43 protein-coding genes, 1 tRNA gene and 1 pseudogene (1 of these 45 running past the window's edge) are annotated in these 57,671 nt (G+C 64.8%); 22 read left to right on the top strand and 23 right to left on the bottom strand.

Annotation, left to right across the window (positions count from 1 at the left end):
* Positions 1-402: 402 nt before the first annotated feature.
* Positions 403-963: a helix-turn-helix domain-containing protein gene (locus ASG62_RS27955; protein WP_413814168.1), complete on the top strand. Its 561-nt coding sequence runs from the start codon at positions 403-405 to the stop codon at positions 961-963.
* Between the two features lie 338 nt (positions 964-1,301).
* On the opposite strand, the gene ASG62_RS00005 is transcribed toward ASG62_RS27955, so the two are convergent.
* The 6 genes from ASG62_RS00005 to chrA form a co-directional block, all read right to left on the bottom strand.
* Entirely contained in the window at positions 1,302-2,483 is a 1,182-nt protein-coding gene (locus tag ASG62_RS00005) for an NAD(P)/FAD-dependent oxidoreductase (RefSeq protein WP_056699095.1), read from the bottom strand.
* Positions 2,484-2,493: 10 nt separating this feature from the next.
* A complete protein-coding gene (locus ASG62_RS00010) occupies positions 2,494-3,201 on the bottom strand; it encodes a class I SAM-dependent methyltransferase (protein WP_056699098.1) in 708 nt (235 codons plus the stop codon).
* Positions 3,198-4,268 carry a type III polyketide synthase gene (locus ASG62_RS00015; RefSeq protein WP_056699101.1) on the bottom strand — a complete coding sequence of 357 codons (1,071 nt, stop codon included), beginning with the start codon at positions 4,266-4,268 and terminating at the stop codon, positions 3,198-3,200. The genes ASG62_RS00010 and ASG62_RS00015 overlap by 4 nt, the downstream gene beginning before the upstream one ends.
* Before the next feature lie 143 nt (positions 4,269-4,411).
* A complete protein-coding gene (gene ilvD / locus ASG62_RS00020; RefSeq protein ID WP_056699102.1) occupies positions 4,412-6,256 on the bottom strand; it encodes a dihydroxy-acid dehydratase in 1,845 nt (614 codons plus the stop codon).
* A gap of 137 nt (positions 6,257-6,393) precedes the next feature.
* The gene (locus tag ASG62_RS00025; protein ID WP_056699105.1) at positions 6,394-6,972 is read right to left on the bottom strand and encodes a TetR/AcrR family transcriptional regulator; all 579 of its coding nucleotides are present in this window, start codon (positions 6,970-6,972) and stop codon (positions 6,394-6,396) included.
* Positions 6,973-7,074: 102 nt separating this feature from the next.
* Positions 7,075-8,307 carry a chromate efflux transporter gene (gene chrA / locus ASG62_RS00030; protein ID WP_056699108.1) on the bottom strand — a complete coding sequence of 411 codons (1,233 nt, stop codon included), beginning with the start codon at positions 8,305-8,307 and terminating at the stop codon, positions 7,075-7,077.
* Positions 8,308-8,510: 203 nt separating this feature from the next.
* Between chrA and ASG62_RS00035 the strand changes: the two genes are divergently transcribed.
* The 3 genes from ASG62_RS00035 (at position 8,511) to ASG62_RS00045 (ending at position 12,353) form a co-directional block, all read left to right on the top strand.
* Positions 8,511-9,464 carry a substrate-binding domain-containing protein gene (locus ASG62_RS00035; RefSeq protein WP_056699111.1) on the top strand — a complete coding sequence of 318 codons (954 nt, stop codon included), beginning with the start codon at positions 8,511-8,513 and terminating at the stop codon, positions 9,462-9,464.
* 286 nt (positions 9,465-9,750) lie between these two features.
* Positions 9,751-11,340 carry a sugar ABC transporter ATP-binding protein gene (locus tag ASG62_RS00040; RefSeq protein WP_056699115.1) on the top strand — a complete coding sequence of 530 codons (1,590 nt, stop codon included), beginning with the start codon at positions 9,751-9,753 and terminating at the stop codon, positions 11,338-11,340.
* Complete coding sequence (locus ASG62_RS00045) at positions 11,337-12,353, top strand: ABC transporter permease (protein ID WP_082537484.1); 1,017 nt, start codon at positions 11,337-11,339, stop codon at positions 12,351-12,353. Before ASG62_RS00040 ends, ASG62_RS00045 begins: the two co-directional genes overlap by 4 nt.
* Before the next feature lie 18 nt (positions 12,354-12,371).
* On the opposite strand, the gene ASG62_RS00050 is transcribed toward ASG62_RS00045, so the two are convergent.
* The 3 genes from ASG62_RS00050 to ASG62_RS00060 form a co-directional block, all read right to left on the bottom strand.
* The gene (locus ASG62_RS00050) at positions 12,372-13,403 is read right to left on the bottom strand and encodes an aldo/keto reductase (RefSeq protein WP_056699117.1); all 1,032 of its coding nucleotides are present in this window, start codon (positions 13,401-13,403) and stop codon (positions 12,372-12,374) included.
* A 292-nt stretch (positions 13,404-13,695) separates the two neighbouring features.
* Positions 13,696-15,111 carry a mannose-1-phosphate guanylyltransferase/mannose-6-phosphate isomerase gene (locus ASG62_RS00055; RefSeq protein WP_056699149.1) on the bottom strand — a complete coding sequence of 472 codons (1,416 nt, stop codon included), beginning with the start codon at positions 15,109-15,111 and terminating at the stop codon, positions 13,696-13,698.
* 167 nt (positions 15,112-15,278) lie between these two features.
* A complete protein-coding gene (locus ASG62_RS00060) occupies positions 15,279-16,706 on the bottom strand; it encodes a phosphomannomutase (RefSeq protein ID WP_056699120.1) in 1,428 nt (475 codons plus the stop codon).
* A gap of 488 nt (positions 16,707-17,194) precedes the next feature.
* Here ASG62_RS00060 and ASG62_RS00065 point away from each other — a divergent pair, with 488 nt between their 5' ends.
* From ASG62_RS00065 to ASG62_RS00095, 7 genes are all read left to right on the top strand, one after another.
* Positions 17,195-18,121, top strand: coding sequence for a dihydrodipicolinate synthase family protein (locus tag ASG62_RS00065; protein WP_056699123.1), 927 nt, complete (start codon positions 17,195-17,197; stop codon positions 18,119-18,121).
* An 82-nt stretch (positions 18,122-18,203) separates the two neighbouring features.
* Positions 18,204-19,769, top strand: coding sequence for an aldehyde dehydrogenase (NADP(+)) (locus tag ASG62_RS00070; protein WP_056699126.1), 1,566 nt, complete (start codon positions 18,204-18,206; stop codon positions 19,767-19,769).
* 287 nt (positions 19,770-20,056) lie between these two features.
* Positions 20,057-21,859: a type I secretion system permease/ATPase gene (locus ASG62_RS00075; protein WP_056699129.1), complete on the top strand. Its 1,803-nt coding sequence runs from the start codon at positions 20,057-20,059 to the stop codon at positions 21,857-21,859.
* 59 nt (positions 21,860-21,918) lie between these two features.
* The gene (locus ASG62_RS00080) at positions 21,919-23,238 is read left to right on the top strand and encodes an HlyD family type I secretion periplasmic adaptor subunit (protein WP_162246058.1); all 1,320 of its coding nucleotides are present in this window, start codon (positions 21,919-21,921) and stop codon (positions 23,236-23,238) included.
* A 236-nt stretch (positions 23,239-23,474) separates the two neighbouring features.
* A complete protein-coding gene (locus tag ASG62_RS00085; RefSeq protein ID WP_056699137.1) occupies positions 23,475-24,818 on the top strand; it encodes a UDP-glucose dehydrogenase family protein in 1,344 nt (447 codons plus the stop codon).
* A 122-nt stretch (positions 24,819-24,940) separates the two neighbouring features.
* Positions 24,941-25,741, top strand: coding sequence for a polysaccharide deacetylase family protein (locus tag ASG62_RS00090; protein ID WP_162246059.1), 801 nt, complete (start codon positions 24,941-24,943; stop codon positions 25,739-25,741).
* Between the two features lie 133 nt (positions 25,742-25,874).
* Entirely contained in the window at positions 25,875-27,080 is a 1,206-nt protein-coding gene (locus ASG62_RS00095) for a glycosyltransferase family 4 protein (RefSeq protein ID WP_082537486.1), read from the top strand.
* Between the two features lie 515 nt (positions 27,081-27,595).
* Here the strand turns inward: ASG62_RS00095 and ASG62_RS00100 are convergent.
* The 3 genes and pseudogenes from ASG62_RS00100 to ASG62_RS00105 all read right to left on the bottom strand — a co-directional run bounded on the left by ASG62_RS00100 (position 27,596) and on the right by ASG62_RS00105 (position 32,888).
* Positions 27,596-30,778, bottom strand: coding sequence for an Ig-like domain-containing protein (locus tag ASG62_RS00100; protein ID WP_057180232.1), 3,183 nt, complete (start codon positions 30,776-30,778; stop codon positions 27,596-27,598).
* 842 nt (positions 30,779-31,620) lie between these two features.
* A pseudogene (locus tag ASG62_RS26090) lies at positions 31,621-31,771 on the bottom strand (integrase core domain-containing protein); the annotation flags it as partial.
* Positions 31,772-32,051: 280 nt separating this feature from the next.
* Positions 32,052-32,888: a sugar transferase gene (locus ASG62_RS00105; RefSeq protein WP_244487449.1), complete on the bottom strand. Its 837-nt coding sequence runs from the start codon at positions 32,886-32,888 to the stop codon at positions 32,052-32,054.
* Positions 32,889-33,319: 431 nt separating this feature from the next.
* On the opposite strand from ASG62_RS00105, the gene ASG62_RS00110 reads away from it, so the two are divergent.
* Positions 33,320-34,786 (top strand): O-antigen ligase family protein, encoded by a 1,467-nt coding sequence (locus ASG62_RS00110; protein ID WP_056689476.1) that lies wholly within the window; start codon positions 33,320-33,322, stop codon positions 34,784-34,786.
* Positions 34,787-34,905: 119 nt separating this feature from the next.
* Here ASG62_RS00110 and ASG62_RS00115 read toward each other — a convergent pair whose 3' ends face one another.
* From ASG62_RS00115 to ASG62_RS26095, 4 genes are all read right to left on the bottom strand, one after another.
* A complete protein-coding gene (locus tag ASG62_RS00115; RefSeq protein ID WP_056689478.1) occupies positions 34,906-36,366 on the bottom strand; it encodes an oligosaccharide flippase family protein in 1,461 nt (486 codons plus the stop codon).
* 242 nt (positions 36,367-36,608) lie between these two features.
* Positions 36,609-37,196 carry a transglutaminase-like cysteine peptidase gene (locus tag ASG62_RS00120; RefSeq protein ID WP_056689480.1) on the bottom strand — a complete coding sequence of 196 codons (588 nt, stop codon included), beginning with the start codon at positions 37,194-37,196 and terminating at the stop codon, positions 36,609-36,611.
* 624 nt (positions 37,197-37,820) lie between these two features.
* The gene (locus tag ASG62_RS00130) at positions 37,821-38,672 is read right to left on the bottom strand and encodes a metallophosphoesterase family protein (protein ID WP_082536946.1); all 852 of its coding nucleotides are present in this window, start codon (positions 38,670-38,672) and stop codon (positions 37,821-37,823) included.
* Positions 38,673-38,869: 197 nt separating this feature from the next.
* Entirely contained in the window at positions 38,870-39,817 is a 948-nt protein-coding gene (locus tag ASG62_RS26095; RefSeq protein ID WP_156381900.1) for a DUF6030 family protein, read from the bottom strand.
* Positions 39,818-40,325: 508 nt separating this feature from the next.
* On the opposite strand from ASG62_RS26095, the gene ASG62_RS00140 reads away from it, so the two are divergent.
* The 5 genes from ASG62_RS00140 (at position 40,326) to ASG62_RS00160 (ending at position 48,209) form a co-directional block, all read left to right on the top strand.
* The gene (locus ASG62_RS00140; RefSeq protein WP_056689488.1) at positions 40,326-40,526 is read left to right on the top strand and encodes a hypothetical protein; all 201 of its coding nucleotides are present in this window, start codon (positions 40,326-40,328) and stop codon (positions 40,524-40,526) included.
* Between the two features lie 190 nt (positions 40,527-40,716).
* Positions 40,717-41,349, top strand: coding sequence for a L,D-transpeptidase (locus ASG62_RS00145; protein WP_056689490.1), 633 nt, complete (start codon positions 40,717-40,719; stop codon positions 41,347-41,349).
* A 375-nt stretch (positions 41,350-41,724) separates the two neighbouring features.
* The gene (locus tag ASG62_RS00150; RefSeq protein WP_156381901.1) at positions 41,725-45,948 is read left to right on the top strand and encodes a heparin lyase I family protein; all 4,224 of its coding nucleotides are present in this window, start codon (positions 41,725-41,727) and stop codon (positions 45,946-45,948) included.
* A 153-nt stretch (positions 45,949-46,101) separates the two neighbouring features.
* Positions 46,102-47,616 (top strand): matrixin family metalloprotease, encoded by a 1,515-nt coding sequence (locus ASG62_RS00155; protein WP_082536947.1) that lies wholly within the window; start codon positions 46,102-46,104, stop codon positions 47,614-47,616.
* A gap of 517 nt (positions 47,617-48,133) precedes the next feature.
* Positions 48,134-48,209: transfer RNA gene (locus tag ASG62_RS00160), tRNA-Ile, on the top strand.
* Positions 48,210-48,287: 78 nt separating this feature from the next.
* On the opposite strand, the gene ASG62_RS26100 is transcribed toward ASG62_RS00160, so the two are convergent.
* Both ASG62_RS26100 and ASG62_RS27355 read right to left on the bottom strand, forming a co-directional pair.
* Positions 48,288-48,485, bottom strand: coding sequence for a hypothetical protein (locus ASG62_RS26100; protein WP_056689493.1), 198 nt, complete (start codon positions 48,483-48,485; stop codon positions 48,288-48,290).
* 204 nt (positions 48,486-48,689) lie between these two features.
* A complete protein-coding gene (locus ASG62_RS27355; RefSeq protein ID WP_162245982.1) occupies positions 48,690-49,190 on the bottom strand; it encodes a helix-turn-helix transcriptional regulator in 501 nt (166 codons plus the stop codon).
* 331 nt (positions 49,191-49,521) lie between these two features.
* Between ASG62_RS27355 and ASG62_RS26915 the strand changes: the two genes are divergently transcribed.
* Entirely contained in the window at positions 49,522-49,749 is a 228-nt protein-coding gene (locus tag ASG62_RS26915) for a hypothetical protein (protein WP_162245983.1), read from the top strand.
* Positions 49,750-50,373: 624 nt separating this feature from the next.
* Complete coding sequence (locus ASG62_RS00170) at positions 50,374-51,411, top strand: aminotransferase class I/II-fold pyridoxal phosphate-dependent enzyme (protein WP_056689498.1); 1,038 nt, start codon at positions 50,374-50,376, stop codon at positions 51,409-51,411.
* A 319-nt stretch (positions 51,412-51,730) separates the two neighbouring features.
* On the opposite strand, the gene ASG62_RS00175 is transcribed toward ASG62_RS00170, so the two are convergent.
* A complete protein-coding gene (locus ASG62_RS00175) occupies positions 51,731-51,934 on the bottom strand; it encodes a hypothetical protein (protein WP_056689500.1) in 204 nt (67 codons plus the stop codon).
* A 62-nt stretch (positions 51,935-51,996) separates the two neighbouring features.
* Positions 51,997-52,347 (bottom strand): VanZ family protein, encoded by a 351-nt coding sequence (locus ASG62_RS00180; RefSeq protein ID WP_056689502.1) that lies wholly within the window; start codon positions 52,345-52,347, stop codon positions 51,997-51,999.
* 189 nt (positions 52,348-52,536) lie between these two features.
* On the opposite strand from ASG62_RS00180, the gene ASG62_RS00185 reads away from it, so the two are divergent.
* The gene (locus ASG62_RS00185; protein WP_082536962.1) at positions 52,537-53,322 is read left to right on the top strand and encodes an SIMPL domain-containing protein; all 786 of its coding nucleotides are present in this window, start codon (positions 52,537-52,539) and stop codon (positions 53,320-53,322) included.
* A 136-nt stretch (positions 53,323-53,458) separates the two neighbouring features.
* Here the strand turns inward: ASG62_RS00185 and ASG62_RS00190 are convergent, their stop codons facing one another.
* Positions 53,459-53,839 (bottom strand): hypothetical protein, encoded by a 381-nt coding sequence (locus tag ASG62_RS00190; RefSeq protein WP_056689504.1) that lies wholly within the window; start codon positions 53,837-53,839, stop codon positions 53,459-53,461.
* Between the two features lie 282 nt (positions 53,840-54,121).
* Here ASG62_RS00190 and ASG62_RS00195 point away from each other — a divergent pair, with 282 nt between their 5' ends.
* Both ASG62_RS00195 and ASG62_RS00200 read left to right on the top strand, forming a co-directional pair.
* On the top strand, positions 54,122-55,021 hold the full coding sequence (locus ASG62_RS00195) for a bestrophin family protein (protein ID WP_056689505.1): 900 nt from the start codon (positions 54,122-54,124) through the stop codon (positions 55,019-55,021).
* 104 nt (positions 55,022-55,125) lie between these two features.
* Positions 55,126-55,584 (top strand): DoxX family protein, encoded by a 459-nt coding sequence (locus ASG62_RS00200; protein WP_056689755.1) that lies wholly within the window; start codon positions 55,126-55,128, stop codon positions 55,582-55,584.
* A gap of 81 nt (positions 55,585-55,665) precedes the next feature.
* On the opposite strand, the gene ASG62_RS00205 is transcribed toward ASG62_RS00200, so the two are convergent.
* Together ASG62_RS00205 and rpoD are read right to left on the bottom strand one after the other, a co-directional pair.
* Positions 55,666-55,965, bottom strand: coding sequence for an HlyU family transcriptional regulator (locus ASG62_RS00205; protein WP_056689507.1), 300 nt, complete (start codon positions 55,963-55,965; stop codon positions 55,666-55,668).
* 7 nt (positions 55,966-55,972) lie between these two features.
* Positions 55,973-57,671 carry the 3' portion of an RNA polymerase sigma factor RpoD gene (gene rpoD / locus ASG62_RS00210; protein ID WP_057180240.1) on the bottom strand. Its footprint extends 284 nt past the window's final position, so the window shows 1,699 of its 1,983 coding nt (coding positions 285-1,983); the start codon falls outside the window, past its right edge — the gene reads right to left on this strand; its stop codon occupies positions 55,973-55,975.

Below are 57,671 nucleotides of genomic sequence, written 5' to 3' on the forward strand. Positions count from 1 at the left end.
GTGCTCTTCCGATCTCGGCACGCTCTTCATCGGCACGCGGCGCTACTCCTCCTGGAGCCTGCGCGGTTGGCTGGCCGTGCAGATGGCCGGGCTCGACGTCGAGATCACGACCTTTCCCATGGYCTGCCGATCATGACGGACGTTGCGAGCCCTTTGGAGTTGCGTCGGTTTGCCAAGTGGGAGCCGCACGGCCCACGGTGCAACCGATGCTGACCGTCGCCAACGCGCTGGAGGGGATGAGCTGGGCGGAGGCGGCGCGGGCGGCGTGCATCGAGCCGCCTGTCCTTGTGCGACGCGGTGCTGCGCTTCAACGCCTTGGGGGCTGGCCGGGCTCCCGATCGCCCTAACGGCCACCGGCCAGAGCGCTTTAGCGATGGCGAGCAGGCCGCCTTTGTGGCGCAGGTGCTGCGCGGACCCAATGCCGAGCGCGGCGAGCCGTCGAACTGGACGCTGCCGGACCTATGCCGCTTCATCGAGACTTGCTTCAGCAAGACCATGTGCCTCCAATCGATGTCGCGCCTCGTGCGTCGGCTCGGCCTGTCACGGCAGAAGGCACGGCCCGTGCATCCCCTGCGCAGCGCCAAGGCAGCGAAGGCGTTCATAAAAGGGGCCTTGCCGAGGCCGTCGAGGCGGCTCGTGCAGCTCATCCGGACAGCCGGATCGAGCTGTGGTTTCAGGACGGTGAGGCCGTGGGCGATCGATCCGGTAAATCGATCGCAGGCCGGAACAGCGTTGGGCAGAAGGGGCGAATCGGCAAACGCTGGTGGCTGCGTGGCAAGCGTCCGCCCGCCATTACGACAAGCGCTTCGCCTCGGCCTACCTCTCGGCTATACCTGCGCGAGCTCCCTCTCGCACCGGATACTCGCCAATCTCGACGCCGACAGGGACGCATGCGGCCCGCCTGAAACGCGCTCACCGCCGATCCAAACCGCGTTCGATCTCTCATCGCGTACCTCTACCTAATCCACGTCAATGCTGAGATGCAGCGGTATGAGACCAACGGCGAAGGATGCCGGCGCAGCCGGCCRTTGAAGACATTGCGAATGTGTCGACTGCATCAGAGATTTAAGATGTCGCCGAGACATCGGTGGAAACCGCGTTCGATCTCTCATCGCGTACCTCTACCTAATCCACGTCAATGCTGAGATGCAGCGGTATGAGACCAACGGCGAAGGATGCCGGCGCAGCCGGCCGTTGAAGACATTGCGAATGTGTCGACTGCATCAGAGATTTAAGATGTTCGAAAACGGGATGCCACAAGGCATTTCAATACCTCCTAGTATGAAGGCAGCGGCCAGCCGTCAGGCGCCCATCCGAACCGTCCGCGTCTTGCCGCTGAGATGGGCGCCAAGCGTCAGGAGCGGCGGCGCGGCGGCGGAGATCCAGCCGGCGAAACCGGCGAGGCGGGGCCGCACGGCGATGGCGGAGAAGGCGGCGGCGGCGCGGATGCGGGTGGCGAACTGGCGCCGCCATGCCGCCTCGTAGCGGCGCCCGGCCTCGGTCAGCGCTCCAGCATCGCGAAGATCGGCGCCCTCCAGCGCGCCGGCGAGGAGCCAGCCGGATTGGATCGCCATGGAAATGCCTTCCGCGATGATCGGATGGCTTTCACCCGCGACATTGCCGACGCGGAAGATGCCGTCCGCGAAGCCGCGCCGGATGCCGGGGCGGATCGGGCCGGCGGCAAGCCAGGGACCATCCGGGACCGCCTCGCCCAGCACCTGCCGGACGCCGCGAGAGGTGGCCATGAGATGGGCGAAGACGGCTTCGGAGGCGGATGAAAGGCCGTGGGTTTGCCGCGCGGCCGCCAGGGCATCGCGCCGGATGCAGAGCGAAAGCGACAGGCGGCCCCCATCGGCCCAGACCATGCCGCCGTAGCCGCCGGGAAAGAAGAGCAGCGGCATGAGATCGCCGTCCAGCCGCCCGCCGCGGAAATGCGCCTTGAACCCGAGGAAATCACCGTCGCGATGGGCTTTGGGCAGATGCGTCGGCAGGGGGCCGGGCTCCCAGGACCCGTGGGCCGCAACGACGATATCGGAAAACAGCACCTCCTCGCCGCCCTCCCCCGACACGGCGATCCGATGGCCCGTCCCCTCCGGCACGATCGACGTGACGCGGGCCGGCTGGACGATCGCGACGCCGGCCTTGCCCGCCGCCTGCAGAGCCAGCATGTCGAGAACATCGCGGCCGAGCGCGCGGCCGAAGGGGCCCGTGCTGCCGCCCGGCATGGACGCGGCGACGATCCGTTCGCCGGAAAAGAGCGCGAGACGGCGCACGTCGGGCCCCGCCTTCCGCCGCCAGAGATCGCCGAGACCGAGCCGGTCGATCACGGCAATGCTCGTGCCCGACATGAACTCGCCGCAGACCTTGCGCCGGGGAAAGGCCGCCTTCTCGATCAGCGCGACCTTGCGCCCCGCCCGCGCGAGAGACAAAGCGGTGGTGGAGCCGGCGGGACCGGCGCCGACGACCACGGCGTCGAACCTCATGGCGCGATCCTCATCGTGCGATCCTTCGGGCGGCGAAGCCTTGCGTGAAGAGGCCGCGCCGGCCCTCCTCCAGCCGCCAGCCCTCCTCGTGCGGCCAGAGCGCCGAAATGTCCCGGCCCGAGAAGCCGGCGCGAACGCTCGCCGGAGCGTCGTTGCGCGTCACGTCGTTGGCGCCGATCGCCCAGAGCATACGCGAGGCGAAAAGCGGGAACGGAGCCCGCAGGGGCTCGGTCGCAAGGATGGTCGGCGACAGGGCGGCGAGCGCGCGCAGGAGCCGGGCGAGCGCGGGCTCGCGGAAGTGGTGCAGGAAGAGGTTCGCCGTCACCGCGTCGAAGCGCGGCGCACCGGCCGCCTCGGTCCAGTCGAACACGTCGGCGGTGACGATCTGGACGCGCCAGCCGAGGCGCTGAAAGGCCTGCAGCGTCTCGGGGCGAACGAGCGGCTGGCGGTCGAGAAGAACGAGGTCGACATCCGGCCATTGCTTGGCGAGCCGGCGCGCGGCCGCCAGCATGAAGCGCCCGTCGCCGGCGCCGATCTCGAGAATGCGCCTCGGCGGCAGCGTCAGATGGCGGCGCATCAGGTTCACGAGAATCCCGCGATGGAGCATCAGCGCGTTGAGCCGGCCGAGGTCGCGGCGCGAGGCGACGGCCCTCGGATCGGCCGGCGAGAGTTCGTCGAGGATTTCCGGCTCGACCCGGCGGCGTTGGAGCCCGCTCATCCCGCCGTCTCGAAGAGCATGGTCTCGGCGGTGAGACCGGGTCCGAAGGCCATGGCGGAGCCGATGAGACCCTTCGGCTCGCGCAGCATGCGCTCCAGCACGAACATCACCGTCGCCGAGGACATGTTGCCGTTCTCGCGCAGGACCGCGCGGGAGGCCTCCAGCGCATCGGCGGGCAGGTCGAGCGCGTCGGAGACGGCGTCGAGCACGGACCGCCCGCCGGGATGGACGGCCCAGAGGTCGATCTCGTCTGGCCGACGGCCGTTCAGCACGGCGCCGGCCTCGTGCCGCAGAACCCCGTCGATCGCCTTCGGCACGCGGCCGGAGAGGACCATGTCAAACCCGTCGTCGCGAACGCTCCAGGTCATCAGATCTCGGGCGTCGGCGGCCAGAAGCGCTTTGAAACGATCGAGGCGCAGGCCGCCCGGCTCGGCTGTCACGAGCGAGGCCGCGCAGCCGTCGCCCCAGAGGCAGAAGGTCAGAAGACGTTCGAGATCCGTCGTCTCCTTCAGATGCAGCGTACAGAGCTCGATATTGACGCAAAGCACCTTCGCGTCCGGCTCGGAGCGCACGATGTGGCGCGCGAGCTTCAGCGCGTTGATTGCGGCGTAGCAGCCCATGAAGCCGATCATGGTGCGCTCGACGGAGGGCAAGAGGCCGCAGCGCGCCACGATCTCGAGGTCGATGCCCGGCGCGGAGAAGCCGGTGCAGCTGGCGACGATCAGATGCGTGACGGATTTGAGATCGGCGCCGAGGTCGAGCTTGCCGATCGCCTCTAGGGCGAGCGCGGGCGCATGGGCCTCGAAGAGCCCCATGCGGGTGCCGGTGCCGGGAAAGGCCCCGCGGCGGAAGAGACCGCCTTCGTCGAGCGCTTCGCTATCGGGGTCATCGACGGGGCGGAGGCAGGAGAAGCGGTGCTCGATGCCGCTGCGCTCGGCCATGCGCGAGAAAATCGCCTGCCGCCGCGGATCGTCCCGGAGCTGCGAGCGGGCGAAGCGCAGCATGGTGTCCTGAACGTCGTTCGGCGGAACGGCGGTCTCAATGCGATTGATGTAGGCGTCGGGCACGTCGCGGTATCCATGCACGAAAGTCCGCGCAGACACCGTGAGATAGAAACCCGGCACCCGCCATCAACGGAGGGCGCCGGGAGAGAGTGTCGCATCCGGCGGTCGAGGCGATGCTTCGCCGCCTCCCCCGCGGGCTCGGCGGCTCAGTCGATCTGGCGAACCGCGCCGCGCGCCGCGCTCGTCGTCATCGAGGCGTAGGCGCGAAGCGCCGTCGTGACCTTGCGCTTGCGGGTCTCGACCGGCTTCCAGGCATCGGCGCCCTTGGCGAGCATGGCCTCGCGGCGGGCGGCGATCTCGGAATCCGGCACGGCGAGGCTGATCTTCCGGTTGGGGATGTCGATCTCGATCGTATCCCCCTCGTGGACGAGCCCGATCAGGCCGCCTTCGGCCGCTTCCGGCGAGACGTGGCCGATGGAGAGGCCCGAGGAGCCGCCGGAGAAGCGGCCGTCGGTGACGAGCGCGCAGGCCTTACCGAGGCCCTTCGACTTCAGGTAGCTCGTCGGATAGAGCATTTCCTGCATGCCCGGCCCGCCGCGCGGCCCCTCGTAGCGGATGAGGACGATGTCGCCTGCCTGAACCTCGTTGGAGAGGATCGCCTTCACCGAGGAGTCCTGGCTCTCGAAGATGCGCGCCCGGCCGGTGAAGGTGAGGATGGAGGCGTCGACGCCTGCCGTCTTCACGATGCAGCCGTCCTCGGCGAGGTTGCCGTAGAGAACGGCGAGGCCGCCGTCCTTGGAGAAGGCGTGCTCGGCATTGCGGATGACGCCGCCTTCGCGGTCGGTGTCGACCTCGTCGTAGCGGCGGTCCTGGCTGAAGGCGACCTGCGTCGGCACGCCGCCGGGCGCGGCGCGGAAGAAGTCGTGGACCGTGCGGCTATCCGTGCGCTTCACGTCCCAGCGGTCCAGCGCGTGGCCGAGGCTCTCGGCATGGACGGAGCCGACGGACGTGTCGAGCAGGCCGGCGCGGTCGAGTTCGCCGAGAATGCCCATGATGCCGCCGGCGCGGTGGACGTCCTCCATGTGGACGTTCGCGATGGAGGGCGCGACCTTGCAGAGGACGGGCACGCGGCGCGACAGGCGGTCGATGTCGGCCATGGTGAAGTCGACCTCGCCCTCGTGGGCGGCGGCGAGGAGATGGAGCACCGTGTTGGTCGAGCCGCCCATGGCGATGTCGAGCGTCATGGCGTTCTCGAAGGCCGCGAAGCTCGCGATGGCGCGCGGCAGCACGCCGGCATCGTCCTGCTCGTAATGACGACGCGCGAGATCGACGATGAGATGCCCGGCCTCAACGAAGAGGCGGCGGCGCTCGGCATGGGTGGCGAGCGTCGAGCCGTTGCCGGGCAGCGAGAGGCCGAGAGCCTCGGTCAGGCAGTTCATGGAATTGGCCGTGAACATGCCGGAGCAGGAGCCGCAGGTCGGGCAGGCCGAGCGCTCGATCGTCTTCACGTCCTCGTCGGAAATGCGCTCGTCGGCGGCGGCGACCATGGCGTCGACGAGATCGAGCTTCTTCACCGTGTTGTCGGGCCAGACGACCTTGCCGGCCTCCATCGGGCCGCCCGAAACGAAGACGGTCGGGATGTTGAGGCGCAAAGAGGCCATCAGCATGCCGGGGGTGATCTTGTCGCAATTGGAGATGCAGACCATGGCGTCGGCGCAATGGGCGTTGACCATGTACTCGACCGAGTCGGCGATCAGCTCGCGCGAGGGCAGCGAGTAGAGCATACCGTCATGGCCCATCGCGATGCCGTCGTCGACGGCGATCGTGTTGAACTCCTTGGCGACGCCGCCGGCCGCCTCGATCTCGCGGGCGACGAGCTGGCCGAGATCCTTCAGGTGGACGTGACCCGGCACGAACTGCGTGAAGGAATTGACCACGGCGATGATCGGCTTGCCGAAATCCTCGTCCTTCATGCCCGTCGCGCGCCAGAGACCGCGGGCGCCGGCCATGTTGCGGCCGTGTGTGGTCGTGCGGGAACGATAGGCGGGCATGGCGACCTCCGGGGCCTTTGGAACTGAACCGTACCCGTCATTACACCTGCCGGGCGGCCGTTCCAACCTCATCCATGCGGCGAAAAGGAGGTTTTCGGCGGAAATCGCTGAAAAGAAAGGCGAATAGGGGCGAAATTTTAGGCGAAGAGCCCTTTCAGGGCGATGGAGGCCACCCGGTCGAGCGCGGCGCGATCGGCGCCGGAGGCCGATTGCACCGCCATTCCCTGCGCCACCGTCATGATGTAGCGCGCGAGATCGCCTGGGTCCTGGCTCGCGAGATCGCCTTCTGCGATGGAGCGCGCCAGCCGGTCGCGCAGCTGCGCCTCCGCCTGCCGGCGCTTTTCCACCACGGCGCGCTGGATCTCGGAGGCTCCTTCGCTGCAGGCGAGCGCGGCATTGACGCTCATGCAGCCGCCGGGGCCGCAGTCGGCCGTCAGCGCCTCGGCGTAGCCTTCGAGCAAGGCTGCAACCACCGCGCGCGCCGTCGGGCGGGCCAAGGCCTCGGAGAAGAAGCCGAGATGGCTCGCCTCGTATCGCTCCAAGGCCCTGCGGAAGAGATCCTCCTTGTTTCCGAAGGCGCCGTAGAGGCTGGGGCGCGTGATGCCCATGCCTTCGGTTAGGTCGCTGAGGGAGGTTCCCTCGTAGCCCTTGCGCCAGAAGAGCTGCATGGCAGCCTGCAGCGCCTCGTCCACATCGAATTCGCGGGGACGACCCATGTCCGACGACCTCCAGGTCCCTGAACGGCCAACGCTTAAGAAGCGCCCGGCCCGGCCTGATATTTATACCGATCGGTACGCCACTTCAAGGCGGCTGAGTTCTTAGAGGAAAACGGCACCCAGCAACGCGGAGGCCGCGACGACGGCCCAGGCAGGAAGGCTCCACGCCACGAGGCCGACAAAGCTCGCGACCGCGATCGCCATGGTCGGGGCGGAGGTGACGCCTTCGGAGAAGACGGGATCGTAGAGCGCGGCGGCGAGAAGGCCGACGACGGCGGCGTTGATGCCCGACAGAGCGCGGCGGGCCGACGGCGAAGCACGCAAGCTCTGCCAGAAGGGCAGGACGCCGAGGACGAGCAGCGCGGAGGGCAGGAAGATCGCGACAAGCGCGAGCGCCGCGCCGGCAAGGCCGTTCGGATCGAGATTCGAGGCGGCGCCGACGTAGGCGGCGAAGGTGAAGAGCGGGCCGGGCATGGCCTGCGTCACGCCGTAGCCGGCGAGAAAGGCCTCGCGGCCGATATGGCCGGTCTCGACGAATTCGGATTGGAGCAGCGGCAGGACGACATGCCCGCCGCCGAAGACGAGCGAGCCGGAGCGATAGAAGCCGTCCGCGAGAACCGCCCAGCCGGCGCCGGTCAATGCCGCCAGCAACGGCAGGGCGACCAGAAGGACGGCGAAAAGCGCGAGCGCGCCGATCGCAGCTCCGCGCCGGACGGGCCCGTGAAGCGTTTCCTCGACGCTTGCCGTGGGCACCGGCGGCTGCAGCAGCGCGAGGCCCGCGAGGCCGCCGAGGAGGATGGCGAGCACCTGGCCCCCCGCCCCCGGCAGGAGAAGCGCCAGGATCAGCGCGGCGCCGGAGATGGTCGCGCGCTCTCGGCCTATGGCGAGCGTCCTCGCCATGCCGAGCACGGCCTGCGCGACGACGGCGACGGCGGCCGCCTTCACGCCCTCAACCCAGGCCCCGCCGGCGCCGCCGAAGACGGAGGCGCCGAGCGCGAAGCCGACGAGGATGAGCGCGGAGGGCAGCGTGAACGCGGTCCAGGCGGCCAGCATGCCGAGCCCGCCCGCTCGGCGAAGGCCTAGCGCCATGCCGACCTGGCTCGAGGCCGGGCCCGGCAGGAACTGGCAGAGCGCGACGAGATCGGCATAGGCCGCATCCGAGATCCAGCGGCGGCGGACGACGAAGGCCTCGCGGAAATAGCCGAGATGGGCGACCGGACCGCCGAAAGAGGTGAGACCGAGGACAAGAAAGGCGCAAAAGACCTCGAACGGCGTGCCGCGCTCCGTCGTCTCCTCCCCTTTGTCCGGCGCGGACGGACCGGCGTCCGAAGCCATCGGTGTATCGGGAACCAAGCGTCGTCCTCGTTCTCTCTCGGGTCCGGTCCGCCGACATCCGGGGCGCACGGACGCTCCGGTTCTCACGGAGTCCAGCGGTTGCTCCGCACCCCTTGCGATCGGCGGAAAAGCACGGCTAGTATCCCAGCCGGATCGAGAATGAGCCGCTTCAGCGACCGCCGATCCTTCCCGGGGAGGATATCATGCAGACCAGACGTCAATTCCTGATGACATCGGCCGCAGCCGGTGCGCTCGCAGGCTTCGCACCGTCCGCCTTCGCGCAGGACAAGGCGCTGACCATCCTCGCCTCCGTGCCGAGTCTGGGCTTTCCCTTCTTCGTGCACATGCTGAACCAGATCAAGGTCGAGGCCGCCTCGACCGGCGGCATCACGCTGATCGAGAGCGACGGGCAGAACTCGGCGCCCAAGCAGACCGGAGACGTCGAGGCGGCGATCGTCCAGAAGGTGGATGCGATCGTCATGTCGCCGCTCGACGTGAACGCGCTCGCACCCGCCGTGGAACAGGCCGTGCAGGCCGGCATCCCGGTCGTCACAATTGACCGGCGCGTGGACGGCGTCGAGGGCATCCTCGCCCATGTCGGCGCGGACAATGCCAAGGGCGGCGAGGCGCAGGCGAACGCGATCATCGCCGCCTTCCCGAACGGCGCCAAGATCTTCCACCTCCAGGGCCAGCCCGGCGCCGGCCCAGCGATCGACCGGAACAAGGGCGTCCACGCCATTCTGGACGGGCAGGACAAATACAAGATCGTCTTCGAGCAGACCGCGAACTTCGCGCGCGCCGAGGCGCTGTCCGTCACCGAGGCGGGCCTCGCGGCCAACGGCAAGCCCGACGTCATCGTCTGCGCCAACGACGACATGGCGCTCGGCGCGCTGGAGGCCTGCACGGCCGCCGGCCATACCGACGTGAAGATCTACGGCTTCGACGCCCTGCCCGAGGCGCTGGCGGCCGTGCGCGACGGCGGGCTGGCCGGCACGGTGGAGCAGTTTCCGGGCGAGCAGTCGCGCCGCGCGCTGCGCATCGCGGTCGATTTCGCCCGCAACGGCACCAAGCCACCGGAAGCGCTGGTCCTGCTGACGCCGATCGTCATCGGCAAGGACAATCTCGACAAGGCCGAGCGGATTTCGGAGACGAAGTAGGGGTCGTTCAAGCCTTGGACGAGGGGGATGCAAGGGGTTTGAAACCTTGGCGTGAGGCACCCCCCTCTGTCCTGCCGGACATCTCCCCCGCAAGGAGGGAGATCGGTAGCTTGGGCGGTCGGTCGAAGTCTCCGACGTCTGAAACGAGCTAGAAACCTCTGCGACAAGCCTGATCCCCCTCCTTGCGGGGGGAGATGCCTGCAGGCAGAGGGGGGTGCCTCGCACAACCCTTCGCCCACGCACCCCACAGCCTCCCCGCGACGAACCCGGCCGGAGCCCGCCGACCATGACGCCATCCACCGCCGCCGTCGCCGAGCCGGCCCGCCCGCTCCTCGACATGCGCGGGATCACCAAGCATTTCACCGGCGTCACCGCGCTTCGCGACGTGTCGCTGACGCTCCATGCCGGCGAGGTGCTGGGGCTGATGGGCGAGAACGGGGCGGGGAAGTCGACGCTCCTGAAAATCCTGTCCGGCGTCCAGAGCCCGTCGGAGGGCACGATCCTTCTCGACGGGGAGCCGGTCGCCTTCGCGGGGCCGCAGGACGCGATGCGGGCGGGCATCGTCACGATCTACCAGGAACTGAGCCTCATCCCGACCCTCTCGGTCGCGGAGAACATCTTCATCGGCCGCGCACCGCTCGGGCGCCTCGGGCTGCTCGACTGGCGCCTGATGCGGCGCGAGGCGCGCGCGATCATCGCCCGCGTCGGCCTTTCCATGGACCCGCAGACGCCCGTCTCCGCCCTCTCCGTCGCCGAGCAGCAGATGGTGGAGATCGCCCGCGCGCTGTCGCTGTCCTCTCGCCTCATCATCATGGACGAGCCGACATCCGCGCTGTCGGAGGCGGAGGTCTCACGGCTCCTCGCCATAATGGACCGGCTGCGGCGCGAGGGCGTCGCCATCATGTTCGTGACGCACCGGCTGGAGGAGGCCTCGCATATCTGCGACCGCATGACGGTGCTGCGCGACGGGCGGCTGGCCGGACATCTGGCGCGCGAGGGCGGGCCGATCGCGCTGCCGCGCATCATCGAGCGCATGGTCGGGCGGGCGGCGAGCGAGCTTTACGCGCGGCCCGCCGCGCGCGCCGCGGCCGGCGAGGTGCGCCTCTCCGTGCGGGGCCTGCGAACACTGCGCGACCCGGAAGCGCCGCATGCGATCGTGCTGGACGGCGTCGATCTCGACCTTCGGGCCGGCGAAATTCTCGGCGTCGCCGGGCTCGTCGGATCGGGGCGCACGGAGATGGCGCGCGCGATCTTCGGCGCCGACCGGATCGCCGCCGGAACGATCACGCTCGACGGCCAGCCGATTGCGCCGGCCTCGCCGGCGGATGCGATCGAGCTCGGCATCGGGCTCGTGCCGGAGGATCGCAAGCATCAGGCGATCTTTCCCGCGCTCGGCATCCTGCCGAACTTCTCGGCGGCGTCGCTCCGCACCTATTCGAACGCGCTCGGCATCATGTCGGAGCGCCGGGAGCGCCGGGATCTTGCGACCCACAAGGGCGCTCTCAACATCCGCATGGCGAGCGCGGAACAGCCGATCGCGAGCCTTTCCGGCGGCAACCAGCAGAAGGTCATCCTCGCCCGCTGGCTGGCGCGCGATCCGAAGGTGCTGATCGTCGACGAACCGACGCGGGGCGTCGATGTCGGGGCGAAGGCGGAGGTGCACCAGATCCTCGTGCAGCTCGCCGCGCGCGGCATCGCGGTCCTGATGATCTCCTCCGAACTGCCGGAAATTCTCGCCGTCAGCGACCGCATCGTGACCATGCGCCAGGGCCGCATCACCGGCGAGATGCCGGGCTCCGCGGCCAGCGAAGAGAAGCTGATGGCGCTGATGGCGATCGCCGTGCGTCCGGGCGAAACAGGGGAATCACAGCCATGACCGCGATCGAGCGGGCCCCGCGCGAGGGCATCAACATCTTCAAGATCGTCATGCGTTTCGGGCCGCTGATGTTTCTCGTCGCGCTGATGGCGGTCTTCGCGCTGACCAATCCGAACTTCCTGAACCCGACCAACCTCTTCAACGTCATGCGGCAGATCTCGATCACCGGACTGATCGCGCTCGGCATGACCTTCGTCATCCTCACCGCCGGGATCGACCTCTCCGTCGGCTCGCTGGTCGCGATCTGCGGCATGGTCGCGGCGATCGTCGCCAAGGGCGGCGCGGCGAACACGCTGTCGCTGAGCGCGGGGGCCGGCGCCGGCTACGGCTGGTTCGCCGCCCTTCTCGCAGCGCTCGGCGTCGGCATCGCGGCAGGCGCGGTGCAGGGAATCGCGATCACGCGGCTGCGGGTGCCGCCCTTCGTGGTGACGCTGGGCGGGCTCACCATCTTTCGCGGACTGACGCTGACGCTTTCCGGCGGCGGGCCGATCTCGGGCTTCGATTCCACGATGCGCTGGTTCGGCACGGGACTGGTCGGGCCGGTGCCGGTTCCGGTCATCATCTTCGCGCTGGCCGCCCTCGCCTGCCACCTCGTCCTCACCTACACGCGCTACGGGCGCTCGGTCTACGCGGTCGGCGGCAACCAGGAGGCGGCGCGCCTCTCCGGCATCCGGGTCGACCGTGTCGTGGTCTCGGTCTACGTGATCGTCGGCTTCTTCTGCGGGCTGGCCGCCTTCGTCCTCGCCGCGCGCCTGAACTCCGCGGAAGCGGTGGCGGGCATCGGCTACGAGCTGACGGTGATCTCCGCCGTCGTCATCGGCGGCACATCGCTCTTCGGCGGGATCGGCGGCGTCGGCGGCACGGTCATCGGCGCCGCTCTGATCGGCGTCCTCGTCAACGGGCTCGTCCTCAACAACGTCTCGTCCTACACGCAGCAGGTGCTGATCGGACTGATCCTCATCCTGGCGGTGGCCTTCGACCGCTGGCTGAAATCGCGCGCCGCCCGGCGATAGCGGCGCGCGACGTCGTCGTCAGGCGGGGATGAGCCCCTCTTCGGCCAGCGTCGACCAGAGCTCGTCCGGGATCGCCTGCTCGTACCAGGCGACGTTCTGGCGGACCTCGTCCGGGCTGGCAGCGCCGATGACGACCGAGGAGATCGCCAGATGGCGCTGGGGGAACTGGAGCGCGGCGGCGGCGAGCGGCACGTCGAACCGCTTGCAGACGGCCTCCAGCCGCGTCGCCCGCTCGATGATCTCCGTGGGCGCATCGACATAGTTGAACTTCGGCCGGTCGGACGGGCCGCGCACGAGAATGCCGGAGTTGAAGACGCCGCCGACGACGATGTCGACCTCGCGCTTGGCGGCCAGCGGCAGGAAGGTCTCCGCCGCGTCCTGATCGAGCAGCGTGTAGCGCCCGGCGAGGAGGCAGGCGTCGAGATCGGTCTCCTCCATCGCGTCGCGGATGACCTGCCACTCGTTGACGCCGAGCCCGAAGCCCGCGATCAGGCCGGCCTCCTTCAGCTCCTGCAAGGCGCGGAAGCCGCCGCCCGTGGTGAGCTCAGCCCAGTGCCCGTCCTGCCGCTCGCCATGGGTGACGCGGCCGATATCGTGGACGAGCAGGATGTCGAAGCGGTCGAGACCCGTGCGCTGCTGGCTGTCGTCATAGGAGCGCATGACGGCATCGTAGGAGTAGTCGAAGACCTCCGTGAAGGGCAGGCCATTCCCCCAGCCCGCGTCGAACGGGTTCGGCGGCAGCGGGGGCGGCAGCGGACGGCCGGGCCGGCCGTTGCGCATGATGCGCCCGACCTTGGTCGACAGGCTGAAACCGTCTCGGTCCCTCTCGCGCAGGAACGCGCCGACGAGATGCTCGCAGCGGGTCAACCCGTACATCGGCGCGGTATCGAAGTACCGAATCCCCGCGTCCCAAGCCGCCTGCAGGGTCGCGTTCGCGGTCTCGGCGGTGATCGGGTTCTTGAACATGCCGCCGAAGGGCGCGCTGCCGAGCCCGAGCGTCGTCACCTCTATGTCTGCGCGTTTCAGCCGTTTCCTATCGGATGCCTTCATGCCCGTCCTCCCCTGTCATCATGCGAAATCGCGACGAACCCGTCGTGATCCGTGGTCTCAAATCAGCGCCCTGCCCGCGCGCCCGACGCATGTCCCGCTTCGATGAAGCGATGGACATATCATACGGCTGCCTCGCGAGAGCCGTTCACCCTTCCATAGGGCATCCCGCCCGCAAGAGCATGAGGCCGAGGGGGAAAGAATGGTGGACGACGCAGCAAAACGAAAACGGCCGGCCCCGGCAGGAAGCGCGAGCGCTTCGCCGGAGCCGGCCGTGCCGGATTCCCATCAGGACTTAGGTGCGCGCGTAGATGTCCTCGATGCGCACGATGTCGTCCTCGCCGGTGTAGCTGCCGACCTGGACCTCAATGATCTTCAGATCGATCTTGCCGGGATTGTGCATGCGGTGCGTGCAGCCGATCGGCAGATAGGCGGCCTCGTTCTCGTGGTAGAGCTTGATCTGGCCGTCGATCGTCACCTCGGCCGTGCCGTGAACGACGACCCAATGCTCGGCCCGGTGATGATGACGCTGCAGCGAGAGCGTCGCGCCGGGCTTCACCGTGATGTGCTTCACCTGAAAGCGCGGGCCGATATCGATACGCTGGTACCAGCCCCAGGGGCGGAACATGCGCAGGTGCTCGCTCGCCTCGCGCTTGCCCTTGGCCTTCAACGAGGCGACGACATCCTTGACGCGGCCGGCCGCGGACTTCGCGGCGACGACGACGGCATCGCGCGTGGCGACGACGATCGTGTCGTTCAGCCCGACGACGGCGGTCAGCATGTCGTCGCTGCGCACGAAATTGCCGGTGCCGCCGAAGACCTCGACATCGCCGGAGAGGACGTTGCCGTCCGCGTCCTTCTCGCTGATGTCGTGGAGCGCATCCCAGGAGCCGATGTCCGACCAGTCGAAGCTGGCGGAGAGAACGCCGGCCTTGCGGGTCTTCTCCATGAGCGCGATATCGACCGAGATCTTCGGAATCTGGGAAAAATCCTCGGCGGCAAGGCGCAGGAAGTCGAGATCGCGGACGGCACCTTCCACGGCCTTCTGCGACCCGGCGAGAACGTCCGGCGCGTAGGTCTCGAACTCGCCGAGGATCGTATCGGCGCGGAAGATGAAGTTGCCGGAGTTCCAGACATAGCCCTTGGAGATGAACTCCTCGGCGCGCGCCGCGTCCGGCTTCTCGACGAAGCGGGCAACGGTGTGGGCGCCCTCGCCGGCCAGCGCGGTGCCTGGCGCGATGTAGCCGTAAGCGGTCGATGGGTTCGTCGGCGGGATGCCGAGCGTCATGATCAGTTCGCCCTCGGCGAGCGCCGCGGCCCGCTCGCAATCCGCGACGAAGGCGGCCGCATCCATGATGGCGTGGTCGGAGGCGAGAACGAGGCAGATCGCCTGCGGGTCGCGCCGGGCGGCGATCAGCGCGCCGATGGCGACGGCCGCCGCGGAATCACGCCGCTCCGGCTCCAGGACGATGTCGCCCTCGACGCCGGCCGCGCGCAGCTGCTCGGCGCAGATGAAGCGGAAGGCCTCGTTGGTGACGACGATCGGCCGATCGAACTTCGGGCCCGAAACGCGCTGCAGCGTCGTCTCGAAGGTGGAGCGCCCGTCCGGCAGGAGGGAGATGAACTGCTTGGGCATGGAGTCGCGCGAAACAGGCCAGAGGCGGGTTCCGGCCCCGCCGGCCATGATGATCGGTACGATGCGCGTGGTCATAAAGCGGTCCTTCGTAAGCTTCTTCTTCATCCGTTCCATGTCGCGCCCGCTCCGGCCACGATGCGAGAGACGGAACGCATCGATACACCGATCCTATGCCGGACACACCATATTGCATCGCACAATAACATAAGAAGGCTAATGGAGGGATCGGGTCCGCCTGATGGTCAGCTTTCCGATCGAACGAAGTCGGCAGCCTTGCCGAGCCCGAGCTTCAGGAGGTCGGCCGCGGCTGCCTCGCTGTCGGCTTCGACATAGCAGCGCAGCTCCGGCGCGTTGCCGGACGGTCGGTAGTGAACCATCGCGCCGTTCTCGAAGACGAAGCGCGCCCCGTCGAGCCTGTCGACCTCCGCGATGGTGCCGACATCGGCGAAGAAGTCCGCGGCATAGGCGGGATCGGCGAGAAGGCGCTGTGCCAGACGGGCGCCGATCTCGCTCGGGACCGCCTTCAGCCGGTCGGCGGCGGCAAAACCGAGGCGGAGGCTCGACACGATGTCGGCGAGGGGCAGGGCCTTGGAGCGCACCTCGCCGAGCACGGCAACGATCGGCAGGATCGCATCGCGCGTCGGCAGAGCCGGCAGGACTCGGCCCTCGATCAGGACGGGCGTGCCGAGAAGGACGCCGCCATTGGCCTCGAAGCCGAGGACGCCGCTCGCCCCGCCCTTGGCCGCTTCCTCCATGCCGGCGAGGACGAAAGGCGAGCCGACGCGCGTGCGCCGGACGCTTGCATGGGCTGCTGCGGCCTCGATCCGCGAGGCTGATGTGACCGGCGTCACGATCGCGGAGACGCCGAGGGCGAGCGCGGTGATGAGGCCCAGCGTATCGCCGCGCAGGACGCGGCCCGCCGCGTCCGCGACGAGGGGCCGATCGGCATCGCCATCGGCGGAGATGATCGCATCGACGCTCGTGCCGGCCGCGAACTCGGCCAGGATCGCGATGTCCTCCGGCCGGTGCGCTTCGGTGTCGACGGGAATGAAGAGATCGGACCGGGCAAAGGGAACGGCCTTGGCGCCGAGCGCCTCGACCACCTGGACCAACACGTCGCGGGCGACCGTCGAATGCTGGTAGACGCCGATGGCGAGGCCCTGGAGATAGGCGGAGCCGAAGGCGGCGCGGTAGCGCTCGATATATCGGTCGATCACCTCGGAGCCGGTAGCGGGCAGCGGCTGCGCATCCGCGGAGCCGTCCGCACCGATCTCGCCGAGCGCGCCGAGAATGCCCTCCTCGTCCGCCTTGGTGATCTCGCCGTCGGCCGTGTAGAATTTCAGCCCGTTGCGGTCGTCGGGGATGTGGCTGCCCGTCACCATGATGGCGGGCGCCCGTTTGCCCAGCGATTCCAGCGCGAGCGCGGGCGTCGGAAGCGCGCCGCAATCGATCACCGTCCAGCCCACGGCGCGCGCGGCCGCGCCGCAGTCGCCGGCGATGCGAGAGCTGGAGGAGCGAAGGTCCCGGCCGATCAGAACCGTGCGCGCGGCGGCGGAGGGCGAGCCTTCGAGATAGGCGAGGAAGGCTTTCGTGTAGGCAGCACTGGCGGGGCCGACGAGATCTTCCACCAGGCCGCGAAGGCCGCTCGTTCCGAACTTCAGGCTCGTCATCGGCAAATTCCTCTGCTTCGGCGCGCCCACCAGCGGGGCATGGCCATGAGGCCGGTCGTGCCCTTGCTAGGCGAAGTCCCGAGGAAAAGGCAACACGCGGCGCCCTGCGGTTGCTTTGCAAGGTAAAGCTTTTGGGTCGCCGACAGCGTAACGTCCGATATGTTTGAACTGCAACGGGTGGAACTTGACGATCCCGGCAGTTCGCTTCCTAGACATCGTCACATCCGCGATGCCGGGAGCTCCACGGCCGTTCGATCCGGTGCGGCTCGCGTACGAAGCAGGCGACGGCCTCGGCACGCGCGAACCCGACACCTGACCGCGGGACTCCGCGACCTGATTTCTTTGTTTGATCAACATCTTACGAGGAACTCCCTTCTCACCGCCGCCAATTATCATATTTTTCAGCTGCAAGGCGCGGCGTGGTGGTCTATGACACCGCAGGCGGAGCGGGAGGCTCCGTTCAGACCTCTCGCCTGGGACCTTTCGTCATGCCATCCAATCCGCCCGTCTTCTCCGGCCTCTTCCCCGTCGCGCCGACTCCGTTCCTGGAAAACGGCGATCTCGATCTCGAGGGTCAGCGCCGCGTCATGGACTGCATGATCGACCAGGGCGTCGACGGCATCTGCATCCTTGCCAACTATTCCGAGCAGTTCCTCTTAGACGACGCCGAGCGCGAGACGTTGACGCGGCTCTGCATCGAGCATGTCGCCGGCCGCGTGCCGGTCATGGTGACGTGCAGCCATTTCTCGACGCGCGTCGCCGCCGCCCGAGCCCGGTTCGCAGCCGAATGCGGCGCGAGCCTCCTCATGCTAATGCCGCCCTATCACGGCACCGGCATGCGCATCGACGAAAGCCTGACGCTCGACCACTTCCAGCGCGTCGGCGAGGCGAGCGGCCTGCCGATCATGGTTCAGGACGCTCCGCTTTCGGGCGTGACGCTCTCGGTGCCCTTCCTCGTGCGGCTCGCCAAGGAACTGCCGCTCGTGCGCCATTTCAAGATCGAGACGCCGCAGACCGCCGCCAAGCTCCGCGCGCTGATCGCGGCCGGCGGCGAGGCCGTGGTCGGCCCGTTCGACGGCGAGGAGGCCATCACGCTGATGGCCGATCTCGACGCGGGCGCGACGGGCACCATGTCCAGCGCGCTCCTGCCGGACCTCATCCGTCCCGTCTTCGAGAAGCACCGCGCGGGCGACCGCGAAGGCGCGGCCGAAGCCTACGAGACGATCCTGCCGGTGATCAACTACGAGAACCGCCAATGCGGCCTGCGCGCGGCCAAGACGGCGATGGCCGAGTTCGGCGTCATCCGATGCGAGGCGGTTCGCCACCCGCTGGAGCAGATCCATCCCGCGACCCGCGCCGGCCTGATCGAACTCGTTCGCCGCGTCGAGCCGCTCGTCATGCGTTGGGCGCAGTAAGGTCGTAGAAACTTCTTCAACGGAGGCGGGACGCATTCGGCTTCCCGCCGGTTCACGACGATCCAGCAGAAAGTATGATGATATGAGCATCTCCGGCGAAAACCTCATCGGCGGCCAGAGCCGCCGCGGCACGAACGGCGAATTGCGCGGCATCGCCGCGGCGACGGGCGAACAGCTGGAGCCCGGCTTCGGCGGCGCGACGGCGGCCGATCTGGAGGAGGCCTGTGCGCTGGCGGACGCGGCCTTCGACACGTTCCGCGAGACTTCGCTCGAAGCACGCGCGGCTTTCCTCGAAGCCATCGCCGAGAACATCCTCGCCATCGGCCCCGAGCTAATCGAGCGCTGCGTCGCCGAATCTGGCCTGCCGAAGGGTCGCATCGAGGGCGAGCGCGGGCGCACCGTCGGCCAGCTCCGCCTCTTCGCCTCCGTCGTGCGAGAAGGCCGCTTCCTCGACGTGCGCATCGACAAGGCGCTGCCCGAGCGCACGCCCCTGCCCCGCGTGGATCTGCGCATGCGCAACATCGCGGTCGGCCCGGTCGCGGTCTTCGGCGCCTCGAACTTTCCCCTGGCCTTCTCCGTCGCCGGCGGCGACACGGCCTCGGCCTTCGCGGCGGGCTGCCCGGTCGTCGTCAAGGCACATTCGGCCCATCCCGGCACATCCGAACTCGTCGGGCGAGCCGTGCAGAAGGCCGTCACCGATGCGGGCCTGCCTGCAGGCACCTTCGCGCTGCTCTTCGACACCGGCCGCGAGATCGGCCAGGGTCTCGTCGCCGATCGCCGCATCAAGGCCGTCGGTTTCACCGGCTCGCGCACCGGCGGCACGGCGCTGATGACGATTGCGGCCAATCGGCCTGAGCCGATCCCGGTCTATGCCGAGATGAGCTCGATCAATCCAGTCATCGTCCTGGAAAACGCGCTCGCCGCCCGCAGCGCCAAGATCGGCACCGATTTCGTCGCGGCGCTGACGCTCGGGGCCGGCCAGTTCTGCACCAATCCCGGCCTGATCCTGACGACCGCCGGCAAGGGCTACGACGAATTCGTCGCCGCCGCCGGCGCGGCCGTGGATGCCGCCGCGCATCAGACCATGCTGACCAACGGCATCGCGCGCACCTATCGCGACGGCGTCGGCAAGCTCGGCTCGCATGGCAACGTCAAGACGCTCGCGGGCGGCCGCGTCGGCGAAGGCGGCGAAGGCGCCGCGCTCTTCGAAACCACCGACGAGGCGTTTCTCGCCTATTCCGAGCTGCAGGAGGAGGTGTTCGGCGCCTCCTCGCTGATCATCCGCTGCAAGGACGCATCGAGCCTGAAGGCCGTGATCGAGCACTTGGAAGGCCAGCTGACGATCGCCGTGCAGCTCGACGAAGCAGATCGCGACGAGGCGAAGGCGCTGCTGCCGCTTCTGGAGAAGAAGGCCGGCCGCATCATCGCGAACGGTTTCGGCACCGGCGTCGAGGTGGCCCATGCCATGGTGCATGGCGGCCCCTTCCCCGCGACCTCCGACGGCCGCTCGACCTCGGTCGGCAGCCTCGCCATCGCGCGGTTCCTGCGCCCGGTCTCCTACCAGTCGCTCACCGACGCCCTCCTCCCGGAGGCGCTGCGCGACTCCAACCCGTGGAACGTGCCGCAGCGGATCGACCCGGCGGCCTAAAGGATGCGGCGGCGCCGTGGTTGTCACGCCGCGGCCTCGCCGCATTAGAGCCCAGCACGAAACCTGGAAGCTCTGCACACGGCGGGGGCGCTGGAACCGATGTCGAACCAGGTAGAGAAAAGATAAGAACGTCTGGCTTCGTTTGACCGAGATCGATGGGCGACAGCATCCGCTTCACTTAACCCTGCTCTCCAAGAAGTGTGCCGGGCCCGTTTATATTTTCGTCGCGGCGCGCTAGAAGCCAGATACCTGCCGTATCGACGCAGGTTTACGGCCATGGGTGACAAATGCGTATTGCAGCCGAGCAGAGGCCGAAGGACCGCCTCTACGGAACTCTCCGATCTGGCGTCGTCGTTCTGGCGATCTTCACCTTCGTCGTCGATATCCTGCTCTTCGTGCAGCCGGTCTATATGCTGCAGGTCTACGACCGCGTGCTGCCGTCGGGATCGATCGAAACGCTGATCTACATATCGCTGATCGCGCTGATCATGCTGATTCTGCTGGGTGTGATGGAGGCCGTTCGATCGATGATTGCGGCCCGCATCGCGGCCAGGGTCGATGTCGAAATCGGATCGGACACGCTGGTCGCGGCCATGAGCCACCAGCGGGCAGCAATGGGCGACGTGCAGCCGCTGCGCGATCTCGGGACGGTTCGGAACTTCATCTCAACCAAGGCGATCCTGGCCTATCTCGACCTGCCGTTCGCGCCCGTTTTCATCGGAATCCTTTACTTCATTCATCCTCATCTCTTCTTCCTAACGGTCGGTGGCGCCGTCATTCTTGCCTTACTGGCGATCTTCAACCAAATGGCGACGAGCGCGGCGGGAGGAGGCGCCGAGAACAGCGCCGCGGCCATGCTTGCCGCGCAGGCCTTCGCCCGCAGTTCGGAAACGATCCGCGCGATGGGCATGACGCGCAACGTCATCGGCACCTGGGGTCGGGAGGAAGCCTCCTCGCTTCGCCGTCAGGAACAAGTCAACGCGATCAATGCGGGCTTCTCCGGTGCTTCGCGGGCCTTTCGCCTCGCCCTGCAGATCGCGATCCTCGGCTATGGCGGCTATCTCGTCGTCGAGGGGCAGATGACGGCAGGCATGATCTTCGCTTCCTCGCTGATTTCGGGGCGCGGCCTGCAGCCGATCGACCAGGTGATCGGCGGCTGGCGCGGCTTCGTCGAGACTCGCGGCGCCTGGAAGCGGGTCTGCATGGCGCTGGACTCCACCGCCAGCGAAGACGACCGCACGGAGCTTCCCATTCCGCGCGGCCGGATCACGCTCGACCAAGTGGTCGTCTACCCCCCGAGCGGCGGCGAGCCTCTCCTGAAGCGTATCAGCGCCACGATCCCGGCTGGCGAGCGCATCGCCATCGTCGGCCCGTCCGGGGCGGGCAAGTCGATCGTCTCGCGGACCATCGTCGGCGCCATTCGGCCGCAGAGCGGCGTTGTTCGGGTCGATGGAGCCGACATCCGGACCTGGCGCAGCGAGCAGCTCGGCCGATATTTTGGCTATCTGTCTCAGGACGTCGATCTCTTACCGGGCACCATCGCCGAGAACATCGCGCGCTTTGATCCGAACGCGCTCGACGAGCAGATCGTGGCCGCCGCACAAAAGGCGCAGGTCCACGATCTCATCCTTAATCTTCCCCGGGGCTATAACACGGTAATCGGTCCGACGGGACAGCAGTTGTCCGGCGGACAGCGCCAGCGCATCGGCTTGGCACGTGCCTTCTTTGGAAATCCGAAGATGCTGGTGCTCGATGAGCCGAACGCCAATCTCGATTCCGACGGGGAGCTTGCCCTCGAACGGGCTTTGGACACCGCCCGCCTCGACGGGATCACGGCCATCGTCGTGACGCAGCGGCGGCATATCGCGGATAAGGCCGACAAGGTCATGATCATCCGCGACGGGATGATCGAGGATTACGGGCCGCGCAACGACGTCTATGCAAGACAGTCGCAGAAGGCGAAGGAGCGCCAGGAGGCCGTCGAGGCGGCTAAGCCCGCCAAGGTCCTCTCGGGACGGTTCGGCGGGGGTAGCCTGCCAGCGCCGGCCGGCACGCCAGCCATACCGCCGCCACCTTCGTCGGACGCCTAATGGCCTCGCATCTTCGCACCGATGCCGCAGCGCCGATTTCCGAACGCAAAGGACGAACCGTGACCCTCCTCAAGCCGGTTTGGGCAAAAGACGTCGACATCGACACCAAGACGCTGACCTTCGGCGGCTTGACGCTGGCCGGCACATTCGCGCTCGTCTTCGGCGTCTGGGCGGTCTACGCACCGCTGGCTGCGGCCGCCGTCGCGCCAGGTTACATCGCGGCGTCGGGTCGAAACCAGCGGGTGCAGCATCTGGAAGGCGGCATCGTATCCAAGATCCTGGTGCGGGAAGGCGATCGTGTCACGACGGGTCAGGTCCTCTTCGAACTGGATGCGACGAAGGCGCTGGCCGCCCGCAACCGTCTCCAGTTCCAGATCCTGACCTTCAACGCGCAGTTGAGGCGGCTCACGGCTGAGCGGGAAGGTCAGACGCAAATCGAATTCTCTCCCGACATCAAGGCCGCGGCTGCCGCCTCTATCTCGCCTGGCATTCTGGACGAGCAGGAGAAGGAATTCACCGTCCGGCTGAAGCGCTACGATCAGGAAAGCAAGATTCTGCGCCAGCGCGTCGTGGCACTGAATGACCAGATCAGCGGCCTCGAAGCGCAGCAGACTGCCGTCGAGACACAGGTCGCGGTCGTGCAGGACGAAGCGAAGCGCAAGTTGGCCCTTCTCAAGAAGGGACTGACAGATCGCTCCGAATATACCCAGCTCGTGCGCGCGGAGGCCGATCTCGTCGGCCAGCTTGGGCAGGTACGCTCCAGCATCCTATCGTCGCGGACGCAGATTGTGGAAGCGGAGGTTCAGTTCTCGCGCCTGACGACGCAGCGCGTGGAAACCGCCGCAACGGAGCTCAACAAGATTCGCGCCGCGCTTTCGGATGCCGAAGAGCAGCTTGCCGAGGCCGAGTCGATCCTCGACCGGGTCCTCATTCGCGCCCCGAGCGATGGAATCGTCGTCAGCATGGGTGTCAACACGCCCGGCAGCGTCGTCCGTGCGGGCGATGCCCTTCTGGAACTCCTGCCGACGTCGAACGCGCTGGAGGTGGAAGCACGCATCTCACCTTCCGACGTCGACGTCGTACATGTCGGCCAAGACGCCACGATGCGCTTCAGCGCACTCAACAGCCGTACGACGCCCGTCGTCGACGGCACCGTCAGCTACGTGTCCGCCGACAGGTTGGTCGATACAGAAAGCAAGCAGGCCTATTACAACGCTCGGATCAAGATCGCGGAAGCTCTGCCGGCCGGCGTGAAGACATCGGACATCTATCCCGGCATGCCCGTCGAGACCTATATCAAGATCGGCGATCGGACCTTTTTCGAGTATCTGCTCAAGCCGCTGGAAGACAGTTTCAGCCGAGCCTTCCGTCAAGAGTAAGATCAGGCGCTCCAGAGCTTCCATGAGCCGGCGCCTTTCCGGCGTCCGCCCTCGATGCGAACCGGCGTGTGAGAGACATGCGGATTGAACGCATCAGCCATGCGACGACGGCACCGCTCGACGGGAGTCATCCGTGCGAGTGTCCGACGCGCCCGCCGAATACGATCGGCAGGGGTTGCGCCGAAGCGCAGCGGCGGGCATTCACTGACACAGTCACAACGTCTTGAGGGGTTTGCATGAAGATCGTGATCGTCGGTGCAGGTTATGTCGGCCTCGTTTCGGGCGCCTGCTTTGCAGATTTCGGCCATGAAGTGCATTGTATCGACAAGGATCAGAAGAAGGTCGACGCACTGCTTGCCGGTCGCATCCCAATCTTCGAGCCGGGTCTCGACGCGCTGGTGGCCGGTAACGTCAAGGCCGGCCAGCTTTCCTTCGGCGTCGATCTAAAGGCCGCTGTCGCCGACGCGGATGCCATCTTCATCGCGGTCGGCACGCCTTCGCGGCGCGGCGACGGTTTCGCCGATCTGTCCTACGTCTACGCAGCCGCCCGAGACATCGCCGAGAGCCTTTCCGGCTATACGGTGATCGTGACCAAGTCGACCGTTCCCGTCGGCACCGGCGACGAGGTCGAGCGCATCATCCGCGGAATTCGTCCAGATGCGGAATTCGCAGTCGTTTCGAACCCCGAATTCCTACGCGAAGGCGCGGCGATCGACGACTTCAAGCGCCCCGACCGCATTGTTATCGGCGCCGAAGACCAGCGTTCTCGCGATGTGATGGCGGAGGTCTATCGCCCGCTCTACCTCAATTCGGCGCCGATCCTTTACACGAGCCGCCGCACGGCCGAGCTGACGAAATACGCGGCCAACGCGTTTCTCGCGACGAAGATCACCTTCATCAACGAGATCGCCGATCTTTGCGAGCAGGTCGGGGCGAACGTCCAGGACGTGGCGCGCGGCATGGGCCTCGACAACCGCATCGGCGGCAAATTCCTCCATGCGGGCCCGGGCTACGGCGGCTCCTGCTTCCCGAAGGACACGCTGGCGCTGATCAAGACAGCCCAGGATTACGGCATGCCCTCGCGCATCGTCGAGACAGTGGCCGCCGTCAACGACCAACGCAAGCGCGGCATGGCCCGCCGCGTCATCGCAGCCTGCGGCGGCTCGGTGCGCGGCAAGACGATTGCGATCCTAGGCCTGACCTTCAAGCCGAACACCGACGATATGCGCGACGCGCCATCGCTTTCGATCATCGCTGCCCTGCAGGACGGTGGCGCCATCATCCGCGCCTTCGATCCGGAGGGTGTTGAGCAGGCACGGGGCATGCTGACCAACGTCGAGTACGCGGCCAATGCCTACGACTGCGTCGAGGGTGCCGATGCCGCCGTTCTCGTCACCGAATGGAACGTTTTCCGCGCACTCGATTTCGCCCGGGTGAAGAGCAAGATGAAGGCTCCCGTTCTGATCGACCTGCGCAACGTCTATCGCCCCGAGGAAATGCGCAATCGCGGCTTTACCTACGTCGACGTCGGCCGCGGGCTGGCGCACGAGGGGGCGCAGCCGGCCGAGGCAGGAAACTGACCTCGGCAAACGATCCCAAGAGCATGGCGGTTTGGCATCGGAACGGCAGGTTGCCTGCGGCCACGACCGAATGCGGTGCGCGGATAGCTCGATTGTCCGAGGGTAAAGCGGAACCGGACACGATGATGCGACATACCGAACGAAGTCGCGCCCAGACGGTTCGCGGGACCTTTCGCGTCGCCATCCTGGCGGCCGTCGCCGCTGCCGGACTTGTTGCCGCTCTGTCCGGCGCGCGCGCTGCAGAAGACTGCACGGGGCCCCTGACCGGTCCGAACTTTTCCATTCCAAGCGGGATGGTTGGGTTCGGACGCGTGCAGGGCTTGCCGCGCCTACCGCTAAAGCAGAACGAATACGTTCTCACCATCGACGATGGCCCCCGCTCCGACACGACGCCTTTTTTGCTCGATATTTTGGCCGAACGCTGCGTGAAGGCGACGTTCTTCCTGGTAGGCAAACGGGCGGAAGCTCGTCCGCGTCTCGTCCAGCAGATTCTGGAGGGCGGGCATACGCTGGGAACCCACACCTATTCCCATCCCGATCTGTCGAACCTTTCGTCCGAAGCTATTGAAGCGGAGATGCTCAAGGGGCGCGATGCCGTCGAAGCCGCCGCGAAAGTGGAAGGCTATTCGCCTTCGCTCCGGCTCTTCCGGTATCCCGGCTCCTCCGGCGTCCCGCCGATTCTGCCAAAGCCCCTGATCGACATGGCGCGAAGCGACGGCCTAACGGTTGCCGGAATCGACTACAGTCCGCAGGACTGGCGCAATTCTCCCCCCGAGGAGAGCTTCAAGCGGCTGTTCGACCAATGGGGCGACCGTGGTGTCATCCTGTTCCATGACGGTATGGCGAACACGCTTCTCCTTCTGCCGATGGTGCTGGACGAGTTGCAGCGTCGGGGCGCGAAAATCGTTGCACTCAACCCTTGAAATTCACTGGCGCTTGCATGCTGCAGTGCAGCAAGATAGACAGTGATGTCGGTTTCAGGTTCGCCGATGCAGCAGCCTTGCGGATCGCGCCCGGCCGCCCGTCGAGCTCCCCCTGCCCCATACGGAGACAACGATGCCATCCTGCGTAATCATCGTCGAGAATCTGCCCGTCCCGCTCGACCGACGCGTCTGGCAGGAAGCTTGTGCTCTGCGCGATGCCGGCTGGACCGTGTCCGTGATTTGCCCGAAAAGCGAGCAGTATCCGAAGGCCTTCGAAACGATCGACGACATCGAGGTCTTCCGCCATCCCCTGCCGCTGGAAGCGAGCGGCCGCTTCGCCTTTCTGCTGGAATATGGCGCGGCCCTCTTCCATGAGTTCCGCCTGCTCCTGAAGGTCGCCAGACGTCGCGGTTTCGACGTGATCCAGGCCTGCAACCCGCCGGATTTGATCTTCCTGGTCGCCGCGCCGTTCAAGCTTTTCGGCAAGCGGTTCGTCTTCGACCATCACGATGTTTGCCCCGAACTCTTCGTGGCGAAATTCGAACGGCGCGGCTTCTTCCACAGCCTGCTCCTGGCGGCCGAGAAGGCGACGTTCAAGACGGCGAACCTCGTGATCTCGGCCAACGAGACCTATCGCCAGCTCGCGATTTCGCGCGGCGGCAAGAAGCCGGAGGATGTGGTCACGGTCTACAGCGTGCCCGACAAGTCGCGCATCCGCCGCGTCCCGCCGAACGAGGCGCTGCGTGCCGGCGCTGGCACCGTGCTCGGCTATATCGGCATCATCGCAGACCAGGACGGTGTCGATCATCTCGTGCGCTGCGTCCACCATCTCGTGGCAGATCACGGGCAGACCGATGTCCGTGCGGTCGTTGCAGGCGACGGACCGGCGCTCGCCTCCGTCAAGGCGCTTGCAGTGGAACTCGGCGTTGCAGACCGCATCACCTTTACCGGCTACCTCCGAGGCGAGGAACTGCTGGCCGCGCTCAGCACCTTCGACATCGGCATTATCCCGGATCCGGTGAACGAGTACAACGACAAGATCAGCATGAACAAAGTCTTCGAGTATTCGGCCCTTGGCATTCCCTCCGTTTCCTACAACCTGACGGAGACGAAGCGCCTGCTCGGGGAAGCCGGCTGCTACGCCGCCGACGCGACACCGGCGAGCCTTGCTGCCGCCTGCCTGCCGCTGATCACCGATCTGGACCTTCGGAAAGCTGCCGGCGAGCGGGCCAGCGCTTTGGCCCATGCTCGCTTCGATTGGGAGCGCGAAGCCCAGAACTACGTCGCCGCCTACTCGCGGTTTTTGCCCGACATCTCGACCGTCTCCAAGGAGGCCTGACGCCCGGGCATTGGAAGGACGGCGCGGCGACAGCCGTGCCCTCCTGTCGGGCGCGTGGACCGGCGTCCCGCAAATGTGGCTCAAGGGAATCCTGGTCGCCTCTTCAGAGCGTTTCAAGACATCTCTTTCGAGGGGCCCATGCGGCCCCTTTTCCATGGGCGGCGGCGCTCGGCTTTCGGACATCGCGCCCGCGACTTACGTCGACGGCTTTTTCTGATACCGCCGGCCAAGGCTTCAGATGCGCCCGACCGTCGAAGTCCTTGCGAATGTCTCACAGGCGCCCGAGGCGTGAGACATTCGCAGACGAACTGCCAGGATGCGTCTCAATACTACCTGGCATGAGATGGCGGACTTCGGCCCTGCTTCGAGCCCGAGCATCTCGTTAACGTGCAGAACGGCTGCCAAGGGACGCGCGCCGGCCACCGAGAGTGGACCTGCCACAGTAAAAGGCCAGGCAATCGCTTGCCTGGCCCTTCGTCGTCGTGCGTATTGTCCGCTTTTCGAATGAAAGCGGATCAGACGAACAGGAAGTGCTGGTTGCTCAGTTGAGAGGCCTGGACGTTGACCAATGTGATCGTATCCGTCGGACTGAGAGTGATGATCGTATCCGCTCCAGAACTGACGATGGCGAGATCGGAGAAGGCGGCAGCGAAGTCGTGATCGATCTCGATGATGTCGTGAGACGTGCCTGCCGTCGCAAACCGGTTGATCACATCGTTTCCAGAGCTGACGTCGAAGACGAAGCGATCCACTCCGGTGCTGGCGTTGAAGACGTCTTTGACGCCGGTATGGGAGGTGAGCGTCGTTCCCCCGACATGGGCGGTCTGCTCGTGAACGCCGTTGGCATTCGTCACATCCGTCCAGGCTTTCACGCCGTTGGCGGCGTAGTGATCCTCCTGAACGCGTAGCGGCTGGGTGACGGACGCATCCGCCGAGAAGATGAAGGTCTGGATGTCCCTCGTCCCATCGCCGAAGGTCGTGTGGATCAGCGTGTTCCGGCCCGCCAGATCGAAATTCTGGACCGTCGTCACGCCATCGTGGACGGTCTGCTGGAAGACGAGCTTATCGCCCGACCAGCGCGCCATGTCGAGAACCTTGCCGGCGACGTCGTAGTGAACCGACTGCTTGTCGTAGGGTCGGTTCTGGATGTCGTAGGTCGTCTCGACGCGGGAGCGATCCGCATAGGTCAGCGTATGGCCGAGCTCTTTGCCTGCCGCGTCGTAGCGGTGGACATCCTTCGATCCATCGGCACCGCGCACATCGGATGTCGTCAAAAGTCCGACCGCATCGTAGGCATCGCTCTTGAGGAGCTTTCCGTCGGCGCCCATCGTAGCGATCGTCTTAGTGCCGTTGGCTGCGACGGAAACGACTGTGGTCGTTCCATCCGCCTGAAGCTTCTGGGAGAAGACGAGCTTGCCGTCGACCCAGCGGTCCATCTCCAGCTGCTTGTTGGACGCATCGAAGACGGCCAACTGCTTGTCGTAGGGGCGGTTGACAACCACCTGCGTGCCCTCCGTGCGAACGCCGGATGCCGAAACGAGCGTGAAGGACGTCTCCTTGCCCGTTACGTCAAAGCGATGCAGTTCCGTCGACCCATCCGCCTTCTTCAACTCCTGGCTGACGACACGGCCGAGCGTATCGAACAGGTTAGAAGCGACGAGCCGCCCGGAAGCGTCGTAGACCTCGCTTTTCTGGATCACGGTCGTGCCGGCGACGTAGACCGCCGCCGTCTTCGTGCCGTCGGCGGCGACAGTCGTGAAGCCGGTTCGATGCCCCGTGGCATCAACGGCATAGACGGTGTGCGTGCCGTCCGGCGATGCCGTCCCGTTGCTGACCGGCGCTTCGAGCAGAGGCGCCTTTACGGGATAGATGGTCTCGGTGACGGTTCCGTTTGCCAGATAGAGCTTATAGCCGGTGGCGGTTCCGGTCGCGTCGATCGTGTAGACGGTGTGCGAGCCATCCGCGTTCCAGCGATCGGACGAGATCAGTTTGCCCGCACCGGAGTAGGTGTCGGTGCCCGTCAGCTTGCCCGCCGCGTTGTAGACGTTGACGATGCCCGCATAGGGCTTACCGGTAACGGCAAGATTGGCATCCGTGCGGCTGCCATCGGCCGCATAGAGCTGGTAGCTCGTTTCCTTGCCGCTGACGCCGTTGTAGTTGTGGATCTCGCGCGACCCGTCGGCCTTGGTGATCTGTGACCAGATCGTGGTGCCGTCCGGCTCGACGCGGTCCTGCTGGATCAGCTTGCCCGCCGCATCGTAGACATAAACCTGCTTGTCGTAGGCGCGTCCGACGATGCCGAGTTCCTCGACGACCTTCGACTTGTCGGCGTTATAGACCGTGTGGTTCGTCAGGACGCCGGTCGTGGCGTTGTAGGTATAGGTTTCCTGCCCGCCATCGGGCAACTTGACCTGCGAGAAGACGATCTTGTGGGCGGCGTCATACTGATCGACCCGCAGAAGCGTGCCATCCTTCGAATACTGAGTGACGTCCGTTCCACCCTTGGAATTCCGCGCGGCGACCTCTCGCGAACCGTCCGACGCAATCTTCTCGTCATAGGTGAGGACGCCGTTCGAATAGCGCAGGCGCTCGGTGATGACACCGTCCGACGTATAGGCGACGTCCTGCCGATCGTAGGACTGGCCAGTGACCTTGCCGGTCTCCAGGAAGGAGTAGGTGCCCTGGATCTTGTCGAGCACCGCCTCCGCCTTGCGCATGAAGAAAGCCAGCTGYCCGGTCGGAATGGTCAGGACGTTGGTGTCGGTCAGAACGACGGCGCTGACATTGCCCTGGTCGGTGAGCGTGAYYAGCCGCGCGACGATCTCCGCCGCGGTGCCGATCTCAACCGTGATCGGAATGGCGGGAACGCCTTTGTTGCCGGCCGCGTCGGTCGCGGTCGCATGGAGAAACGTCTCGGCGCCCTTCGGGATCTTCACGTCGGCAGAAAGATTACCCTGCGCATCCGCTTTGACGGTCGCGAGCACMGTGGTTCCATCGCCGATCACGACGGTCGCGCCGGGCTTGGYCGTGCCGGTGACCAGGACATGACGCGAGCCGTCCGCCCCTGCCGCTCCGACCGAAGCAATCGCAAGCTTCGGCGCGGCGACATAGACTTCGCCCGAGGGGAACTGCACGGCATCGCCGGACTTAATGTGGAGATTGCTGTATTCGGCGACGACGGTTTCCGTTGCAGCGGAGTCGCGATAAATGCCCTGGCTCCAGTAGACATTCTTCTGCTGGGCATAGCCGAGATTTCCGGCATAATCGACGAGAGCGACGCCATCACGGGTCACAATCAAGCGGCCGTTGCCATCCGCGTCGAACACGGCCTTCACGTCCATCGTGTACTGATGGCCACGGTCGATGTCGTAGACATCGGTGAAGATGACCTTTTCGACATTCTTTCCATCGGGCTGCGTGACGCCGATCGTGATCGACATTTTTTCGCCGACGAGGCCGATCCGGAAAGGCGGCGGGACGCCGATTTCGTCGCCATCCCACTCGCCCATGTGCAACTGGCCGAGCACCATCCACTTGGCCGTGTTCGGGGCGCCCTCCTCGAGCTTGAACCCGTAGGAGACCTCGATCGCCTCGCCGTCCTGATAAAGTTTCTTTCCAGCGAGTTCCGTGCGTTCCGACTTGTGGCCGGCGGCGGCATCCCACCAATGCTGTTCACCGTCACGGAGTTCGAACCGCAACGTCTGATTGTCTTTAGAGGTAATGCTGTAGTCTTTTCGTGCAAACTGCGGGTCGTAGACTTCCCCATCCAACTCGATGCGGAACCACTGTGCGGTCACCGACGGAATTTCGTCGGGTTTCACGACTAAAGTCGCCACGGGGCTATCCCTCTTGTTGCTTCAGGGATCGTTTTAGCGAACGCAATCTAAGGGATAGTGGGTTGAAACGCTCACATTTTACCCATACCAACGAAAGCACGGTCGATCTGACACATCGCAGGCAACGCAAAATTTAAGCAAAACTTAACTATAAAGTATTAATTTTTCGCTAGCTCGCTTCTCCTTATTCTTGGGTTTTGCGAGACCTGTGGCTAAGGCCTGTCAGCGCTTGAGCCCGACTCTATGTCGATCGTTTTCCGATGAGAGAGAGCGATGATGCTGACGGATGGGTGATGGGCTATGTTGGAGCCGCCAATCAAGATCTGCCGCCCGCATGTCGAGGTCTCGAGTCCACACCCGCGGCGCACGGTCGAGGTCATCCTCTAGCGGCATCAAAGTGGGGCGAAGTGGCGGTGCGTGCGTGCTGAACTAAGACCGTAGTGAATGTGGGAGCGGACTTCATTTTCATTGGACAGGCGGCGGTCGGGTTTAGGCACTGGGTCTGATGAACTCGCTCGGTGAGCGGAACTTCAGGCTGAGTGCGGGCGAAACTTGCAATAATGCTCGATCCAGTGGCGGAGCGAGGCCAGGATGATGGCGGTGTCAGGCAGGACCGGGGCACTCGTCGTGCCAGGCAACACCACCTTGGCGCCCCTGCCGCCTGACGGCCTCGACCTCAATCCGGTCGAGCGTGTCTGGCTATAACGGAGTTGGTTGTGATTGTTGCAATGGAAGCTCTTGACGGTCGCGTCCTTGACCGTTCTGTTCATGCGCTCGACCTGACTGTTCGCCCAGGGGGTGACGAGGTGTCGTCAGCCGATGTTCGATGTCGAGATCGGAACAGGCGCCTTCGAAGGGTTGACAGCGGAAGAGCATTCTCTCGCTTGGCGGCGAGTCGACAGACGCAAATGAATTGAGAGAAGAATCATCCATGCTTTACCATCGGCCGAGATGCCGCAGCATTCGGCCGTTAAAGGTTTCGCGAAGGCTTCAAATGCATCGAAGGCTTAAGCATTCACCATCGGAATACCAAAAGTCATCTTACTAGCATGCTGGCATCAAACGAAAAAGGCCGATCCACAATGGATCAGCCCTCGCAATCATACGCGAAATATCGGAGAGATCTATTGGCCTACTAGCAGCTGCCGTGACCCATCAAGACGACGACAACGGTCCTGGCAAGAATGCGAACGTCGCCCCAGAACGTGACGTCCTCGCTGTAGCGAGCGTCGAGCGAAACGCGCTCGTCGAACGTCAGCGTGTTACGGCCGCTCACCTGCCAAAGGCCGGTTATGCCGGGACGGACACTGGAATAGGCATGAAAGGCCTCGCCGTAGCGACCGACCTGCTCGGGCAGCATGGGGCGAGGACCGACCAAGCTCATGTCGCCGAAGAGAACATTCAACAGCTGCGGAATCTCATCAAGACTCGACTTGCGCAGTATGTGTCCGACCCGGTGGATCCGGGGATCGGAGCGAAGCTTCTGTGTCGCCTCCCATTCCGTACGCGCCGCCGAAGACGTGCGCAGCAGCTCGGCGAACCTCACGTCGGCATCGAGCGCCATCGAACGGAACTTGAGGCACTGAAAACGCGAGCCTCCGAAACCCATGCGCTGCTGCCGAAAGATCATCGACGGCCCATCCTGAATGAGGAGAGCCACCATAATGATCGGCAGAAGAGGCATGATCAGCAGCAAAGCCGCCGACGACGCGATGATATCGAAGAGGCGCTTGAAGCCGAACCTCACATAGGCAGACGAACGTCGCCCCTGAGAAGCCTTTCGAACAACCGTCGGAGCCGACTGAAGGGATGCGACGGTGAGGCCGAAATCCGAAGCGTCAACCGAAGAGAATGACTTAAGTTCGTTCGCTTCACGTAAGCTCATGATCCACCCAGATGCTGACTTGTTTCTGAAAAATATCTCAAACACCTTCGGCACCCGAGCGACCCATTCGGCTGTTTGGTCGCTCAAAAACCACACCCCGATCGCAGCCTGCCGAACACCAAACCGGCATGCCCCGTCTGTTGTGCGCTGCACAACACAACGTGATGCATAAGGGATGATGGATGATTTGTCACTCCGCTAAAGCGCATTTGATGGATTGGACCGCGGCTCTTCGACATTCTGCCAAGCCCCGAGAAGGGCTTAAGGCCCGGCGCGAATGACCTTTTTTCATTTATTATGTCTTAATGACATGGCTGCCATGTTGAATTGATAGAGCCTGATGTGGCATCAGGGACGACGGGCGACGCGATCCGCCACAATGCCTACCTTCGAAATAGGCGACATGATGACGCCGAAAGCCGAGGAGTGACGGCCATAGTCTGCAAGAGCGAACGTTCGAACGAAGTTGCCGACATTTCGGTGCAGCGCTCGCTTATTGGGTCGGAAGGCCTCGCATCGTGATCCCGGACGCCGGCTTCGTCGTAGAACCCCCAGCACGGTCCTGGTCGCAACGGATCAGGAAAAGTGGACAAATCCTCTTCGTCTTCGCCCTCCTCGCAGCGGTACTGCCTTTCGGGGCGGTCACGCCTGTCGCCCTTTCCGTCGCGTTCCTCGTAACGATCGCAGCGGCAGGCCTCGGCTCGTTCGTTCCACCTTCCGGCCGTCGTGCCAGAGGGGCTTACGGCCTCGCTTTGGGCCTAGCGATCGGTATGTCCCTCTATCTCGTTTTCCAAGCCTCGAGCCTTCCCGGCCACGCCTTCGCCAACCCGGTCTGGTCAATCGCTCGATCACTGATCGGCGACGTGCCGGATGCGATCACCGTCGATCCAGCAGCGACGCTTGCCTCCATTCTGCCGCTAGCCATGCCCTTCCTTCTTTATGGGGCGGCGCTGGCCCTCTTTCCCAGCGACGAAGAGGCCTTTCGGCTTTTCGGTGTCCTGGGAGCGATCGGCACCGCGCTTGCGCTCTTCGGCTTCATACAAGTAGCGTTTCTTCCCAAAAGCCTGCTCTTTACGGAAAAGGTGGCGTATCTCGACAGCCTCACCAGCGTTTTCGTTAATCGGAACACAGCAGCGACGCTGTTCGGTGTTTCCGCGCTAGCCTGCCTTATTCTTCTGTTGCGTATGGTGCGCCAGGTTTCGGGAAGATCGGCACTCAGCCGCCTTCTGTTCAGCCCCACCTTCTCGCGCGGGCGCAGAAGTCGCGCGGCGCTTCTGCTTTTCTGCATCGCAGCCTGCCTGCTCGCACTGCTTTTGACACGCTCGCGCGGCGCTGCTCTTTCGACAGCCGCCAGCTTTCTGCTGGTCCTCCCGCTCCTGTTTCGCGAAATGGGCGCAGGCAGAAGTCAGAAACGGCGTCAGCGTTGGCTCTTCGGCGCGGCCCTGGCCCTGCTCGCTGTCGGCGGCGTGATCTTGGTCTTCGGCCAGCAGTTCGTTCTGCGTTTAGAAACGCGCGGCGTCGATACCTCCCGCCTCTGCGTCTATCAAGGGACGCTTCGGGCGTTCGAAGACAATTGGCTCTTCGGTACGGGCTTTGGTACGTTCGAAGCTGTCTTTCGCGGCTATCGCCCAGTCGGTTGCGGCTCAGCCTACGAGACCTTCCGGCAAGCGCACAACGTCTTCCTGGAAGGGCTTCTCGGAATGGGGATCGTTTTCGTCCCATTGGCCCTGATCGTCTACGGACACTTGGCGTCTGTCCTGCTCCATGGGCTGCGCACGCGTAAGCGGCTTCGCTTCGTGCCCATCGTCACCTTGGGCGCGGTGTTGCTCGTCACCCTGCACAGTCTGGTGGACTTCTCCGTACAAATTCCCGGCATGGCGGCAATTCTGGCCGCTTTTCTCGGCGCTGCCACAACGATCAGCCTCGGCCGGCCCAGCGGCGTGCGGCGCTCGCGCCTCGACCGCCGCTATACAGGCGCGGATTGAACCCAAACGGCTTTCGATCGATCTGCGGGATCGGGGATCCGGAGTTACCGCGGGGCCAGCGCAGACCGATCGCCTTCACGGATGGGCGCGCAGCTCAGACACTGGTGTCATTGCAATGCTTAGCGTCGGAACGCACCAATCGCATAGATGACGACCTCGCGGGCGGACCGAAAAGCCAGGATGGCGATCGCGGCAGCGTAGACCAGCGAGAAGAGAGCGCCGAGCAACAAGGCGGACAGGAAGACATTCTCGACCGGAAAAAGAGCAAAATGCCGGACGGCCAGCACCGCGCCGAATGCCAAGCCGGAAGCCAGGGCCGGCAGGAAGACCGGCAGAAGCAGGGCGCCCCAGCCAAGGCCGAGCGCCCTCAGGGTCGCGCCGAAGCTGAGCGGCGACAGGAGAAGCAGGGAGAAGGCATAGAGATTCACGGTCGAAGCGACGCTGTCCATGCGAATGAAATAAAGCGGCGGCAGGATTAGAATCGCCTTGAGCAGGCCGAGCCGCACCAGCGTGTTGGGCTTTCCGAGCGAGGTCAGATAGGCGACGTTCAAAAACTGGATGCAGTGGACGCCGCCGATCAGCAGCAAGGGCACCATCAACTGGTCCGCCCCCGCCCATTTGGCGCCGAACATGATGTGGTTGACCTCAGGCGCGAGCGCGGCTAGCGCGATGAAGATGGGCATGCCGAACAGGGCCGAGATCGAGGTGCTGCGTTCGTAAAGCCGGCGCATGCGCGGAAGATCCCCTGAAACCTTCGACAGCATGGAAAGACCGACGCTCGAAATGCTCGTCTGCAGCATCTGGAGCAGGAGCTGATAAAGGCGCGAGGCCACCGTGTAGAGGCCGAGAGCCACGGGGCCGTAGACGATGAGGATGATGAAATCGACGCTCTTCATCGTCACGAAGTCGAGAAGGTAGGTCGAAAGCACGTTCGCACCGAAACGGCCGATCTCGACGGCCGATTTCGCATTGGTCTCTCGCGTCGGCGTCCAGACCGGGCGCAACCAAAGCCATACGACGCTGGTCAACATCTGCGCGCCGAACTGCGCGATCAGCGCCCAAGTGCCGAAGCCGGCCAGCGCCATCACGACGCCGACGCCGCCTCCGATGAGAACGCCAGCAAGCGTGCGGATGGCGAGCGGACGAAACTTCAGCTCGCGCCGATAGAGTGCCTCCTGCAAAGCCGATAGCGTCATCAAGGGGCCAATAGCCGCAGAAACGGCGAGATAGGGGCCAAGGCCGGCGACGCCCATCTGGGCTGCGATCTCGTCGGAGAACAAAGCCATGCCCGAGGCCAGAGAGACCGACAGGGTCATGGCGGCGAAAAAGGGGATGGTCACGTCCGCCCGCGTCAGGCTCGGGCGCTGGACCAGAGCGTCTCCCAAGCCAAACTCGGCAACGAGGTGCAGGATTGTGAGGATCAAAAAGGCAGAGGAGGCGATGCCGAACTCTTCCGGCTGAAGCAACCGCGCCAGCAGCACGAAAACGACAAGGCCGAAAATCTTGCCGCCCCAGTTCTGGACCAACGACCAGAGAAGTCCGCTCACCGCCGTGCGGCGCAGGCTCGTTGTCTGGTTCATGGGTTTCCTTTCAAGCGCATCGTCGGCGAATGGGCCTGCACGCCCGTCGTCGCGAACGCGTCGGATCATCGACGCGGCGTTCTTCCTACTCGGGTTTGCACCTTAAGGCCATGAAGCGTGGCGAGGCCATCTTTCGATTGCGATGGTGCCAGAACGGATCGCCCGTCAGTTGGCATTGACGTCTGCGCCCTACCGTCCGTATCGCAACGCAGGAGCGGTGGCGTTTTCGCCGAAGGGGCCGGTTACAGCAGGCGCCGCCAAAGACGAGGGTTTTCTGCGGACGTGATCTTGATGAATCGCAAGTCGGTCTGGTGCCAAGGCAGAACACGGCCGATCCGGTTGTCGAGGACGAAATCCCCCGCCTCGGTTTTCACGACCAACACAGCATGTCCCTCCCCCGTCGAGGTCGTGGCGACCGCGATCCGCAGCGCCGAGGAGGGCAGTCCGGCCTCTAGAAGTGCCTGGCGTTTAGTTAGCGCGAAATCCTCGCAGTCGCCAGAAGCGACATTGGCGCTCCAAGTGTCGCCGCGCTCGTTGACGGGCCGGATGCGGCGGTTCACCTGGCGGTTCACGGAGGAGACGAGGGCCTTCGTGGACTCGGACCAGTCTAGAGTTCGCCCATCGCCGACCGGGCAGGCTTCGGGACTGCTGACGCAGTAGCGTATGAAGGAAAAGGGCGCGAGGACGCTGGCTCCCTCCCGCATCGGCTTGTAGGATCCAAGACCGTTGCGGGCGAGCCCAGCTGCCCCGCCGGCTGTAGCGGTCGTCATCGTCGCGACCGAAATGGCCAGCACCGATATCATAGATAGAAGCGTCTTACCGGTCGACATGTCGTCCTCCGTGATCTCTCATGGAGGACAGAAACACGCCGTCGCCTTTGATTGCGTTCAGCAAAATCGTCAAGTTTTAGAAGAATTAATGTCCATTACCGAATGACCAGCAACTGCGCCGCCGCGCGCGCAGGCATCGTGCAACCCACCGTACAGCCGAGTGGCCCGGTCGATCGGCCGGGTCAGCCACCAGTGCCTGCATCGAGACCGGTCGGCCCGACTTACTGCGTCCGCACGGTCGCGCCGGGGCGTCGAAGCTGGTTGGCGGGCGCGGATTCCGGCGGTACTGCGTTGCGCCGGTTGTTGCCGAAATTCTGCAATCGACGAAGCTGGATGAGATCGCGTTCACGGCCGGAGGAACGTCGCTCCAGAATCGAATCGTTCAGATCCTGCCGGTCTCGGTCCCGCAGCCTGTCCCGCGAGGTATGCGTCGCGGACGGGCTGGCTTCCTGAGCGAAAACAGGTCCGGTCGCCCCGAGAGACAGGATCGCGAGGCTGATGGCGGCAAGTCTCATAACAATCTCCATCGGACGTGAAATGCCGAATCCGTCAAGTCGGACACGCCGTCTATACGTAACCTTCATATAAGACGATGTTGGCTGGGCAGTAGCGGATGCGGCCCTGTCAGGCGGTTGAGAGAAAGCCTAACCTGCCTTGCTCGATGCGGACGGCGGTCAAGGGTCCGCCCAAGTAAGCGCCCGTGTCGACGTTGACGCGTATGTCGCTGACGAAGGGCTTTTCGGCCGGCGTATGTCCGTGGACAACCAATCGCCCGAACTCCGGCGCGACCGCCTCCAGAAAGGCCTTGCGAATCCATAAAAGGTCTCGCTCGGCCTGATCGGCCAGAGACCGTCCCGGCCGAAGTCCGGCATGAACGAAGATCTGCTCCAGCGTCGCGAAACTCGCGGGTAACCCCCGCAAGAATGCCTGATGCGCTTCAGGGATCGTCGCGACGATCTCGGCGACGAGTTCGACCTCGCTGAGACGCCGGTGACGCGACATGTATTGGATGTCGAATCCATAGGAGAGCAGCGTATCGTCGCCACCGAGTTGCAGCCATTCCGATGTCGAGATCCGGCCGTCGAGCAGATCGACGAAGACCTCCTCATGATTGCCGCACAAGCAAATGCGGGAGAAGCCCTTCGGCGGCTCGGACAGGAGATGATCGATGACGGCCGCGCTATCGGCACCCCGATCGATGTAGTCGCCGAGATAGACGATCAGCCGCGAGCCTGTGAACCCCACGCAATCCGCGATAATCGCCGCCTCCAGCGCACGCAGCTTGTCGACGCAGCCATGAATGTCGCCGACCGCATAGATACGGTTGGGCTGCATCGGCAGTTCCAGCCGCCGCCGGGGCGCGCGCTCCGGCAAAGCCGGCGCTTTGCGCTGAAGAGGCCACAGCGGCGTGAGCCGTCCTCGCAGTCGAGCCGCCCCTCGGCGAAGTTTTCGGTAGAGCGAAGAGGTCGCAGGCATGTCCGGCTCCGGTCCGCCCACAACGGCGGTGGGGAAAGGTGACCGCGCCTCGCGATGCTCCGGCGGCATTGATCGATGCGCTATCAGGCTAGGCATGGCATGTCCACGATCGAGCGTCCGCCAGCCAGCCGAACGCAAAGGCAGGATAATCCCTCTATCGAGGCAAGCGACCCCGACGCTGGCGGCAACGGCGAGCGTCAGGACTTAGAAGCCCTGGCTTCGCCTGCCGGCACGGACTTCTTTTCGTCCGGCGCCGTGCCGTCGCCTACGGCTTTGCCGGATTCGGCCTTTGCGATCGTAGGCTCTGGCCGCTTGGGGAATTCGAGGATGAGATTGTAGCTGAAATCGTTCATCCGCTCCTTGATGAAGCGGACGCTGGTGCCCTGATCGTCGAGAACGAAGGGCTGTCGCAGTTTCGCGCCGAGCAGAACTCTCTCGGGCGCGTGCCATGTCAAAGCAGCGAAGAGAGCGGCCACGCGCTCGGCCAGCAGAACCGCCCCCTTCTGCGCCTCTTCCTCGTCCGTCGCGGTGAGCTTCAGGCGCACGAAGCGTACATCGTCCTCACCGACCCCGCGCGCCATGGTGAAAAGACGAAATCCCGGCGCCTTGCTCTTGGCCTTGGAGGATCGCGCCTTTCCCCCGACCTTCACGGCATCCGGATCGGTCGGCGAAACGTCGAGCGTCGACAGACATTCCCATTCTCGAGCGCTGACCTGGCTGGGCGACCAGCCGCTCGACAGTTCACCGACCTTCAAGACCTCGCAGAGCGCAGCCGGTGAAAGGGTGAGACGGCGCACTGAACCGAGGTTCGGCGAAGCGGCGTCGCTGAGCGCTCGAACAGCGACAGGCAAGAAGACGGCGGAACGCTGCACCGGCGCCGACGCGACTGCGGATGCGGATGCGGATGCGGATGCGGATGCGGAAATCGTTGCGGTGCGAGATGATGAGACACCATCGCTTTCGTGGCCGGTGCTCGCGAGGACGGCGAGGGATATGCAGACAACAGCGCCCGCGACGCAGCCGAGCCGAATGGCCATGCCGGGTGGTCCCGACCAGAAACGCTCCGAGCTCTCGTCGTCGACGCTGTCGGCAGCATGCTCGACACGTCCGTCGTCCGGCGAGATGTCGTCCCAGTTCGGTTTCAAAACAGGCAACTTTCCCGTCAACGCTATCGCCGCGCACGGCAGGTGAGTTTCATGCAGTCCAGCGGTCCGCTGCCGCCCCACGCCGTTTTCCCACCTTATCCTTAGCAAGAGGTGGATGGCGGGGATGACGTCGTCCGCAGGTCTCTCGCCTATCCTATCTCAGGTCATCCCGATATTTGCGGCATTTTACGGACCGGACCGCCGCAATATCGTCCAAAGCAGTTCCTGCACCGGCAGCCCGAGACGGTTTTGCACGGCCAAACCACATCCTGGCAGCCGAGATGGCCAGGTCGAACCGCGAAAGCACCTCGAACATCGCTCGCAGACTTTGGAAACCTTCAGCGCCGAGAGCTTCGCGATTGCATCGAATGCGACGAATTTCCGGAAGGATTCCTAGATTTCGGCTTCCTAGAGTGCCGTCACCCGGGATCGATCTCAGCAGCTACGCCACTCGGCGTGTCACGGATCGGGACCACACCGAAAAGAAGTCTCGTCCAAGGAGGACCGCATGTCGATCCATGAAGTCGCTTCGGCTCGCGCCCCGCACGCGGTCCCCGGGGGCCGCGAAACGCGCTCGCAGGCCGGCTCATCCCTCGGCTTCAAGCCGCTGTCGATCGACTCGCTCGAAGGCCACCACATCCGCGGCATCGCGCTCGCGACGGCCGTCGCGGCATGGGGCGGCATCCTGCTGCTCCTAACAGCCGCCTGAAGAGGACCGCCCGACCGTCCCCCCTCCTCCTACAGACTTGTGACTTGATATTTTAGGGAAATCCGGCTGTTCTGCCGATCTCTGGCGGGCGCTGCTCCGTGGGTGCGTGGTCTAAGGACCCCTTGCCTATCGAGCGCGCCCCTCGCTGCGTTCCGGCACGGTCTGCCGCCCTATCACGGACGTCATCTTCATGCGCCTTCTTGCCCTGCTCATGCTCGCCGCAGGTCTGTCGGCGGCGGCGCTTTTGCCGGCTGGCGCGGCTTCCGCACGCTACGGCGCCTTGCGGGACAAGGGAGTGATGGTCCCGGCCGTGCCGCTGGACCGGATCGAGCGACGCTTCCAGCGGCAATCCGTTTCCTACGTCAGCGAACATCCCGCCGGCACGATCGTGGTCGATCCCGCCCGTCATTTCCTTTACCTGATCGAAGCCAAGGGCCGGGCCTTGCGCTACGGCGTGAGCGTCGGCAAAGGCGCCTTCGCGTGGTCGGGACAAGCCGTGATCGGCCGCATCGCGCCCTGGCCGCGCTGGACGCCGCCTGCCGAGATGGTGCAGCGCTCGCCGAGCCTTTCCAGCTATCAGATGGGGCTGGACGGCGGCATGTTCAACCCGCTCGGCGCCCGCGCGCTCTATCTATACCAGGGCCGCAAAGATACGCTTTACCGCATTCACGGCACTTCGGAATGGTGGTCGATCGGCGACGATGCCTCTTCCGGCTGCATTCGTATGCTGAATCAGGACGTGATCGATCTGGCCTCGCGCGTCGGACTTGGCGCCACGGTCGTCGTCCTCTCGAAAGGCAGCCCCGTGCGTCGCCGACCCTGAATGGTTATCCCGACCGCGATGCCGGTGCCGAATCCATCACGAGCGGCGGAACGGAGCCGAGCGCTCTTCCGCTCCTTTGCCCTCTGAACGATCCCGAATTTTTACAGCGCTTTTCCGTCGTGGGAAACAGCGCCTGAACTTCTTTTGCAGTGCAAAATTTTAAGCTTAACTGACACAAAATATCCAGGGTCAAGAGTGCCGGACAGGGGTGACGTGGGACCATGCATTTCAGCAACAGATCGAATGTTTGTGCCGTTAAAACGATGAATTAACCAGTCTGTCTTGCATTTTCCGTCGTGCGTGATGCAGGACTGAATCTGCGCTGCACCATAGTGACACGCTGCACCCGAGGGTGCTTTCAAAGATTGGGAATTCATGGGCTCTTACGGAGAACAAGGCGCCGGGCAGGCCTGGAACGTCTCGCATATGCAGGACGGCGCTCTCCGTTTCGAGGTCCGCGACGGCGACCATCCGATCATCGACGGCTCACCGCTGACGGCGCGTGAGCAGGCGACCGTGGTGTTCGAGGATGCTTTCGCCGCTCCGGTCAAGATCGGCTTCGATCTGACCATCGATCCGGGCGCTGCAAGCTCCGCGTCCTACCTGTCCCTCGCGCGCCTGACGGCCAATCTGCCGGGCGGCGCGGTCGGAGGCTCGGTGTTCGGTCTCGATCTCGCAGGCGAGCAGCTGACCGCCTACGTCGTTTCCTTGGATGCCGCCGGCGTTTCGACGACCCATCGGATTTTCTCGGCCCTCGGCGACATCGTGCGCGGGGCGACCTATTCGATCGAGGTGACCGCCGTTATCGATGCCGACGGTACGGGTCGCCTTGTCCTCGACATCAACGGCGAGCGTGTCGCAAACTATGTCGGCGCCATCGGCTCTGCCGGGCAGGACAGCGTTTCGTGGTCGGAAGGAATCCTGCGGGCCGCTGACGCCACGGAAACGATCAGCGCGACGTTTGCCCATCATTCCGTCTCGGCTGCGGAAACGACGTCCCTCCCTCTGCAGCTCGCTCAGCCGGATATCCCCACCATCAAGGTGGGCGACGTCGTCTTCGCGGACGGGGCGACGGACGGCTTTCTGGCGACGCTGACCGGCACGGGGCTGCCCGGCCTCAAGGTGGCGATCTATGCGGACGGAGCCTGGGCGACGGATGCCTTGATCGACGCATCCGGGCGCTACTCGGCTCACGTCGCCTTCGAAACCGCTGGCGTCCACGCGTTCACGGCCGTCGCGATCGATGCCGCGGGTACACGATCGGTCACGAGCTACGCAACGCGCGTTTTAATCGGCGACATAGAGACGGCCGCAACCTACTCGCGGATACCCTTCGCCCTCGCCTTCGACAACGAAGTGTTCGAGGTTGATTCCGCCCGCCATCCCTGGAGCATCCAAGCACTCGACGACGACTCGCTCCGGTTCGAGCTGCGGGACGGCGACCGTCACCCGTGGGATGCGCAGAATTGGCACACGGCCGAGCGGAGCGAGGTCTCCACCAGCCTGCACCCCGTTGCCAACGGCACCGCGATACAGCTTTCCTATGGCATGCTCATCGAACCCGGCGCCGCCAACACGGCTTGGTGGATGGTGCTCGGTCAGCTTCACCAAGATCGCGAGAGCGGCGGTCCTCCGGCGAGCCCGCCGGTTTCGGTCGTCATGATCGGTGAGCGGATGGGCATCCAGATCTCCTTCGGCACGTCCATCGACCCGCAAACCAAGATCCTCTTTCTGGATTCCTCCGATGTCGTACGTGGTCATCTCTACGAGATGCGGATCGCGGCCGTTTTCGATCCGACCGGCGCAAGCCATCTCACCGTCGAGCGCGACGGCGTCACTCTGGTCGACTACAAGGGCCCGCTCGGCTATGTCGAACAGACGGGCGTCTATTGGGCCGAGGGCATCTATCGCTCGGACAACGCGGCGGAGACGATCGCCGTCCAATATCACGACCTCGACATCGTCACCGGCGATTCCGCGACCTTCGCGCCAGAGGGGAGTCTGATCCAGGCACCCGTTCTCGACATATCCTCGGCCACTCTCTCGGATGACGGCACCGGCCTTCTCGTCCACATCGGCGGCACGGTCCTCGCAGGCAGCATTGTCACCATCCTGGAGGCGGGCATTGTCGTCGCCACCGTGACGGCGGATGAAAGGGGCTCCTTCTCGGCGGACCTAGCGCTCATCGGAACCGGCCCGCACGGCTTGACCGCCTATGCCACGAGCGCAGGCAGCCGGACCGGCCTCACGTCGGCACCAAGCGTGGTGCTCGGGACGACGGCGGAGGCCCTTGCCGGACGCCTCGGCACCCTGGCCGACCTGCAGGGTCTGCAGAAGATCGTCCTGACCGACGACCACGTTCTCCATCTGTCCGCCCCACTTCAGCTGACCTATGCCCTCGGCCGGGATGCCGCCGCTCTTGCGAAGGTCGAAGGCGGTCTCTCGATTGTCTACAGCCAGACTTACAGCGGTCGCACCTACGATCTTCAGCTGACGACCTACACGCAGGACGGCCGCATTCAGGAGATCGAGCGTTTCGCAGGCTCGAAACTCGTTTTCGAGGACGTGTTCGCAGCGAACGGATCGCATGTCGTGACCAGCGTCGAGCCGAACGGAGCCACCCTACGCTCCGTCTTCACGGCCGCGAACCAGCGGGTCTCGTCGGAAAGCTTCGATGGCGCGGGCCGGCTCGTTTCCACATGGGCGCTCGGCGCAGACGGTTCGCAGACCACGCACACCTATGCCGCAGCCACCGGGCTCGAAACGCGCGTCTCCGTCATCCATGCCGACAAGACGAAGACCGACACGCTTCTCAACGTCGAAGGTCGCGCCTACACGACGCAGATTACCGACTACGACGCCGCCGGCCACACGCTGGCGCAGCATCGGTTAGCTGCGAACGGCGTCACCATCCATTCGCAGATCTGGAACGCCGACGGCTCGCGGATCGTCCACACCTACGCCGCCGCGACCGGTCTCGAACTGAACTCGCTCTTGACCGCCGCCGACGGTTCGCGAACCACGACGCAGTTCGGCATCGCCAACAAGGCCTATGCCGTCGAGGCTCTGCACTACAACGCCGCGAACCAGCCCACGGGCTTCGATCGCTTCGATGCCTCGGGCATCCGCGTCGCCGCGGAGGTCTGGAACGCGGACGGCTCCAAGCAAGTCTACACTCTCAATGCGGCTGGCTTGGTGACCGGCTACAAACTGACGGCGGCTGACGGCTCCTACGCGAATGCCGTCTTCGTCTCGCCAGGATCGAGCGCCATCGCGCTTCTCAGCTTCTATTCCGCGGACGGCCATCTGACGGAGCGTCAAACCTTCGACACCGCGCATCAGCTTCAGACGGTCGAGATCTGGACGCATGAAGGCTTGTATAGCCTGAGGAGCTTCTCGGACCCTTCCGTAATTCGCGAGGCCTCCTACGACACGGCCGACCGCCTGGTCTCGCGCAGCGTCTTCGATCTGTCCGGCAAGCTCCTGACCTCGACGCAGTACGAGATCGACGGATCGCGCCTGACCAAGACTTTCGATGCTGCCGGCTTGGCGATGACGGAGCGAACTGTCTATGCGGACGGATCGCGTAACGAAACGTTCCATCACCTCGAAGGACGCGCGTTTACCGATCAGAGCATCACCTACGACGCGTCCGGTCGCCAAGTCGATCTCCACCGCTGGAACGGCGACAAGCTCGTCATGGTGCAGACCAAGGATGCGGATGGCTCCTTCACCAGCCTGTCGACGGATGGCAACGGCTTTCAGACCGCTTCGCACCGCAGTGTCGACGGCACGACGGAAACGAAGTTCCTCGATCCGAACGGCGCCCTCCTGCGCAGCCAGACGGCGTTTGCCGACGGGGCTCGGGAATGGCATTCGTTCGATGTCTCGACCGGCGCCGAATTGGCCTATACCATTCGGAACGTCGATGGCTCACGCGAAGTCGCGGATCTCGCGATCAGCGGACGGGCGTATGCGACGCAGCATGCCTTCTTCGACGCGGCCGGCAAGCTCACCGACATGGTCCGCCATTTCGGCGGAGACGACGGGCAGATCGCTCAGACCATGCATTACGGTTCCGACGGTTCGTCGGAGGTGTTCGCGTACCGGGTCACCGGCGAGGTGCTGTCCCATCTCGTCATTGCCTCGGACGGCTCGCGTGCGGCGACGAGCTTCAACTATGCGGACGCGACATCTACAGTTCCGAGCAGCATTCGCGAGGAGCATTGGAACAGCGCGGGCGTCAAGACGATCACCGACGTCGCCTCAGCCGACGGCGCGCACAAGATCACCGGACATGTCACCGGCCTGACCGTCGAATCGAACCACGGGGTCTCGGACGTGTTCTCGCTGTCCGGCGGCGATCTCTTCGTCTTCGGGCCATCGTCGGGCCACGACACGATCGTGAACTTCCATGCGGCCAACGGGCCGCTCCACGATACGATCGAGATCGATTCCCGCATCGCGACCTCCTTCTCCGATCTCGCTCTTCACGCTGTCGGAGAGAACGTCGTCATCTCGCTTGGCGAGACCGACTCGATCACCCTGACCCATGTCGCCCTTGCCGACGTGACCGCCGACGACTTTCGCTTTTTCTGATGGTCGTCGCGTCTACGGTACGCGGGGGAATGCAAGCGGAGGCGCTGGAACGCGGCCATTTTGAATCGAAACCGAGTGGTGCCGTCGATCTCGTGTAAGGATTCGGATCTTAGTCTATTCTTTTGGATGGCTTATGATTAAATCGGGGTCGAGATGACTGTTCCGTACAACGGCTCGAAATGGGGTGGTGCGGCCTACGGCTCCGCAGGCGGCGTGGTGACCTGGAGCTTCGGCCAGGGAGCCGGCAGCTTCTACGCTTTTGCCGGTGCTATCAGCGCGACGCTCGACATGTCGTCGGTGCGCCAAGCGTTCGATGCCTGGGAGAACGTCGCACAGATCGACTTCGTGGAAGTGGCGGACAGCATGGCCAGCAATATCCGGCTGGGCTGGTCCAAGCTGGACGGCGTCGGCGGACAGATCGGCGAGGCGGCATGGGCTCCCAGCGCGCAGGGCACGACCACGCATAGCGAAGTGGTCTTCGACATCGCGGAAATCTGGAGCGCCGGGCCGGTCGCCGGAGCGATCAATCTCTTCGCCGTCGCGCTTCACGAGATTGGCCACAGCCTCGGTCTCGGCCATGCCGACGAGATCGGCTCCATCATGTATCCCTACCTCAACAACCAGGGCACCCTCGCTCCTGTCGATATCGCGGCGATACAGGCGATCTACGGGCCAAGCGTCCCGAACCTGCCCCCGGTGCATCGCTACGGCACGCCGGCAGCGGACGTTCTCACCGGCACGGCGGCCAATGACGACCTGAACGGCCTTGGCGGAAATGACTCCATATCGGGCAGCCTCGGCGACGATCGCCTGAAGGGAGGGCTCGGCGACGATCGCCTGTCAGGCGACGACGGAAACGACGTTCTGAGGGGCGAAGACGGAAACGACGAGCTGCATGGCGGCGGCGGCAAGGACAATCTCGACGGCGGCGTGGGAGACGACCTCCTGTTCGGGGACGACGGCGCCGACGTTCTCAACGGCGGCGCTGGCGACGATCGCTTGAACGGTGGCCGGGACGACGACTTTCTCGCCGGCAGCGAGGGCGACGACGTGCTCGACGGTTCGACCGGAAACGACGAGCTGCATGGCGGCAACGGCCGCGACATTCTGAGCGGCGGCGGGGGCGACGACGTGCTCAGCGGCGGAGCCGGCGACGACACTCTGATCGGTGGGGCTGGCACCGACCGACTCTCCGGCGGAACCGGCCGCAACATTCTTTGGGGCGACGCCGGCAACGACATCCTGAGCGGCGGCAGCGACCAGGACGTCCTGCGCGGCGGCGACGGCGAGGACATGATCTTCGGCAATCTTGGCCGAGATCTTCTCTATGGCGGCGCCGGCAACGACATTTTCGAGTACCGCTCGGTCGAGGATAGTCTTGCGGGAGCCGCCTCGCGAGACCGCATCTTCGACTGGACCTCCGGGGACCGCATCGATTTCCGGCGCATCGTATCCGATACGCTGACGGCCCATTCGGATAGCCCAGATGCTTTTCAGTTCGTCGGTACGGATGCGTTCTCAGCCATCGGACAGATTCGCTACGCCATCGACGCGGTCGGCAACACGATCGTTCAGGTCAATGTCGACTCGGACACCGCAACTGCGGACTTTGAAATCGAGCTCAATCAAACCGTTGTGACGCTGACGGCGAGCGACTTTCTTCTCTGATCGCCGTGCGAAGTCCGGTAGGCGGAAATGCCGCCTGCCGCAACGAGAGAACGTCGTGACGTGCGAGGACACGGGCACGGGACCTCGACTCATCCGCCAAGCGGTTCCGGCGAAAGTGCCCAGAGATGGTCCTGCTTTTCGGACCAACTGGCGGAGATTGAGGAGAATGGAGCGCGGTTGTGGTTATGCCGCTAGTTTCTGAACGGTCTCGCTCATCGCATCGCCTTCGTTCGGTGCCGCATCCTGCAGGCTGGTATTCTACTCTCAATATTATGGCAGCTGATCCAAGTGCCAACGCCTTGCCAAGCTTCAGCGCCGGTCTCTGCCCCGCGCAAGGCCGGAAGCGTCCGAGAATGCTCGCCGCAGCGTGCCGATCGTACCGGGACCAAACCTCCGATAGCCTGCCGGCAAAAGCCGCCCCGTGCCAACGCGCCGGCTCCACCCCGTCGCCCGCCGCGTCTCACTCCAAAGGCCCCGCCTTGAGGCGCACGCGGTTTTCCGCTACGGGAGCCTTGGCGGGCCTGTAGCTCAATGGTTAGAGCCGGCGGCTCATAACCGCTTGGTTGGGGGTTCGAGTCCCTCCGGGCCTACCAAATCTGCATGAATTGATGGGCTAACTGGACCGGTTCGCCAGCCATGTTTCGCATTCGTTTGCGGACGTTTGGCGAACCTCACATTCCGGCAGGCCGCTCCGGCAGCCGCTCGATGATCCTGGCGCCCTGACACGGCACGACCGTCCGGTTCGGACGCTGCTCCCCCGCCGCCTTGCATGCAGCGACCGCCACGACGCCGTTGTTCGCCATCGCCATGATCTCGCCCGGCGTCTGACGAGCGGGACCCCACTCGCTGATGACGTAGCAGCAGGGCACCGCCTGTCCGCTTGCCGGAACGCCGACGCGAGACGCTTGCCGCACAAGAGGACAAGGCCGGCAACGATCTGCCGGTGCCCAGTCCAGCCGATCGCCCTGGCTTTTTCGGAGAGCCACAACGGCGGGTGTAAATGGGCCATCGTCGCCGCGTCCTTCGTCACGCGTGATCCATGGAAACAGACCACCCGACGACGCCGACACACCTCAACGGCTTCGCAGCACGAGCCCAACGAGCAGCGCAACCAGTTCGCCGTGCCGATGGACCCCGGTCTTCCGGAAGATCGCCTTCGTATGCGTCTTGACGGTGTTGAGGCTGAGGCCGAGTGCCTTGGCGGTTTCCTCCGCCGAACGGCCCGATGCCAGTTCCCGCGCGACGCGTGCCTCCGCCCGCGTCAGATCGAACAGTCCGGAAAGGACGCGCATGTCGGGAGGACCGAACGTGCCGACCGTGGTGACGATCATGACCGTGATCGCGGCGGAGAAAACGTCGCGAGCGTTGCGTCGGACGGGGACGAGTTGGATGACGAGTGGTGGCGTCCCGTCCCCGGCCGCGACGGGTATCGACAGCACCTCCGGCGTGGCGCCTGGCTTGAGACGCTGAACCATCGCTTGCAGGAGCTTGTTGGCGTCCGCATTCTGGAGGTGGAGACGGTCGCCCCAGCCCGTTCGAATCCGCGGCGCGAGCGCCTCGAGCTCCTGGTTCATCGCAAGGCATCGTCCGCCCTCGCCCAAGACGGCGGAGGGAAGGCCAAGCGAGGCCAAGGTTTGCGTGACCGTCTTTGCTTCTTGGAAGGCGAGGCGCGTCGTCATGAACGAAGCGCGTGCGAGATCGGACTTCAGTCGGTTCAACCGATCGATATCCGATGGGGTGAAGGGACCGAGATCATGCCGCCTCAAGAGATCGAACATCAACGTCGATCCGGCCGGCTCTTGGAAGAAGGCACCGGATGTCCACCCGAGACCTCTGGGCCTTAAGAAGGCTGTGTAGATCGGATCGACCTCGAGTTCGTCGATCGTCATCAGGTCGACGTCCCGCATGAAGACGGCCTCCCCGGTAGCCATATGCCGCTCCATCCGAACGTTCTGGGACGGCAGGTCCGTCCGCAGGAACTCCGCCAAGGGTTCGGCGATGACCGGGCTGCATACGGCGCGAAAGGAGCCGTTCGACGAGATCGACATCAAAGCCGTCGAGAAGGCGCCTACCTCCGCGCTGATCAGATCGCAGCTCTCCGGCCAGAGTTCCGGTATGATCGCGGCTTCGTAGATGCGATCTCGAAGCATCTCGTCATGTTCATTCATACGCCAAGACAGCCTTCCATAAGCGCGACTCGATACGCGTCGCCGAGGCGGGAACCTGGCGCAACAGAAATCAACCCGGATGAAGCTGGAGCTCGATTCCGCATACGCGAAAGGTCGACACCCGAGGAACGCGATGCCTCAACCGGCGACATCGATCGAGCCGACCTTAAACCGCTCCTTTCAAGGAACTAGTGGGTATTTCACCCTCTAGGGTGAGGCCGAGCATTTGCATCGTCGTTAGAACTTCCCTGTGCGCGAAGAGCATGACGGGAATGAACAATGACGGCCTTGCAGACTATCGAGGCAATAGCCGACGTCGATGGCCCATCGGAACGCCTGCTGACTGGCGTCATAAAGGACCACTTCGCGGGGCATGAGCAAGACCTCATCAAACGGTGGTTGCCTATCGCCGCTTGGCTCGACGATCGATGCGACCTCGGACTCGATCCCTACCAGAAGGCGTCTTCGGGCCCGATAGCCCCGATCGTATTCGGCTCATTTAGGGACGGCTCCGCCTTCTCCGGAGTGAACTTCGCGAGTCAGGACTACCTCTCGCTTTCGTCGCATGAACGTCTCATGCAGGCCACTCATGACGCTGCCCCTGGAGTTCGGCGTTCACAGCGCGGGCTCGTCGATCCTGATGGGTGGCTGCGAGATGTCTCAGCGGCTCGAACGGGCACTGGAAGACTTTCTCGGCTATCTGGAAGTCACCCTGTTTCCCACGGGATGGACGGCGGGATACGGCATCGTGAAGATGCTGGCCCAGCCGGGCGATCATATCGTCATCGATTTTCTGGCCCATGCCTGCCTTCAGGAAGGGGCTACTTGTTCGGGCGCCACGGTTCACAGGTTCCCGCATCTCTCGAACGCCTCCGTGCGAAAGCATCTCGCCCGCATCCGAGCTGCACAGCCCGCTGCGGGCATCCTCGTGGTCACGGAAACGCTGTTCTCGATGGACAGCGACAGTCCCGACATTGTCGAGCTACAGGCGATCTGCACCGATCACGGCGCGACCCTGGTCGTCGACTGCGCGCACGATCTCGGCTGCATGGGCGAGACAGGAAGAGGCATCCTCGAGGTCCACAACATGGTCGGCAAGGTCGACGTTCTGATGGGCTCCTTCTCCAAGACCTTCGCCCAGATCGGAGGTTTCGTCGCGACCCAGCATTCGGGCATGCGGACGGCCATGAGGGCTGCCTGCGGTCCCCAGACGTCTACGAACGCGATGACTCCGATCCAAGCCGCGGTGGTTCTGGAAGCACTGAACATCGTGACGGGTCACGAAGGCGCGGTACGTCGCAAGCGCCTCGCGGCAAACGTCGACTACCTTCGGGAGCGCTTGCGCGAAAGCGGCTTCGCCACGCCGGGCGAGCCCAGTGCGATCGTGCCCGTCGTCGTCGGCAACAGCGGGACGGCCCGCCTCATGACGCGCCACATGATCCGCAACGGCGCGATCGTGAATCTCGTCGAATATCCAGCGGTGGCACGGAGCAAGTCGTTCTGGCGGGTCCAGGTCATGGCCGACCACGAGCGCGAGCATATGGATGCCTTCGTCGCCTGTGCGATCGAAGCACGAACTCTGTGGGGGGCTTCGTCGCAGAATGCCCCCGCGTTCGAGGCGTCGTAGTCTTCGCCAACCCGACAGCTCGCCGTATTCGACGCGCTTGCACGCAGGTGAAGAGCTGCGGTCGACCGTTCCGGTCTTCGTGCAATTCTTATTTCGCCGTTGACATGCCCGCGAGTGCCTTCGCACTCACGGTGGGGCACAAACAGCGGGCGTCACAGGCTCGCCCGTCAGGAACTCGACACCGTTCCCATACCTGACGGCCGCCCCGGGCTTATCGTCCGGGCCTACCAGCGCAGGGCCGTTTTCCCCGGCCGGCACCGGTCGTCATGCCTGCACCATCCGTTGCGGGGCCAAATAGCCTCCCCTCGCCCCAGACGACTTAGCTCTTCTTCATCACAGGCACGCAAGTTCCGAGCGGCAGGCCGGATAGGCGTGGGGTCCAGCCGGCCTTTGCGGCGCCGCCGCGAACGCGGAGCGCGTCGTAGGTCGCTTGGCATTCCTCGATCGAGGCGAAGTGCTGCGGGATCTCGACCACGCCGGAAATGCCGTAGTTCAGGTAGAGAAGCACGTAGGCGATCGTCATCGGCGAATTCTCGAAACGGGTCGGATAGCAGTACAGCACCTGCCCAAGGTTCTTGCCAGCTTCTAGAGACCCAGGCGCAGCCGAAGCTTGTTCGCCGTCCAGCCGAGCATCACGCCGATCAGCGCGCCCGCCGCCTTGACGATGGCGTCGTTCAGATGGGCGTGGCGCGTCGGCGAAAGCTCCTGGAGAAGCTCGAAACCGCCGGATGCGATCACCACGCCGCAGCCGACGAGAAACCAGCTCCGGGGATAGGCGAGGACGAAGAGCGCGGCCATCAGCATGAAGGCGGCGGCGCGATCGAAGTTCACCGGCAGGGGATCGGACGGGCGCAGATCGAGCGGCGAAAGCGTCACGAAGAGCACGGCCGCGAGAGCCATCCAGGCGGCGAGCTGGAACATTCGGGTCAAGGTCATGGCCGAACGATAAGGAGAACCCCGACATTGTGCAATGCACCATGCACAAGGTGCGCTGGCCGGTCGGGCCTCGGCCCGGCTCGGCCGCCGAGGGGGGAGGCCTTGGAAAATCCGCGCCGGGGATTTGGCCACATTCGGCGGCGATGGCTGGGCATCGAACCTCGATCATCCGCCTGGAGCCTCATGTTCATGACACAGACCCTTCGCCCGCAGCGTTCCGCCCTTCGTTCCGGAGCGTCCGGCCTTCTCGTCGCTCTTACGACCTTCGGCTTCTGCGCAGCGGCGAATGCGCAGGAGAAGGCGCCGGAGCCGCCACGGCAGATCACGGTGACGGGAACCGGCGAGGCCAGCGCCAAGCCCGATCTCGCTCTTTCCAGCCTGACGGTGCTGCGCATCGCGCCGACGGCGGGCGCCGCGCTCGAGGAGGCGAACAAGGCGATGAGCGATGTCGTCGAGGCGATGAAGGCGCTCAAGATCGAGCCGCGCGACCTGCAGACGAGCGGCTTCCAGATCTCCCCGCAATATCGCTATGACAACGGCCAGGACGGCACGCAGACGCCGCCGCAACTGGTCGGCTACGAGGTCCGCAACACGCTGTCGGTGCGCATTCGCGATCTTTCCGCGGTCGGCACGATCCTCGACCGCGCCATCGCGCTCGGCGTGAACGAGGGCAACGGCATCCAGTTCACGATCGACGATTCGACGAAGCTGCGCAGCGAAGCCCGCCGCAAGGCGGTGGAGGATGCGCGCGAGACCGCCGCGACGCTCGCGGAAGCCGCCGGCGTGACGCTCGGACCCGTCGTCTCGATCGATGTCTCCAGCGATGCGATGCCGCCGCTTCCCATGCCCATGCAGATGGCCCGCATGGCTGCGGCGGCCCCCAAGGAGGGCGGCGATTCGATGCCCGTCGAAACCGGCGAGAACACCGTCAACGCCAATGTTCGGATGGTCTTCGCGATCGGCGGCGGCTCCTGAAGACGACCGCGTCGAAGGGGGAAGCGGACGTCCGCTTCTCCCTCTGAATCCACGCGAAAAAGGCGGCACCGGTGAGGTGCCGCCTTCCGATGTGTCAAGAGCCGCGCCGCCTAGCGCTGGCCGACCGTAAGAATCGTTAGCGCACGTTCAGGACGGGGCAGCCGCGCTCCTGGGCGAAGCGCACGGAGACGAGGCGGCCGCGCTTCCAGCCATCCACCACGACGGCGCGGCGGTTGTCGCGAACGATCTCCGGCCGGCGCAAGCCGAAGCGGCTGGCCTTGCGCAGCGCCTGTCCCGCCGAGCAGGAGCCGCGGTCGTAGCGCCGGTCGTCCCGGTCCCCCCGGCGGTCCCAGCGATCGCCGCGGTCGTGATACTGGGCGAGTTCGATGCCGGCCATCGGCGAGGTCGTAATCGTAATGCGCGCTTCGCTGGCAGAGGCGGTCGCGGCGCTAAGGCCAAGGGTCGTGGCGGCGATCGTACCGGCGACGAGAAGGCTGCGGCCAAGGGATGTGAACATGGATGTCTCCTTCCGAAAGATGCGGACCCCGATGGCCGCAGATGATGGAAGGCACTGTGACGGACCCTCGCTGAACGGCAGCGGAAGGGCCCGTTCATCAGTCATTCAGACGCTTCAGGCCTGCGCTATTTAAAGCCGGCCGCTCGTCTGCTCCGTCCCCTCGCCGTTTCGAAATCCGCCGCCCGCCATCCGGAGCCATCCCGCTTTCGGGGCACCGTTCCTTTGCTGCACTGCAACCAGCTCGCCTGCGAAACGTTCACTCGCCAAACAGGGATCGACCGAATGGTATTGCCGGAATCCGCGCGCCTTCACCGCATGCTTCGCTATATCGGCTGGCCGCTGGCGCTGCTGCTCGCCTGGGACATCGTGGTGACGCTCGGCTACGTCTATTCCCTCGACGTCTTCATCGATCTGCCGGCCCTACCGATGACGCTGCTCGGCTCAGCGCTGGCGCTGTTCCTCGGCTTTCGCAACAACCATGCCTATCAACGCTGGTGGGAGGCGCGCACGCTCTGGGGCGCCATGGTCAACGCATCACGCTCCTTCGGCCGCTCCGCCTTCCATCTCATCGACAAGTCGGCCGCCAGCCGCGAGGTTCGCCATACGCTTGTCACGCGGCAGATCGCCTATGTGCACGCCCTGCGGTGCCATCTGCGCCGCCAGCCGAGCTTCGAGGAGATCGGCGAGTTTCTCGCACCCGACGAGGTGGAGGAGCTTCAGGGCGTCGCTAACGTTCCGAACGCGATCCTGAACGAGACCGCAGCCATGGTGGCGGAGGCGGCGGACAAGGGGTGGATCGACTCCATCCGCCGCGTCCAGATCGAAAGCCTTCTCGTCGATATGAGCAATGCCCAAGGGGGCATGGAGCGCATCAAGAACACGCCGCTTCCGCGCGAATACGACTACTTTCCGACCTTCTTCACCCAGCTCTTCTGCGTCCTCCTGCCGATCGGCCTCGTCGACGGCCTCACCGTCTACACGCCGATGGCCTCCTTCATCGTCGGCTTCATGATGCTCGCCATGGACCGCGTCGGCGCGGACCTGCAGAACCCGTTCGACAACCGAGCGCACGACGTTCCGCTGACCTCGATCTGCCGAACGATCCAGATCGATCTCGAACAGCTTCGGGGAGAGAAGGCGGTGGCCGCGCCCGTTCGTCCGGTCGAGAACGTCCTCTGGTAGGGGCGAAGTCCGGCGGGGCTTTCGGACGACATCGTCGCGACACAGCGCGGAAACAGAGATGTCTTAATCTTCGGACGTTGCCGTGAACCAACCGGATGCACGTCATGCCGATTGCCCTCGCCCGCCTCCTCGATGCCAAGCTCTTCCTGATCTTCGCCCGGATCGTGCTTACCTTCGTTTTCTGGGGCGCCGGGCTGGGAAAGCTTATCGACTTTCAGGGCGGTGCCGCCGAGATGGCCTATTTCGGCCTCGAACCCGCCGGCCCGGTCAACGCCCTCGTCGTCGCGACGCTTCTCGTCGGCTCGGCGCTCGTCATTCTCGACCGTCATGCCTGGCTCGGCTGCGGCATGCTCGCGGTCTTCACCGCCCTCACCATTCCCCTCGTGCATCACTTCTGGTCGATGAACGGAGAGGAGGCGCTCGCCCATTTCCATACGGCGGCGGAGCATGTGACGGTGATCGGCGCCCTGATGGTCATGGCGATCCTGTCACGCCGGACCTCGCCGAAGGCCGTCCGCGCCGGCGCTTCGGGCCCGGCCTTCGCCGATGGGCGCACCGGCTGACCGCGCGCCTTCACAAACGAAAAGGCCGCCTGCGAGATCGCGGGCGGCCTTTTCGTCTTTCGGAGGATGCTGCCGGACTCTTCAGTCCCGGAAGAGTGCGTCGCCCTGTTCGTCGATCAGCTGGCGGCCCTTGCGAAGCGCGGAATGGGCGGCCTCGTCGGCGGTCTGGAAGACGTCGGCGCGCACGAAGCGATGCTCGCGCCGCGCCTCGCCCGATCCCTTCGAGACCGTTCCGGCCAGCCGGTACTGCCCGCCCTCCTTGATCGGCGTCGCCTCGATCAGAAGATCGCGATAGGTTTCCTCGGCGACGGGCGCCGACGGGCCGGAGGGCGTGGCGGCGGCTTTTTCGCCGCCGCCGAAGAGCTTCTTCAGAAAGGACATGCCGGCGTCACGAATCGAGGAAGGAGCGCAGCTTGCGGGACCGCGACGGGTGCTTCAGCTTGCGCAGCGCCTTCGCCTCGATCTGGCGAATGCGCTCGCGCGTCACCGAGAACTGCTGGCCAACCTCTTCCAGCGTGTGATCGGTGTTCATGCCGATGCCGAAGCGCATGCGAAGCACGCGCTCCTCGCGGGGGGTCAGGGAGGCCAAGACCCGCGTCGTCGTCTCGCGCAGATTGGCCTGGATCGCCGCGTCGATGGGCAGGATCGCGTTCTTGTCCTCGATGAAGTCGCCGAGATGCGAATCCTCCTCGTCGCCGACCGGCGTTTCGAGGGAGATCGGCTCCTTGGCGATCTTCAGGACCTTGCGCACCTTTTCGAGCGGCATGGCAAGCTTCTCGGCAAGCTCTTCAGGGGTCGGCTCGCGGCCGATCTCGTGGAGCATCTGGCGCGAGGTGCGCACGATCTTGTTGATCGTCTCGATCATGTGGACCGGGATGCGGATCGTGCGGGCCTGATCGGCAATCGAGCGCGTGATCGCCTGCCGGATCCACCAAGTCGCATAGGTCGAGAACTTGTAGCCGCGGCGATATTCGAACTTATCGACCGCCTTCATCAGGCCGATATTGCCCTCCTGGATCAGGTCCAGGAACTGGAGGCCGCGGTTCGTGTACTTCTTGGCGATGGAGATGACAAGACGAAGGTTCGCCTCCACCATTTCCTTCTTCGCCTGCCGGGCCTCGCGCTCGCCCTTCTGCACCATGTGGACGATGCGGCGGAACTCGGTGATCTCGAGACCCGTCTCGGTCGCCAGATTCTGGATTTCCTGGCGCAGATTGCGGATGCCGTCCTTCTCGCTCTGAACGAACTTCAGCCAGCCCTTGCCCGCGAGATTGGCAATATGGCGCGTCCAGTTCGGGTCGAGTTCGGAGCCCTGATAGCTCTTCAGGAACTCCTCGCGCTTGACGCCGTAGCTTTCGGCCAGACGCAGAAGCTTGCCCTCGTTGCCGACGAGCCGCTTGTTGATGTCGTAGAACTGGGCGACCAGCGCATCGATGCGGTTCTGGTTGAGCGACAGCGACTTGACTGCCGTGATCAGCTCTTCCTTCAGCTTCTTGTACGAGCGCTCCTGGCTCGGCGAGAGCGTGCCGGTGGCGGCCAGACGGTTCTCGACCTGCTGGTCCTGGAGCTTTCGCAGGCGCTTGTAGCTGTCGGCGATGAGATCGAAGGTTTCGATGACCTGCGGCCGGATCTCGGCTTCCATGGCGGCGAGCGACATGGAGTTTTCGAGATCGTCCTCGTCGTCCTCTTCCTCTTCGCCGAGCGCACGCTCGCCGGGCAGGACGGGGGCCGCGACCTCGCCGTCACCCTCGCCGGGAACGGCGACGACGGGGAGCTTGGCCTCGGGGCCGGCATAGGTCGCCTCGAGGTCGACGACCTCGCGGAGCATGATGTTGCCTTCGTTCAGCTCGTCACGCCAGATGATGATGGCCTGGAAGGTCAGCGGGCTTTCGCAGAGGCCCGCGATCATCGTCTCGCGGCCGGCCTCGATGCGCTTGGCGATCGCGATCTCGCCCTCGCGGGACAGAAGCTCGACCGAGCCCATCTCGCGCAGATACATGCGGACGGGATCGTCCGTCCGGTCCGTGGCTTCCTTCTTGGGAGCGGTCGCGACGGCGGTCGGCCCGGTTTCGGCGAGCTCACCGCCC

The sequence above is a fragment of the Aureimonas sp. Leaf427 genome, from assembly GCF_001425485.1.
GTDB lineage: Bacteria > Pseudomonadota > Alphaproteobacteria > Rhizobiales > Rhizobiaceae > Plantimonas.

Coding starts and splice junctions, on each gene's coding strand:
- ASG62_RS00115 (WP_056689478.1), bottom strand. CDS start 36,366: ATGAACCAGACAACGAGCCTGCGCCGCACGGCGGTGAGCGGACTTCTC.
- ASG62_RS00145 (WP_056689490.1), top strand. CDS start 40,717: ATGCGCCTTCTTGCCCTGCTCATGCTCGCCGCAGGTCTGTCGGCGGCG.
- ASG62_RS00095 (WP_082537486.1), top strand. CDS start 25,875: ATGCCATCCTGCGTAATCATCGTCGAGAATCTGCCCGTCCCGCTCGAC.
- ASG62_RS00175 (WP_056689500.1), bottom strand. CDS start 51,934: ATGACGATCGCCTACGTGCTTCTCTACCTGAACTACGGCATTTCCGGC.
- chrA (WP_056699108.1), bottom strand. CDS start 8,307: ATGGCTTCGGACGCCGGTCCGTCCGCGCCGGACAAAGGGGAGGAGACG.
- ASG62_RS00205 (WP_056689507.1), bottom strand. CDS start 55,965: ATGTCCTTTCTGAAGAAGCTCTTCGGCGGCGGCGAAAAAGCCGCCGCC.
- ASG62_RS00120 (WP_056689480.1), bottom strand. CDS start 37,196: ATGTCGACCGGTAAGACGCTTCTATCTATGATATCGGTGCTGGCCATT.
- ASG62_RS00180 (WP_056689502.1), bottom strand. CDS start 52,347: ATGACCTTGACCCGAATGTTCCAGCTCGCCGCCTGGATGGCTCTCGCG.
- ASG62_RS00130 (WP_082536946.1), bottom strand. CDS start 38,672: ATGCCTGCGACCTCTTCGCTCTACCGAAAACTTCGCCGAGGGGCGGCT.
- ASG62_RS00190 (WP_056689504.1), bottom strand. CDS start 53,839: ATGTTCACATCCCTTGGCCGCAGCCTTCTCGTCGCCGGTACGATCGCC.
- ASG62_RS00065 (WP_056699123.1), top strand. CDS start 17,195: ATGCCATCCAATCCGCCCGTCTTCTCCGGCCTCTTCCCCGTCGCGCCG.
- ASG62_RS00150 (WP_156381901.1), top strand. CDS start 41,725: ATGGGCTCTTACGGAGAACAAGGCGCCGGGCAGGCCTGGAACGTCTCG.
- ASG62_RS00005 (WP_056699095.1), bottom strand. CDS start 2,483: ATGAGGTTCGACGCCGTGGTCGTCGGCGCCGGTCCCGCCGGCTCCACC.
- ASG62_RS00070 (WP_056699126.1), top strand. CDS start 18,204: ATGAGCATCTCCGGCGAAAACCTCATCGGCGGCCAGAGCCGCCGCGGC.
- ASG62_RS00185 (WP_082536962.1), top strand. CDS start 52,537: ATGACACAGACCCTTCGCCCGCAGCGTTCCGCCCTTCGTTCCGGAGCG.
- ASG62_RS00170 (WP_056689498.1), top strand. CDS start 50,374: ATGACGCTGCCCCTGGAGTTCGGCGTTCACAGCGCGGGCTCGTCGATC.
- ASG62_RS00155 (WP_082536947.1), top strand. CDS start 46,102: ATGACTGTTCCGTACAACGGCTCGAAATGGGGTGGTGCGGCCTACGGC.
- ASG62_RS00025 (WP_056699105.1), bottom strand. CDS start 6,972: ATGGGTCGTCCCCGCGAATTCGATGTGGACGAGGCGCTGCAGGCTGCC.
- ASG62_RS27355 (WP_162245982.1), bottom strand. CDS start 49,190: ATGAACCAGGAGCTCGAGGCGCTCGCGCCGCGGATTCGAACGGGCTGG.
- ASG62_RS00050 (WP_056699117.1), bottom strand. CDS start 13,403: ATGAAGGCATCCGATAGGAAACGGCTGAAACGCGCAGACATAGAGGTG.
- ASG62_RS00085 (WP_056699137.1), top strand. CDS start 23,475: ATGAAGATCGTGATCGTCGGTGCAGGTTATGTCGGCCTCGTTTCGGGC.
- ASG62_RS00195 (WP_056689505.1), top strand. CDS start 54,122: ATGGTATTGCCGGAATCCGCGCGCCTTCACCGCATGCTTCGCTATATC.
- ASG62_RS00140 (WP_056689488.1), top strand. CDS start 40,326: ATGTCGATCCATGAAGTCGCTTCGGCTCGCGCCCCGCACGCGGTCCCC.
- ASG62_RS00055 (WP_056699149.1), bottom strand. CDS start 15,111: ATGACCACGCGCATCGTACCGATCATCATGGCCGGCGGGGCCGGAACC.
- ASG62_RS00075 (WP_056699129.1), top strand. CDS start 20,057: ATGCGTATTGCAGCCGAGCAGAGGCCGAAGGACCGCCTCTACGGAACT.
- ilvD (WP_056699102.1), bottom strand. CDS start 6,256: ATGCCCGCCTATCGTTCCCGCACGACCACACACGGCCGCAACATGGCC.
- ASG62_RS26915 (WP_162245983.1), top strand. CDS start 49,522: ATGAAGACGGCCTCCCCGGTAGCCATATGCCGCTCCATCCGAACGTTC.
- ASG62_RS00010 (WP_056699098.1), bottom strand. CDS start 3,201: ATGAGCGGGCTCCAACGCCGCCGGGTCGAGCCGGAAATCCTCGACGAA.
- ASG62_RS00060 (WP_056699120.1), bottom strand. CDS start 16,706: ATGACGAGCCTGAAGTTCGGAACGAGCGGCCTTCGCGGCCTGGTGGAA.
- ASG62_RS00035 (WP_056699111.1), top strand. CDS start 8,511: ATGCAGACCAGACGTCAATTCCTGATGACATCGGCCGCAGCCGGTGCG.
- ASG62_RS00090 (WP_162246059.1), top strand. CDS start 24,941: ATGATGCGACATACCGAACGAAGTCGCGCCCAGACGGTTCGCGGGACC.
- ASG62_RS00040 (WP_056699115.1), top strand. CDS start 9,751: ATGACGCCATCCACCGCCGCCGTCGCCGAGCCGGCCCGCCCGCTCCTC.
- ASG62_RS00045 (WP_082537484.1), top strand. CDS start 11,337: ATGACCGCGATCGAGCGGGCCCCGCGCGAGGGCATCAACATCTTCAAG.
- ASG62_RS00200 (WP_056689755.1), top strand. CDS start 55,126: ATGCCGATTGCCCTCGCCCGCCTCCTCGATGCCAAGCTCTTCCTGATC.